This window comes from Streptomyces sp. NBC_00094, assembly GCF_026343125.1.
Taxonomy (GTDB): domain Bacteria; phylum Actinomycetota; class Actinomycetes; order Streptomycetales; family Streptomycetaceae; genus Streptomyces.
The window spans coordinates 4,069,821-4,127,008 of record NZ_JAPEMB010000001.1; the positions used below are offsets into that span (position 1 = coordinate 4,069,821).

48 protein-coding genes and 1 riboswitch (2 of these 49 cut by a window edge) are annotated in these 57,188 nt (G+C 70.1%); of the genes, 24 read left to right on the forward strand and 24 right to left on the reverse strand.

The window, feature by feature from the left end:
* Both murJ and OG580_RS17895 read right to left on the reverse strand, forming a co-directional pair.
* A protein-coding gene (gene murJ, locus OG580_RS17890) for a murein biosynthesis integral membrane protein MurJ (protein ID WP_267044679.1) crosses the window boundary here: on the reverse strand, window positions 1–2,172 show its 5' portion. The gene continues 60 nt to the left of window position 1, outside the view; 2,172 of the gene's 2,232 nt are visible here — the first part of the coding sequence; its start codon is at window positions 2,170–2,172; the stop codon falls past the left edge of the window.
* Between the two features lie 45 nt (window positions 2,173–2,217).
* Window positions 2,218–4,569 (reverse strand): DUF6049 family protein, encoded by a 2,352-nt coding sequence (locus OG580_RS17895; protein WP_267044680.1) that lies wholly within the window; start codon window positions 4,567–4,569, stop codon window positions 2,218–2,220.
* Between the two features lie 190 nt (window positions 4,570–4,759).
* Between OG580_RS17895 and OG580_RS17900 the strand changes: the two genes are divergently transcribed.
* Window positions 4,760–6,202, forward strand: a complete 1,443-nt coding sequence (locus OG580_RS17900) for a CCA tRNA nucleotidyltransferase (protein WP_267044681.1) — start codon at window positions 4,760–4,762, stop codon at window positions 6,200–6,202.
* 71 nt (window positions 6,203–6,273) lie between these two features.
* On the opposite strand, the gene OG580_RS17905 is transcribed toward OG580_RS17900, so the two are convergent.
* From OG580_RS17905 to OG580_RS17915, 3 genes are all read right to left on the reverse strand, one after another.
* On the reverse strand, window positions 6,274–7,533 hold the full coding sequence (locus OG580_RS17905) for an MFS transporter (protein WP_267044682.1): 1,260 nt from the start codon (window positions 7,531–7,533) through the stop codon (window positions 6,274–6,276).
* Window positions 7,534–7,606: 73 nt separating this feature from the next.
* Entirely contained in the window at window positions 7,607–8,689 is a 1,083-nt protein-coding gene (locus OG580_RS17910) for an inositol-3-phosphate synthase (protein ID WP_267044683.1), read from the reverse strand.
* A gap of 50 nt (window positions 8,690–8,739) precedes the next feature.
* Window positions 8,740–9,420, reverse strand: coding sequence for a PadR family transcriptional regulator (locus tag OG580_RS17915; protein ID WP_024760413.1), 681 nt, complete (start codon window positions 9,418–9,420; stop codon window positions 8,740–8,742).
* A 370-nt stretch (window positions 9,421–9,790) separates the two neighbouring features.
* Here OG580_RS17915 and OG580_RS17920 point away from each other — a divergent pair, with 370 nt between their 5' ends.
* Both OG580_RS17920 and OG580_RS17925 read left to right on the forward strand, forming a co-directional pair.
* Window positions 9,791–12,574 carry a transglycosylase domain-containing protein gene (locus tag OG580_RS17920; protein WP_267044684.1) on the forward strand — a complete coding sequence of 928 codons (2,784 nt, stop codon included), beginning with the start codon at window positions 9,791–9,793 and terminating at the stop codon, window positions 12,572–12,574.
* 120 nt (window positions 12,575–12,694) lie between these two features.
* Window positions 12,695–14,203 carry a glycosyltransferase family 87 protein gene (locus OG580_RS17925; protein WP_267044685.1) on the forward strand — a complete coding sequence of 503 codons (1,509 nt, stop codon included), beginning with the start codon at window positions 12,695–12,697 and terminating at the stop codon, window positions 14,201–14,203.
* Window positions 14,204–14,218: 15 nt separating this feature from the next.
* Here OG580_RS17925 and OG580_RS17930 read toward each other — a convergent pair whose 3' ends face one another.
* The 3 genes from OG580_RS17930 to OG580_RS17940 all read right to left on the reverse strand — a co-directional run bounded on the left by OG580_RS17930 (window position 14,219) and on the right by OG580_RS17940 (window position 16,910).
* Window positions 14,219–15,250, reverse strand: coding sequence for an alanine racemase (locus tag OG580_RS17930; protein ID WP_267044686.1), 1,032 nt, complete (start codon window positions 15,248–15,250; stop codon window positions 14,219–14,221).
* A gap of 82 nt (window positions 15,251–15,332) precedes the next feature.
* Window positions 15,333–16,451 carry a peptidoglycan bridge formation glycyltransferase FemA/FemB family protein gene (locus OG580_RS17935; RefSeq protein ID WP_267044687.1) on the reverse strand — a complete coding sequence of 373 codons (1,119 nt, stop codon included), beginning with the start codon at window positions 16,449–16,451 and terminating at the stop codon, window positions 15,333–15,335.
* Window positions 16,452–16,592: 141 nt separating this feature from the next.
* Window positions 16,593–16,910 (reverse strand): hypothetical protein, encoded by a 318-nt coding sequence (locus OG580_RS17940; protein ID WP_267044688.1) that lies wholly within the window; start codon window positions 16,908–16,910, stop codon window positions 16,593–16,595.
* Window positions 16,911–17,197: 287 nt separating this feature from the next.
* Between OG580_RS17940 and rpsF the strand changes: the two genes are divergently transcribed.
* The 4 genes from rpsF to rplI all read left to right on the forward strand — a co-directional run bounded on the left by rpsF (window position 17,198) and on the right by rplI (window position 18,921).
* Window positions 17,198–17,488, forward strand: a complete 291-nt coding sequence (rpsF, locus tag OG580_RS17945; protein ID WP_005482942.1) for a 30S ribosomal protein S6 — start codon at window positions 17,198–17,200, stop codon at window positions 17,486–17,488.
* A gap of 73 nt (window positions 17,489–17,561) precedes the next feature.
* Window positions 17,562–18,161 (forward strand): single-stranded DNA-binding protein, encoded by a 600-nt coding sequence (locus OG580_RS17950; RefSeq protein WP_267044689.1) that lies wholly within the window; start codon window positions 17,562–17,564, stop codon window positions 18,159–18,161.
* A gap of 58 nt (window positions 18,162–18,219) precedes the next feature.
* A complete protein-coding gene (rpsR, locus tag OG580_RS17955) occupies window positions 18,220–18,456 on the forward strand; it encodes a 30S ribosomal protein S18 (protein WP_003967857.1) in 237 nt (78 codons plus the stop codon).
* 18 nt (window positions 18,457–18,474) lie between these two features.
* Complete coding sequence (rplI, locus tag OG580_RS17960; RefSeq protein WP_267044690.1) at window positions 18,475–18,921, forward strand: 50S ribosomal protein L9; 447 nt, start codon at window positions 18,475–18,477, stop codon at window positions 18,919–18,921.
* Window positions 18,922–19,033: 112 nt separating this feature from the next.
* Here rplI and OG580_RS17965 read toward each other — a convergent pair whose 3' ends face one another.
* A complete protein-coding gene (locus tag OG580_RS17965) occupies window positions 19,034–20,371 on the reverse strand; it encodes an MATE family efflux transporter (RefSeq protein ID WP_267044691.1) in 1,338 nt (445 codons plus the stop codon).
* Window positions 20,372–20,796: 425 nt separating this feature from the next.
* Between OG580_RS17965 and dnaB the strand changes: the two genes are divergently transcribed.
* The gene (dnaB, locus tag OG580_RS17970; protein WP_267044692.1) at window positions 20,797–22,278 is read left to right on the forward strand and encodes a replicative DNA helicase; all 1,482 of its coding nucleotides are present in this window, start codon (window positions 20,797–20,799) and stop codon (window positions 22,276–22,278) included.
* A gap of 20 nt (window positions 22,279–22,298) precedes the next feature.
* Here the strand turns inward: dnaB and OG580_RS17975 are convergent, their stop codons facing one another.
* A complete protein-coding gene (locus OG580_RS17975) occupies window positions 22,299–23,219 on the reverse strand; it encodes an NAD(P)-dependent oxidoreductase (protein ID WP_267044693.1) in 921 nt (306 codons plus the stop codon).
* An 81-nt stretch (window positions 23,220–23,300) separates the two neighbouring features.
* Here OG580_RS17975 and OG580_RS17980 point away from each other — a divergent pair, with 81 nt between their 5' ends.
* Window positions 23,301–24,683 carry a serine hydrolase gene (locus OG580_RS17980; RefSeq protein WP_267044694.1) on the forward strand — a complete coding sequence of 461 codons (1,383 nt, stop codon included), beginning with the start codon at window positions 23,301–23,303 and terminating at the stop codon, window positions 24,681–24,683.
* 97 nt (window positions 24,684–24,780) lie between these two features.
* Here the strand turns inward: OG580_RS17980 and OG580_RS17985 are convergent, their stop codons facing one another.
* Both OG580_RS17985 and OG580_RS17990 read right to left on the reverse strand, forming a co-directional pair.
* Complete coding sequence (locus tag OG580_RS17985; RefSeq protein ID WP_267044695.1) at window positions 24,781–25,233, reverse strand: GNAT family N-acetyltransferase; 453 nt, start codon at window positions 25,231–25,233, stop codon at window positions 24,781–24,783.
* A gap of 117 nt (window positions 25,234–25,350) precedes the next feature.
* The gene (locus tag OG580_RS17990; protein WP_267044696.1) at window positions 25,351–26,214 is read right to left on the reverse strand and encodes a GNAT family N-acetyltransferase; all 864 of its coding nucleotides are present in this window, start codon (window positions 26,212–26,214) and stop codon (window positions 25,351–25,353) included.
* Window positions 26,215–26,315: 101 nt separating this feature from the next.
* Here OG580_RS17990 and OG580_RS17995 point away from each other — a divergent pair, with 101 nt between their 5' ends.
* Window positions 26,316–26,987: an HAD family phosphatase gene (locus OG580_RS17995; protein WP_267044697.1), complete on the forward strand. Its 672-nt coding sequence runs from the start codon at window positions 26,316–26,318 to the stop codon at window positions 26,985–26,987.
* 104 nt (window positions 26,988–27,091) lie between these two features.
* On the forward strand, window positions 27,092–28,249 hold the full coding sequence (locus tag OG580_RS18000) for a globin domain-containing protein (RefSeq protein ID WP_267044698.1): 1,158 nt from the start codon (window positions 27,092–27,094) through the stop codon (window positions 28,247–28,249).
* 7 nt (window positions 28,250–28,256) lie between these two features.
* Here the strand turns inward: OG580_RS18000 and OG580_RS18005 are convergent, their stop codons facing one another.
* The 5 genes from OG580_RS18005 to OG580_RS18025 form a co-directional block, all read right to left on the reverse strand.
* Window positions 28,257–28,736, reverse strand: coding sequence for an NUDIX domain-containing protein (locus tag OG580_RS18005; RefSeq protein WP_267044699.1), 480 nt, complete (start codon window positions 28,734–28,736; stop codon window positions 28,257–28,259).
* A gap of 35 nt (window positions 28,737–28,771) precedes the next feature.
* The gene (locus OG580_RS18010; protein WP_267044700.1) at window positions 28,772–29,668 is read right to left on the reverse strand and encodes a LysR family transcriptional regulator; all 897 of its coding nucleotides are present in this window, start codon (window positions 29,666–29,668) and stop codon (window positions 28,772–28,774) included.
* A 250-nt stretch (window positions 29,669–29,918) separates the two neighbouring features.
* A complete protein-coding gene (locus OG580_RS18015) occupies window positions 29,919–31,088 on the reverse strand; it encodes a cystathionine gamma-lyase (protein WP_267044701.1) in 1,170 nt (389 codons plus the stop codon).
* Window positions 31,085–31,576 (reverse strand): low molecular weight protein-tyrosine-phosphatase, encoded by a 492-nt coding sequence (locus tag OG580_RS18020; protein WP_267044702.1) that lies wholly within the window; start codon window positions 31,574–31,576, stop codon window positions 31,085–31,087. The genes OG580_RS18015 and OG580_RS18020 overlap by 4 nt, the downstream gene beginning before the upstream one ends.
* 22 nt (window positions 31,577–31,598) lie before the next feature.
* Window positions 31,599–31,976, reverse strand: coding sequence for a phage holin family protein (locus tag OG580_RS18025; RefSeq protein WP_267044703.1), 378 nt, complete (start codon window positions 31,974–31,976; stop codon window positions 31,599–31,601).
* A gap of 50 nt (window positions 31,977–32,026) precedes the next feature.
* Between OG580_RS18025 and OG580_RS18030 the strand changes: the two genes are divergently transcribed.
* The 4 genes from OG580_RS18030 (at window position 32,027) to OG580_RS18045 (ending at window position 34,316) form a co-directional block, all read left to right on the forward strand.
* Complete coding sequence (locus OG580_RS18030; RefSeq protein ID WP_267044704.1) at window positions 32,027–32,344, forward strand: cupin domain-containing protein; 318 nt, start codon at window positions 32,027–32,029, stop codon at window positions 32,342–32,344.
* A gap of 172 nt (window positions 32,345–32,516) precedes the next feature.
* The gene (locus OG580_RS18035) at window positions 32,517–32,735 is read left to right on the forward strand and encodes a DUF5326 family protein (RefSeq protein ID WP_267044705.1); all 219 of its coding nucleotides are present in this window, start codon (window positions 32,517–32,519) and stop codon (window positions 32,733–32,735) included.
* Window positions 32,736–32,972: 237 nt separating this feature from the next.
* Window positions 32,973–33,743, forward strand: coding sequence for a helix-turn-helix domain-containing protein (locus OG580_RS18040; RefSeq protein ID WP_323182572.1), 771 nt, complete (start codon window positions 32,973–32,975; stop codon window positions 33,741–33,743).
* Between the two features lie 138 nt (window positions 33,744–33,881).
* On the forward strand, window positions 33,882–34,316 hold the full coding sequence (locus OG580_RS18045) for an SsgA family sporulation/cell division regulator (protein WP_024760447.1): 435 nt from the start codon (window positions 33,882–33,884) through the stop codon (window positions 34,314–34,316).
* Window positions 34,317–34,442: 126 nt separating this feature from the next.
* On the opposite strand, the gene OG580_RS18050 is transcribed toward OG580_RS18045, so the two are convergent.
* Entirely contained in the window at window positions 34,443–35,807 is a 1,365-nt protein-coding gene (locus tag OG580_RS18050; protein WP_267044707.1) for a YibE/F family protein, read from the reverse strand.
* A 72-nt stretch (window positions 35,808–35,879) separates the two neighbouring features.
* Window positions 35,880–36,014: riboswitch (TPP riboswitch) on the forward strand.
* Between OG580_RS18050 and thiC the strand changes: the two genes are divergently transcribed.
* Window positions 36,008–37,777 carry a phosphomethylpyrimidine synthase ThiC gene (thiC, locus tag OG580_RS18055; protein ID WP_267044708.1) on the forward strand — a complete coding sequence of 590 codons (1,770 nt, stop codon included), beginning with the start codon at window positions 36,008–36,010 and terminating at the stop codon, window positions 37,775–37,777. (Overlaps the previous riboswitch by 7 nt.)
* Window positions 37,778–37,842: 65 nt before the next feature.
* Here the strand turns inward: thiC and OG580_RS18060 are convergent, their stop codons facing one another.
* The 3 genes from OG580_RS18060 to OG580_RS18070 form a co-directional block, all read right to left on the reverse strand.
* Window positions 37,843–38,484 (reverse strand): hypothetical protein, encoded by a 642-nt coding sequence (locus tag OG580_RS18060; protein ID WP_267044709.1) that lies wholly within the window; start codon window positions 38,482–38,484, stop codon window positions 37,843–37,845.
* Window positions 38,485–38,643: 159 nt separating this feature from the next.
* Complete coding sequence (locus OG580_RS18065) at window positions 38,644–40,098, reverse strand: metallophosphoesterase (protein ID WP_267048045.1); 1,455 nt, start codon at window positions 40,096–40,098, stop codon at window positions 38,644–38,646.
* A 250-nt stretch (window positions 40,099–40,348) separates the two neighbouring features.
* A complete protein-coding gene (locus OG580_RS18070) occupies window positions 40,349–41,455 on the reverse strand; it encodes a LacI family DNA-binding transcriptional regulator (RefSeq protein WP_055642419.1) in 1,107 nt (368 codons plus the stop codon).
* A gap of 391 nt (window positions 41,456–41,846) precedes the next feature.
* Between OG580_RS18070 and hisC the strand changes: the two genes are divergently transcribed.
* On the forward strand, window positions 41,847–42,941 hold the full coding sequence (gene hisC / locus OG580_RS18075; protein WP_267044710.1) for a histidinol-phosphate transaminase: 1,095 nt from the start codon (window positions 41,847–41,849) through the stop codon (window positions 42,939–42,941).
* Between the two features lie 12 nt (window positions 42,942–42,953).
* Here the strand turns inward: hisC and OG580_RS18080 are convergent, their stop codons facing one another.
* Window positions 42,954–43,334 (reverse strand): cyclophilin-like fold protein, encoded by a 381-nt coding sequence (locus OG580_RS18080; protein ID WP_267044711.1) that lies wholly within the window; start codon window positions 43,332–43,334, stop codon window positions 42,954–42,956.
* A gap of 202 nt (window positions 43,335–43,536) precedes the next feature.
* On the opposite strand from OG580_RS18080, the gene OG580_RS18085 reads away from it, so the two are divergent.
* The 4 genes from OG580_RS18085 to OG580_RS18100 are packed head-to-tail and all read left to right on the forward strand — an operon-like array spanning window position 43,537 to window position 51,473.
* Window positions 43,537–45,045: a cytochrome ubiquinol oxidase subunit I gene (locus OG580_RS18085; protein WP_267044712.1), complete on the forward strand. Its 1,509-nt coding sequence runs from the start codon at window positions 43,537–43,539 to the stop codon at window positions 45,043–45,045.
* Between the two features lie 18 nt (window positions 45,046–45,063).
* A complete protein-coding gene (cydB, locus tag OG580_RS18090; RefSeq protein ID WP_267044713.1) occupies window positions 45,064–46,065 on the forward strand; it encodes a cytochrome d ubiquinol oxidase subunit II in 1,002 nt (333 codons plus the stop codon).
* 30 nt (window positions 46,066–46,095) lie between these two features.
* Complete coding sequence (gene cydD / locus OG580_RS18095) at window positions 46,096–49,740, forward strand: thiol reductant ABC exporter subunit CydD (RefSeq protein ID WP_267044714.1); 3,645 nt, start codon at window positions 46,096–46,098, stop codon at window positions 49,738–49,740.
* A gap of 20 nt (window positions 49,741–49,760) precedes the next feature.
* Window positions 49,761–51,473 carry a GAF domain-containing protein gene (locus tag OG580_RS18100; RefSeq protein ID WP_267044715.1) on the forward strand — a complete coding sequence of 571 codons (1,713 nt, stop codon included), beginning with the start codon at window positions 49,761–49,763 and terminating at the stop codon, window positions 51,471–51,473.
* 53 nt (window positions 51,474–51,526) lie between these two features.
* Here the strand turns inward: OG580_RS18100 and OG580_RS18105 are convergent, their stop codons facing one another.
* Both OG580_RS18105 and OG580_RS18110 read right to left on the reverse strand, forming a co-directional pair.
* Complete coding sequence (locus OG580_RS18105) at window positions 51,527–52,414, reverse strand: Cof-type HAD-IIB family hydrolase (protein WP_267044716.1); 888 nt, start codon at window positions 52,412–52,414, stop codon at window positions 51,527–51,529.
* 537 nt (window positions 52,415–52,951) lie between these two features.
* Window positions 52,952–53,854 (reverse strand): LLM class flavin-dependent oxidoreductase, encoded by a 903-nt coding sequence (locus OG580_RS18110; protein ID WP_267044717.1) that lies wholly within the window; start codon window positions 53,852–53,854, stop codon window positions 52,952–52,954.
* Between the two features lie 222 nt (window positions 53,855–54,076).
* Here OG580_RS18110 and OG580_RS18115 point away from each other — a divergent pair, with 222 nt between their 5' ends.
* From OG580_RS18115 to OG580_RS18125, 3 genes are all read left to right on the forward strand, one after another.
* A complete protein-coding gene (locus tag OG580_RS18115; protein ID WP_267044718.1) occupies window positions 54,077–55,021 on the forward strand; it encodes a 3-oxoacyl-ACP synthase III family protein in 945 nt (314 codons plus the stop codon).
* Window positions 55,022–55,095: 74 nt separating this feature from the next.
* Complete coding sequence (locus tag OG580_RS18120) at window positions 55,096–56,376, forward strand: ATP-grasp domain-containing protein (protein ID WP_267044719.1); 1,281 nt, start codon at window positions 55,096–55,098, stop codon at window positions 56,374–56,376.
* Window positions 56,373–57,188: the 5' portion of a type III PLP-dependent enzyme gene (locus OG580_RS18125; RefSeq protein WP_267044720.1), read on the forward strand. 480 nt of this gene lie beyond the right edge of the window; the window shows 816 of its 1,296 coding nt (coding positions 1–816); its start codon is at window positions 56,373–56,375; the stop codon falls past the right edge of the window. The genes OG580_RS18120 and OG580_RS18125 overlap by 4 nt, the downstream gene beginning before the upstream one ends.

Genomic DNA, 57,188 nt, shown 5'->3' on the forward strand with positions numbered 1-57,188 from the left:
GCGCTTGGCCGCGACGAAGAAGACACCCAGGAGGACCGCTCCGCCGATGAGCAGGGCGACGAGGGAGCCCAGGGCGCCCTCGCCCAGGAGCTTGAGAAGCCCGAAACCGACGGCGCCGGCGACGATCGCGGCGGGCACGGAGGCCATGCAGAGCCGCGCGTAGGTCCGCATCACCTGGGTGCCGTCCAGGTCGCCGCCGAGGCGGTTGCGCAGGCGGCGCCAGGCGATGCCGACGCCGACGGCGTACGCGAGGCCGTAGGAGGCGGCCATGCCGACGACGGCCCACTGGGCGGGCAGGAGCACGTAACAGAGTGCCGAGGTGGCCGCGTTCACGGCGGCGACGATGACCGTGTTGTAGAAGGGCGTCCGGGTGTCCTCGTAGGCGTAGAAGCCGCGGAGCACGACGTACTGGACGGAGTAGGGGATCAGGCCGAGTCCGAAGGCCATCAGGATGAAGCCCATGCCCTGGGCGGCTTCGACGCCGCTGGAGGCGTAGAGCAGCGTGCACATCGGGACGCCGAGGGCCAGGAAGGCGAAGGAGACCGGGACGATCGCGACGGCCGAGTTGCGCAGGCCCTGCGAGATGTCGTCGCGGACGGCGCCGGGGTCGTCGTCGTGGGCGGCGCGGGAGATCCGCGGCAGCAGAGCGGCCATGACGGAGACGGTGATGATGGCCTGCGGCATGCCCCAGATGAGCTGGGCGTTCGAGTAGGCGAGGAAGCCGGCGCCGTTCTTTCCGGACTCCTGGCCGGCGGCCGTGGCGAGCTGGGTGACGACCAGGACGCCCGCCTGGTTGGCGAGGACGAAGAGCACGGTCCACTTGGCGAGCTTCACCGTCTTGCCGAGCCCGTGGCCCTTCCAGTCGAAGCGGGGACGGAAGCGGAAGCCCGTCTCGCGGAGGTACGGGATCATCGCCAGCGCCTGCACGACGAGCCCGAGGAGGGTGCCGATGCCGAGCAGGCGGATGCCCTCGTCGGGAATGGTCTGGACGCCCATCTGGGACTCGGCGGAGGTGCCGTAGACCCAGATGAACAGGCCGAACGTGACGATCATGACGATGTTGTTGAGGACCGGCGTCCACATCATCGCGCCGAACTTGCCGCGGGCGTTGAGGATCTGGCCCATCACCACGTGCACGCCCATGAAGAAGATCGTGGGCAGGCAGTAGCGGGCGAAGGTCACGGCCACGCTGTTGGCCGCGGCGTCGTCGGCGATCGTGTTCGACATCAGCCGGACCAGGACCGGTGCGGCGAGGACGGCCGCCACCACGATCAGTCCCAGCGCCACCATCACCAGGGTGAGCAGGCGGTTGGCGTAGGCCTCGCCGCCGTCCTCGTCGTTCTTCATCGAACGGACGAGCTGGGGCACGAAGACCGAGTTGAGGCCGCCGCCGACGGTGAGGATGTAGATCATCGTCGGCAGCGTGTAGGCGATGGTGAAGGTGTCGCCGAGCAGCGCCGCGCCGAGCGCGCCGGTGATCACCAGGCTGCGGACGAAGCCGGTGAGCCGGGAGACGAGGGTGCCGGCCGCCATTACGGCGCTCGACTTGAGCAGCCCTGAGGCACGGCCGGACTTCTTCGGAGCGGGGGCAGGGGCGGGCATGGGGTCCGGCTCCGTGGCGGGCGGGGGCACCTGGCCGGGCGTCTGCTGGTCCCGGTAGAGGTGCGCGAACGCGTCCGGCTCGGGGTTCTCCTCGCCGGCGCGGGTCACCAGGTCGTCGACGCCGGTGAACTGGACCGTGCGCGCGTCGTCGCCGTACGGCAGGTGGCGTGAGGCACCGTCGGGCTCGGGCGCCGGGGTCTGCGCCCACACCCGGGGGTCCGGCGCGTGCTGGGGCACGGCGGGCTGCTGGTAGAGCGGCTGGGGCTCCTGGTACGTGCCGGGCGGGGGCGGCGGGTGCGCGGCGCGGTCGTAGAGCGCCTCGGTCACCGGGTCCTGCGCGGACACGTCCTGAGCCCGGTACGGATCGTGGGCGAAGGCGTCCTGGACGTAGGGGTCCTGGGCGTACGGGTTCTGCGCGAAGGCGTTCTGCCCGTGCGGGTCGGCGAAGCCCTGCTGGGGGGACGGCGGCACCTGGGGGTACCCGGAACCGGGGGGTGCGGCGGGCGTCCCACCGGACGGCGCGGTGCCGTCCGCGCCCTGGCCGCGGTCACCGTCGTACGGCGCGTTCATGGTTACCCCACCTCATCGTCCCCGGCCGACCGGCCACGACATCGCTCAACGGTCCACTTTCTCACTCGGGCCCGACGGGCCGCCGCTTTCGGGCCCGGTGTCCGGCGTCGGGTCACTCGGCTGCTCGGGTTCGTCTCCCTCGCCGTCCTCACCGTCCTCGCCGCCTTCGCCGTCCTCGTCGTCTTCCGTTCCGGCGTCGGTCTTCTCGGCGTCGGCCTCGGCTTTCCTGGCGGCGACCCGCTTGCGCTGGCTGTACATGCGCACTCCGGCGAGGACGAGGAGCAGCACACCGCCGGCGATCACGAGCATCACCGTGGCGGTGATCTCGGAGACCTTCACGTTGAAGGTCATCGGCTGCCCGTAAGGGGTGCCGTCCTCGGTGTAGAGCTGGGCCGTCATCGGGAGCTGGCCATTGGCATTGGCCGTGGCGGTGAACTTCACCGACTGGCTGTGCCCGGCGCTGATCTTCACGGGGAGCTCTGCATAGGCTTCGCCGTTCAGCTCCAGCCGACTCTTGTTGCTGGACGTGAGGCGCAGCACCAGATTGTCCACGCCCTGCAGCAGCTTGTTCTGCACGGTCACGGGGATCGTCGCACTGCGGCCGGACAGCGTCAGGTCCGACTTGGGGACCAGCTGGATGCTCTCGGTGAGGCCCTGCAGGTACTTGAGGACGTCGTTCCGGTAGACCGCGGCCTCTCTGGCCTGACCGCGCCAGGAGGTGGACATCTCGCGGTTGATCGCGTTGCCGAACGGGGGGACGACACGTTCCGGCTGGGTCAGGATGACCTTGAAGTCGTCCAGCTCGTCGCGGGTCGTCTTCATGTCACGGAAGGTCTGGACGGGGAGTTCCCGGTCGCGCAGGTCCTTCGGGTAGCGGGAGCTGCTGGGCACCGTGGTGGAGGCGTTCGGGTCCGGCTTGGCCGCGGCCGCCGCGAGGAGGTCGGTCGGCTGGCTCCAGCGCCGGGCGGAGAGGCCGTGCAGGGCGGTCGCCATGCTCTGGGCCTGGGCGCCGGTCGGCACCCGCTGCGGGGCGACCACGATGCTGCGCTGCTGTTCCGGCTGTTCCAGGGTGATCGCGAGCGAGTGGGAGAGGAACTCCTGGACCGCGAGGGTGGAGTTCTCCGCACGGACCATGTCGCCCTCGAAGGCGGTGGACAGGAGTGCGTCGCTCACCACGGCCGTGGTGCTGCCGCTGCCGAGGGGGCGCGCGGCTGTCGGCGTGTAGGAGAGGTCGTCGCGGACGCTGTCGCTGCGGGCGATCACCTTGTCGGCGCTGGCCGAGGTCGCGACGGCCACGATGGAGGGGTCGACGGCTCCCTCGACGGGCCAGGAGAAGTCGGTGGACGGCTGCACGTGGAGGATGGTCTCGACGGTCGTCCCCGCGAGGGAGGTCGCCGACTGGAGGTGCCCAAGGGAGCTGGGGACGTCCTTGCCGCGGTGGGCCAGGGAGGCGAGGTCGGGGTCGGCGAAGGGCAGCGCGACGACCTTGTGTCCCTGGACGGCCTTCTCCAGCGAGTCCAGCCACCGCTCGGCCACGACCTGGTTCTTGCCGGGGAGGTGGGTGGTGCCGTCCTTGACGCGGTAGCCGTTCGCCATGGCGTCGACGGTGGCCAGCAGGTCCGGATCGATCACCCAGGTGACCGGGAGGTCCTTGCCCAGCGCGACCATCTGGTCGAGACGGCCGCCCGGCCGCAGCTCGGCGGCCAGGTCGTCGTCCTCGAAGACGGGGGTCTGCTGCTCGTCCGTGTTCGTCTCCGCCGAGACGTGGGCCGAGGAGATCAGCGGCCAGAGGTAGGTGAGCTGGGTCTTCTTCTCGGTGGCTTCCGGCTGGTACGGCAGGAAGGTCCGCTCGATGCCGAGGACCCGGTCGTAGCGCCGGTCCGAGGTCTGGCCGGTGAGCGAGACGCCCAGCTGGTACACGCCCGACTCGTCGAGACCGAGTTCGGAGACGGGGACGGAGAGGGAGAAATCCGTGCTGAGGCCGGGGCCGAGGCGGGGGATCTTGAGGGTGGGACCCTCGTCGAGGGTCGGGGGGTCGCTGTCGTCCCGGTAGCCGGTGCGCTCGGAGGCCTGGTCGATCTCGCTGCGGCTCGTCATCATCGGGCCGACGCGCAGATCCACCGTCGCCTCGGTGATGACCTTCTTCCCCCGGTTGGTCACCGTCCCCGAGACGGTGACGGTGTCACCTTCCACGGGAGCGCTCGGGGTCAGGGTGTCGAGGGACACATCGACGGTCTTGGAGCCGGTGGCGTCCTCCGCGGCAGCCGCCGGCGAGGCGGTCGGGGCCTGGAGGAGACCGGCGAGGAGCGGCGCCCCGACGGCGACCGTGATCGTGCGCCGCAGCCATCGGCGGGCAGGTGAGGGACCGGTTCCCTGGATGTCTGCCGCCTCGCCCACGCGTTCGCCCGTCCTCGTCGTTGTCTGTGGTGCCAGTGGTGTGGATGGTTCCCGGTTGCTGTGTCCAGGCATGGTAACGAGGCACGCTGGGGGCAAGTGCCGGGGACTGCTCCAGCCGATGGCGCCCGGTGTCCGGCCCGTGGGAAAACGAGGACGTCGGGGTGGACCGGGGCACGTACCCTTTTCTGTTGTGCCGAACGCCAACGAAGACACCCCGACTGCACTGAGCCAGGTGCAACGCCGCGCGGTCAGTGAACTGCTGCGCGTGTCCCCTGTCGCCGACGATCTCGCCCGCCGTTTCCAGGAGGCCGGGTTCAGCCTCGCGCTGGTCGGTGGCTCGGTACGGGATGCCCTGCTCGGCCGGCTCGGCAACGACCTGGACTTCACCACCGACGCCCGCCCCGAGGACGTCTTGAAGATCGTCCGCCCGTGGGCCGACTCCGTCTGGGAGGTCGGGATCGCCTTCGGGACGGTCGGCTCGCAGAAGGACGGCTACCAGATCGAGGTCACGACGTACCGCTCCGAGGCGTACGACCGGACCTCGCGCAAGCCCGAGGTCTCCTACGGCGACTCCATCGACCAGGATCTCGTCCGGCGGGACTTCACCGTCAACGCCATGGCCGTGGCCCTCCCCGAGAAGGAGTTCATCGACCCGTACGGCGGCTTGGAAGACCTCGCCGCCCGGGTCCTGCGGACGCCCGGTACGCCCGAGGAGTCCTTCTCCGACGACCCCCTGCGCATGATGCGGGCCGCGCGGTTCGCCGCCCAGCTGGACTTCGAGGTCGCCCCCGAGGTCGTCACGGCGATGAAGGAGATGTCCGGCCGGATCGAGATCGTCTCCGCCGAGCGGGTCAGGGAGGAGCTCAACAAGCTGCTGCTCTCGGCGCACCCCCGGAAGGGCCTCGGCCTGCTCGTGGACACCGGTCTCGCGGACCACGTGCTGCCCGAGCTGCCCGCGCTGCGCCTCGAAAGCGACGAGCACCACCGGCACAAGGACGTCTACGAGCACTCGCTGATCGTGCTCGAGCAGGCGATCGACCTGGAGGAGGACGGCCCCGACCTGGTGCTGCGTCTCGCTGCCCTGCTTCATGACATCGGCAAGCCGCGCACCCGTCGCTTCGAGAAGGACGGCAGGGTCTCCTTCCACCACCACGAGGTGGTGGGCGCGAAGATGACCAAGAAGCGCATGACCGCTCTCAAGTACTCCAACGAGATGATCAAGGACGTCTCGCGCCTGGTCGAGCTGCACCTCCGCTTCCACGGCTACGGGGACGGCGAGTGGACCGACTCGGCGGTACGCCGCTACGTCCGTGACGGGGGGCCGCTGCTCTCGCGCCTGCACAAGCTGACCCGTTCGGACTGCACCACGCGCAACAAGCGCAAGGCGGCCGCGCTCTCCCGTACGTACGACGGCCTGGAGGAGCGCATCTCCCAGCTCCAGGAGCAGGAGGAGCTGGACGCGATCCGTCCCGACCTGGACGGCAACCAGATCCAGGAGATCCTGGCCATCGGGCCCGGTCCGGCCATCGGCCAGGCGTACAAGTTCCTGCTGGAGCTGCGGCTGGAGAACGGCCCGATGGAGCAGGATCAGGCGGTCGCCGCGCTCAAGGAGTGGTGGGCGGCACGCGACTGAGGCGAGCGAGGCGAGCAGGCCGGTGTTTCACGTGAAACACCGGCGGGAGGGGTGGTGTTTCACGTGAAACATCACCCCTCCGTGCGTTCCCTGTGGAGTGCCAGCGCGATCGCCGCGTAGACGACGGCGACCAGAATCACCAGGAGGGGGGAGCGGCCGTCCGGCGGCAGCATCAGTGCCGCGATCCCCGCCGCTCCCACGAAGGCGACGTTGAACAGCACGTCGTAGAGGGAGAAGATCCGTCCCCGGTAGGCGTCGTCGACGGTCGTCTGCACCACCGTGTCCGTCGCGATCTTGGATCCCTGGGTGATGAGTCCGAGGACGAAGGCGGCCACGAGGAAGGGGACGGGGTCGAAGAACAGGCCGAGAGTCGGCACCAGGACGGCCGCGAGCCCGGCGCACAGGGTCATCCAGCCGAAGGGCCCCAGCCGTCCCACCCCCCAGGGCGAGAGGACCGCGGCCGCGAAGAATCCCACTCCCGAAGCGGCGACGGCGAGCCCCAGGAGCGCCAGCCCCTTGGCTTCCGTGGAGCTCCAGGCGTAGCGGCAGAGCATCAGCACGGTGACGAGCAGGGCGCCGTAGCAGAAGCGCATCAGGGCGACCGCGGCCAGCGCCCTGGCGGCCGGTCGTCGCTCGGCCAGGTGCCGCAGCCCGTCGACCAGCCCCCGGACCGTCGAGGTCAGCGCCGAGGTGAGCCGCTGGGGAACCAGCTCCGGATCGGGTCCGAGGAGCCCCCGGGGCATCCGCAGGGAGGAGAGGGCGGACAGGAGATAGAGGGCGGCGGCGAAGGCCACCACGGCCGCGTCGGACTCGTCGGCGACGAGCCGGACGCCGAAGGCCAGGCCGCCCCCGAGGGTGGCGGCGAGAGTGCCGGCGGTGGGGGAGAGCGAGTTCGCCACGACCAGCCTCTCCTCGTCGACGACGCGCGGGAGCGAGGCCGAGAGCCCCGCGAGCACGAAACGGTTGACCGCGGTGACGGAGAGCGCGGAGGCGTAGAAGAGCCAGTCGGGGACGGACGCGACGATGAGCACGGCGGTCCCGCAGGCGAGCAGGGTGCGCAGGAGGTTCCCGTACAGGAAGACCTGGCGGCGCTGCCAGCGGTCGAGGAGGACGCCGGCGAAGGGTCCGACGAGCGAGTACGGGAGCAGGAGCACGGCCATGGCCGAGGCGATGGCGGTGGGTGAGGCCTGCTTCTCTGGGGAGAAGACGACGTACGTGGCCAGCGCCACCTGGTAGACCCCGTCGGCGCACTGGGAGAGCAGCCGGACGGCGAGCAGGCGGCGGAAGTTCGTCAGGCGCAGGAGTACGCGCAGATCACGTACGACGGACATGGCGCAAGACTCACATACGAAGAGGGCCCCCGGGCAGCGCCGCGGGGACCCTCTTCGACAAGCGTGCGGGCGCTTAGCGCTCGACCTCGCCCTTGATGAACTTCTCGACGTTGGCCAGGGCCTCGTCGTCGAAGTACTGAACCGGCGGGCTCTTCATGAAGTAGCTCGACGCGGAGAGGATGGGGCCGCCGATGCCGCGGTCCTTGGCGATCTTCGCGGCGCGCAGGGCGTCGATGATGACACCCGCGGAGTTCGGGGAGTCCCACACCTCGAGCTTGTACTCGAGGTTCAGCGGAACGTCACCGAAGGCGCGGCCCTCAAGACGCACGTACGCCCACTTGCGGTCGTCCAGCCAGGCCACGTAGTCCGACGGACCGATGTGGACGTTCTTCTCGCCCAGCTCGCGGTCGGGGATCTGCGAGGTGACGGCCTGCGTCTTCGAGATCTTCTTGGACTCGAGGCGGTCACGCTCGAGCATGTTCTTGAAGTCCATGTTGCCGCCGACGTTGAGCTGCATGGTGCGCTCAAGACGGACACCGCGGTCCTCGAACAGCTTCGCCATCACGCGGTGCGTGATGGTCGCGCCGACCTGCGACTTGATGTCGTCGCCGACGATCGGGACGCCCGCCTCGGTGAACTTGTCCGCCCACTCCTTGGTGCCGGCGATGAAGACCGGGAGAGCGTTGACGAAGGCGACCTTGGCGTCGATGGCGCACTGCGCGTAGAACTTCGCAGCGTCCTCGGAACCGACGGGCAGGTAGCAGACGAGAACGTCGACCTGGCGGTCCTTGAGGATCTGGACGACGTCGACCGGCTCCTCGGCGGACTCCTCGATGGTCATGCGGTAGTACTTACCGAGACCGTCGAAGGTGTGACCACGCTGAACCGTGACGCCCGCGTTCGGGACGTCGCAGATCTTGATGGTGTTGTTCTCGCTGGCGCCGATGGCGTCGGAGAGGTCGAGGCCGACCTTCTTCGCGTCGACGTCGAAGGCGGCGACGAACTCGACGTCACCGACGTGGTACTCGCCGAACTGGACGTGCATCAGGCCGGGCACCTTGGCCGCCGGGTCGGCGTCCTTGTAGTACTCGACGCCCTGGACCAGCGAGGCGGCGCAGTTGCCCACGCCGACGATGGCTACGCGAACCGAACCCATTTCCGGTTGCTCCCTGTTGTGATCGTGGAAGCCCTGCTGTACGCAGGGTTTCACTTGGCGGTGTCGTCGGACGGATCCGGCCGGGTACTGCCCCCGTGCCGGGGCAGGCCGCCCGTTTCTCCAGAATCGTTGTCGTGCAGAGCGGGGGCGTCGGGACCGGATCGCTGATCCCGTCCCGCCCGCTCGCTCTCGATGAGCTCGTTCAGCCAGCGCACCTCGCGCTCCACGGACTCCATGCCGTGGCGCTGCAGCTCAAGTGTGTAGTCGTCGAGCCGTTCGCGGGTCCGGGCCAGGGAGGCGCGCATCTTCTCCAGACGCTCCTCCAGCCGGCTGCGGCGGCCTTCGAGCACCCGCATCCGTACTTCGCGCTCGGTCTGGCCGAAGAAGGCGAAGCGGGCGGCGAAGTGCTCGTCCTCCCAGGCGTCGGGGCCGGTGTGGGTGAGGAGCTCCTCGAAGTGCTCCTTACCTTCCGGCGTCAACCGGTAGACGATCTTGGCCCGGCGTCCTGCGAGTGAAGCGGCGAGGGCCTCCTCGGGGGCGCTGCCCGGCTCCTCGATCAACCAGCCGTTGGCGACCAGCGTCTTGAGGCAGGGATACAGCGTTCCGTAGCTGAAGGCCCGGAAGACTCCCAGCGAGGTGTTGAGGCGCTTCCGCAGCTCGTACCCGTGCATCGGGGCCTCGCGGAGCAGGCCGAGAACGGCGAACTCCAGGATGCCTGAGCGCCTGCTCATCCGTCGCCTCCTCCGCTTCTCGGGGCCCTTATGCCGTGCTGATGTATCGACTCGATACATCAGCACGATAGAACGGCCACTCTGTGGGGACAAGTGGGACCGCCGTGACCGGCGTCACATCGTCAATTCATAGGGAGCGACTTGCCTGATTTGGGGTGAACTTCGGCCCTACGTGGGTTTTGGCCGTGCGTAGTCTGTGCGGCATGCAGACCACCGGGAACCAAGCGATGCCGTGGGGCGTCAGTGCTGCGGGTGACCGGCTGCGGTACGGAGGGGCCTCCGATGAGGTTCCGCCCGTGCGCATTTCGGGGGGACCGGAACTCAACTGCCGCTTCCAGGCGTACACGCCTGCCCGAGGAGTAGTCGTTCGATGAGCGAGCATCGTCGCAAAATGACGCCGCAGGAGCCGCCGACGGGTGGCCGCGCGGCGGCACGACGCGCTGCCCAGCAGCCGGTGGGCCGCAGGTCGGCCCCGGCACAGGATGTCGGTAGGGGGGCCCCGTCGGCCTCGTACGGGCCGCCTTCCTCCCACGGGGAGGAGGAGCGCCCCTACGGCGGTCGCGCGGAGGCCCGGAGGGCTGCCCAGCGCGGCAGCCGCCGAAGGGGCGCCGAAGTCGGCCCGGGGGGTCCCGGTGGCCCTGGCGGTCCTGGTGGTCCTGGTGGAGGACGGCGCGGTGGCGGCGGCGGTCGCGGCAGCGGTCCGGGGCGCGGTCCCGGCGGCCATCCGCCGCGCAAGAAGCGCATCATCGACTACCCGCGCCACGACAAGTACGGCTGGCGTCGCTGGATGCCCTCGTGGAAGCTCGTGACGGGCACGTTCCTGGTGTTCGTCGGCGTGCTGATGGGCGGCGCGGTCTTCGCGTACTCCAATGTGGTCGTTCCGAAGGAAGACGCGACCGCGACGTCGCAGAACAACATCTACTACTGGGCCGACGGCACGCGCATGGTCGCGACCGGCAGTGGTACGAACCGTCAGATCGTGGGCATCGCGGAGATCCCGAGGGTCATGCAGGAGGCCGTGGTCTCGGCCGAGAACAAGACCTTCTGGACCGACTCGGGCATCGACCCGATGGGTATCGGCCGCGCCGTGTGGAACATGGCCAAGGGCGGTGAGACCCAGGGCGGTTCGACGATCACCCAGCAGTACGTGAAGAACAACCGGCTCAACGACCAGTCGCAGACCCTCACCCGGAAGGTGAAGGAACTCTTCATCTCCATGAAGGTCGGCAACGAGTCCGACAAGCCGACCATCATGGCCGGCTACCTGAACACCGCGTACTACGGTCGCGGCGCCTACGGCATCCAGGCGGCCTCGCGTGCGTACTTCGACAAGAACTCCAGGGACCTCAACGCCAGTGAGTCGGCGCTGCTCACCGCGGTGCTGAAGGGTGCGACGTACTACGACCCCGCCGGCTACCCCGAGATCGACCCCGAGGCCACGCCCACGAAGAACCTCGACCGGGCCACCAAGCGGTGGAGCTGGATCCTCGACGAGATGGTCAAGGACAAGAAGATCACGGCCGAGGAGCGTGCCAAGTACACGACGTTCCCCAAGGTCCAGAAGCGCAAGCAGGACGCGGCGCTGACCGGCCAGATCGGCTACCTCGTCGGCACGGCCAAGGCGAACTTCGTCAACAACAACACCCAGGGCATCGGCACCAAGGAACTGGAGCGCGGCGGCTACGAGATCTACACCACCTTCGAGAAGAAGAAGGTGGACGCGCTCGCGGCCGCGGTCAAGAAGGTCTACGACGAGAACATCGACCCGGAGAAGCGGCCGACGAAGGACACCAACGTCCAGTTCGGCGGCGCCTCCGTCGACACGAAGACCGGCGCGCTCCTCGCGATCTACGGCGGCCAGGACGCCACCAAGCACTTCACCAACAACGCCGACACCACCGGTGCTCAGGTCGGATCGACCTTCAAGCCCTTCGTGCTGGCCGCCGCGATGAAGGACGGCGTCCGGGACAAGGACCTCGGTCCCGTCCAGGACGCGTCCTCCCGCACGATCGTGGACCCGGACAAGAGCCGTTACTCCGGCAAGAACGAGCTGAAGATCCGGGACTACAAGGGCGAGATCTGGGAGAACGAGAAGGGGGAGGAGTGGCTCCAGACCAATGACGGCGACCAGAGCTACGGCCCCATGACCCTTCGCCGAGCCATGATCAAGTCGGCCAACTCGCCGTACGTGCAGCTCGGCATGGACATCGGCATCGACAAGGTCCGTGATGCCGCCGTCCGCGCGGGTCTGCGCGAGGACTCCCTCGTCAAGGGCGAGGTGCCCTCCTTCTCCCTCGGTATCTCCAGCCCGAGCGCGATCCGGATGGCCGGCGCCTACGCGACCTTCGCCAACAACGGTGAGCAGAACGACCCGTTCTCGGTGACCAAGGTGCTCAAGGGCGGGAAGACGATCTACAAGCACGAGGCCAAGACCGTGCAGGCCTTCTCGCCGGCCATCGCCGGTAACGTCACCGACGTCCTCCGGGACGTCGTGGAGGACCCTGAGGGCACCGGTAACAACGCCGCGATCCCGGGCCGTGCCGTGGCCGGCAAGACCGGTACGACCGACGGCAACCGGTCGGCCTGGTTCGTGGGCTACACCCCGCAGCTGTCGACCGCCATCGACATGTACCGCTACGACGACGACGAGACGAAGAAGAACCGCGAGTTCGAGAAGATGTACGGCACGGGTGGCAAGGACACGATCCACGGTTCGTCGTTCCCGTCGCAGATCTGGAACGACTACATGACGGACGCCGTCGCGGGCATGCCGGACCTGAAGTTCCCCGAGCCCGAGAAGCTGGAGGACGCCAAGGCGGTCTTCGGCGGTGGCGCTCCCAGCCCGACGCCGACGCCGACGGCCACCCCGACGCCCACCGAGACCTCGGCGACGCCGACGACGGAGCCGCCGACGACGACTCCCCCGGCCGTTCCGACGACGACTCCCCCGGCGACCAGGACGCCGAAGCCGGGCAAGACGACGTGCAACGTCTGGGACTTCGACTGCAACACCTCGGGCGGCAACACCGGTCAGCCCACGACCACGGCGCCCACCACGACCACGGCGCCGACACCGACCGGTTCGGCGACGACGGAGGACCCGGACAACGGGAACGGCAAACCCGGTGGTGTGGACGGGGCCTGGACTCCCTGATCCCTTCCGCCCCTCCGCAGGGCACGCAGTGAGGGCCGCCGCGTCCGTCCGTACCTTCCGTACGGACCGGACGCGGCGGCCCTCGTCGTATTGCCAGGGTCGTACGGCAGGATGTCCCCCATGCCGAGCCTCCAGAAGACGCCCGCGCCGCAGGACCGGCCGCAGGGCCCGCCGGCGGTCATCCCCACCCATCGGGACGAGGTGGCCGCCGCGGGCAGCGAGCTGATCGGCGGTCCCTTCGGCCGCCGTGCCCTGATCGGCGGTGGTCAGTTCACACCGGTGCGGGTGATCGCCCTCGTGGCCATCGGGATGTTCGCCCTCGGCATGGTGCAGAAACTGCCCTGCTACAACTGGGCCTGGTTCCGGGGCACCACCTCCCAGTACACCCACGCGTGCTACTCGGACATCCCGCACCTCTTCTCGGGGCGGGGCTTCGCCGACGGCCTGGTGCCCTACTTCGACCGGCTGACCGGCGACATACCGTTTCTGGAGTACCCGGTGCTGACGGGTCTCTTCATGGAGGTCGCGTCCTGGCTGACGCCCGGCGGCGGCTCCATGGACCACCGCGAGCAGACGTTCTGGATGGTCAACGCGGGCATGCTGATGGTCTGTGCGGCCGTCCTCGCCGTCTGTGTGGCGCGGACGCACCGCCGACGCCCCTGGGACGGCCTCCTGGTCGCCCTGGCGCCCTCCGTCGCGCTCACCGCCACGATCAACTGGGACATACTGGCCGTCGCCCTGACCTCCGCCGCGGTCCTGCTGTGGTCACGCGGCCGGCCGCTCGGCTTCGGCATCCTGCTCGGTCTCGCCACCGCCGCGAAGTTCTACCCGATACTGCTCCTCGTCCCGCTGCTGCTGCTCTGCTGGCGTGCGGGGAAGTGGCGGGAGTACGGGACCGCGGTGCTGGGCGCGGTCGGCGCGTGGCTGGTCGTGAACCTGCCCGTGATGCTGGCGGCTCCCGAGGGGTGGAAGCAGTTCTACCTCTTCAGCCGCGACCGGAACGTCGACTTCGGTTCGGTCTGGCTGCTGGTCAGCCAGCGGGCGGGCGTCTCGATCTCGCCGGAGAAGGCCAATCTGTACGCGCTGATGCTCATGCTCGTGGCGGTGGTGGCGCTCGGCTTCCTGGCGTTCAACGCTCCCCGCAGGCCCCGCTTCGTCCAGCTGGCCTTCCTGGTCGTCGCCGCGTTCGTCCTGACCAACAAGGTCTACTCGCCGCAGTACGTGCTCTGGCTCGTGCCGCTCGCGGCGCTCGCCCGGCCGCGCTGGCGCGACTTCCTGATCTGGCAGGCGTGCGAGGTCATGTACTTCCTGGGCATCTGGATGTACCTGGCGTTCATGAACAGCGGCAACAAGCAGGGACTGCCGGTCGACGGCTACCAGTTCGCGATCGTCCTGCATCTGCTCGGCACGCTGTACCTGTGCGTCATGGTCGTACGCGACATCCTCATGCCCGAGAAGGACCCGGTCCGGCAGGACGGCTCGGACGACCCCTCGGGGGGCGTCCTGGACGGCGCGGAGGACGTCTTCGTGACGGGCAGGGCGGCGCACCCGGCCCGGCACGCCGCACCCGCGGCCGAAGGGCCGCGGGTGGAGTGGGGCGCCCCCGAGGAGCAGAGCTCCCGGGGGTGAGCGGTCTCGGCCGGCTCAGCGCTCGACGAGCCGGTCGAACTGCGTCGTGGTGTGGCGCAGGTGCGCCACCAGCTCGTCGCCCACACGGGGCTCCTGGGCGTCGGAGGGCACGAACAGGATCGACACCTGCATGTGCGGCGGCTCGGCGAACCAGCGCTGCTTGCCCGCCCAGACGAAGGGCGACAGGTTCCGGTTGACCGTGGCCAGGCCGGCCCGGGCGACGCCCTTGGCGCGCGGCATGACGCCGTGCATCGCCTTGGGGGCCTCCAGGCCCACGCCGTGCGAGGTGCCGCCGGCGACGACGACGAGCCAGCCGTCCGACGCGGCCTTCTGCTGGCGGTAGCCGAACCGGTCACCCTTGGCGACCCGGGTCACGTCGAGGACCGCACCCCGGTACTCGGTGGCCTCGTGGTCGCCCAGCCAGAGCCGGGTGCCGATCCGCGCGCGGAACTGGGTCTGCGGGAACTGCTGCTGGAGCCGGGCCTGCTCCTCGGCCCGCAGGTGGCTCACGAACATGGTGTGCAGCGGCAGCCGGGCGGTCCGCAGCCGGTCCATCCAGCCGATGACCTCCTCGACGGCGTCGGTGCCGTCCGGACGGTCCAGCGGGAGGTGCAGGGCGAAGCCCTCCAGGCGTACGTCCTCGATGGCGGAGTGGAGCTGGTGGAGCTCCTCCTCACGGACGCCGTGCCGCTTCATCGAGCTCATGCACTCGATCACGACGCGGGCGCCCACCAGGGCGTGGACGCCGTCCACGGAGGAGACGGAGCGGATGACCCGGTCCGGCAGCGGAACCGGTTCCTCACCCCGTCGGAACGGGGTCAGGACCAGCAGGTCACCGCTGAACCAGTCCTTGATCTTCGCGGCTTCGTAGGTGGTGCCGACCGCGAGCATGTCGGCACCGAACCGGGCGGCCTCGTCGGCGAGGCGCTCGTGCCCGAAGCCGTAGCCGTTGCCCTTGCAGACCGGGATCACACCGGGGAACTGGTCGATGACGGTCTTCTGGTGCGCGCGCCAGCGAGCGGTGTCGACGTAGAGGGAGAGCGCCATGGCCGGCCCGGAACCTTTCTGGTGGCAGCGGTGTATCAAAGATATGTACGAGACTACGGAACAGTCACCGGAGCGACGCGGCTCAGCGGCGCGACATGTAGATGTCGAGCGCCTTGTGCAGCAGCTTGTTCAGCGGGAAGTCCCACTCGCCGACGTACTCGACGGCCTCGCCGCCCGTTCCCACCTTGAACTGGATGAGCCCGAAGAGGTGGTCGGTCTCGTCGAGCGAGTCCGAGATGCCCCGCAGGTCGTAGACGGTCGCGCCCATGGCGTAGGCGTCGCGGAGCATCCGCCACTGCATCGCGTTCGAGGGCCGGACCTCGCGGCCGATGTTGTCGGAGGCGCCGTAGGAGTACCAGACGTGCCCGCCGACGACGAGCATGGTCGCGGCGGACAGGTTCACGCCGTTGTGGCGGGCGAAGTAGAGCCGCATGCGGTTGGGGTCCTCGTTGTTGAGGACGGTCCACATGCGCTGGAAGTACGAGAGCGGGCGCGGCCGGAAGTGGTCACGGACGGCCGTGATCTCGTAGAGCCGCTGCCACTCGGCCAGGTCCTCGTAGCCGCCCTGGACGACCTCGACACCGGCCTTCTCGGCCTTCTTGATGTTGCGGCGCCACAGCTGGTTGAAGCCCTTGAGGACGTCGTCGAGCGAGCGGTTCGCGAGCGGGACCTGGAAGACGTACCGCGGCTGGACGTCACCGAAGCCGGCGCCGCCGTCCTCGGCCTGCTGCCAGCCCATCTTCCGCAGCCGGTCCGCCACTTCGAAGGCACGCGGCTCGATGTGGGTGGCCTCGACGTCCTTGAGGCGCTTGACGTCCGGGTCCTGGATACCGGACTTGATGGCGGCCGAGTCCCAGCGGCGGATGACGACCGGCGGGCCCATCTTCACCGAGAACGCGCCCTGCTGCTTGAGGTGCGCCAGCATCGGCTGCAGCCAGTCGTCGAGGTTCGGCGCGTGCCAGTTGATGACCGGGCCCTCGGGCAGGTAGGCGAGGTAGCGCTTGATCTTCGGAAGCTGGCGGTAGAGCACCAGGCCGGCACCGACGAGCTCACCGTTCTTGTCGAACCAACCCAGGTTCTCCGAGCGCCACTCGGTCTTCACATCAGCCCACGCCGGGACCTGGCAGTGGCTCGCGGCGGGCTGGCTCTGGATGAATCCCAGATGCTGCTCGCGGCTGATGGTCCTCAGGGTCAGGCTCATGCGGGGCGCTCCTCGGCAGGTGTGTCCCCATCGGTCAGGGGCTCCGGCTCTCGCGCCGAAGCCTACTGTGACCGGGGAGCGCCCCGACTGGGCGTGTACGCCCTGACGTGCCGCTGGGCCCGCCCTGACGTGCCGCCGGGCTCAGCCGCTGATGACGCCCCCGAAGAGACCGCCGTGTGCCATGCCGAGGTAGAAGCCCAGCGCCGCCGCCCCGAGTCCGACGACCAGGGCGAAACGCTCGCGGGTCGTCACGGAGATGAACTGTCCGTAGGCCCCGGTCAGGATGCCGATCAGCCCCGCCCACGAACTCAGCAGATGGAGGCTGTGGAACTGGGCGGTGACGAAGGCGAGGACTCCCAGCACCAGCGTCACGCCGACGAGCGTGTCCTGGAGCGGGTGTGGCTTGCCGTCGGTCGCGAAGAGGGAGTGGCCGGGGTCGGGTCGCATTGCCTGTGCCATGAGGGCACCTCCTGGCGTGCCTGCCGGACGGCGGCGCATCTTAGCGCCGCCGACATCCGATGTGTACAGATTGCGTCCCCTCACCGCTGAATTTCAACCGCAGGCCGATGTGCGGGTACTCTGTACGGTCTGCACCGGTGTCTGCCCAGGTCCGTCCTGGATCTCGACCGTGCCCGCTCGCTCGTCGAGGGGGAACTGTCAGTGGCGGCGGATACCGTTGTTACGCATCACGACCCTCCTGCCACGGAACGACCGTGGCCGCTGAGTCCAAAGGAGGTGGGTTCCACATGCGTCACTACGAGGTGATGGTCATCCTCGACCCCGATCTGGAGGAGCGCGCTGTCGCCCCCCTGATCGAGAACTTCCTCTCCGTCGTCCGTGAGGGCAACGGAAAGGTCGAGAAGGTCGACACCTGGGGCCGTCGTCGTCTCTCGTACGAGATCAAGAAGAAGCCCGAGGGCATCTACTCGGTCATCGACCTGCAGGCCGAGCCTGCGGTCGTCAAGGAGCTCGACCGCCAGATGAACCTGAACGAGTCGGTCCTCCGGACCAAGGTCCTCCGTCCCGAGACCCACTGAGCATCTAGCTCAGAGGTCATCGGGTTCGAGTAGCTACAAGCAGCCAGAAGCAATCCCGCCGAGAGGTTCCCCCATGGCAGGCGAGACCGTCATCACGGTCGTCGGCAATCTTGTCGACGACCCCGAGCTGCGCTTCACCCCGTCCGGTGCGGCGGTCGCGAAGTTCCGTATCGCGTCCACCCCCCGCACCTTCGACCGTCAGACCAACGAGTGGAAGGACGGCGAGAGCCTCTTCCTCACCTGCTCGGTCTGGCGTCAGGCGGCGGAGAACGTCGCCGAGTCGCTTCAGCGAGGCATGCGCGTCGTCGTGCAGGGCCGACTGAAGCAGCGGTCCTACGAGGACCGTGAGGGCGTCAAGCGCACGGTCTACGAGCTGGACGTCGAGGAAGTCGGCCCCAGCCTCAAGAACGCCACGGCCAAGGTCACCAAGACCACTGGTCGCGGTGGTCAGGGCGGCTATGGCGGCGGCGGTGGTGGCCAGCAGCAGGGCGGCGGTAGCTGGGGTGGAAACTCCGGCGGCGCTCCGCAGGGTGGTGGCGGTGCTCCCGCCGACGACCCGTGGGCGACCGGTGCACCTGCGGGCGGCTCCGGCGGCCAGCAGGGCGGCGGAAGCAGCGGCGGCAGCTGGGGTGGAAACTCCGGCGGTGGCTACTCGGACGAGCCTCCCTTCTAGGGCACACGCCCTCGAAGCAGCTCGTACCCATACTTCTTGATCACACAGGAGAAACACCATGGCGAAGCCGCCTGTGCGCAAGCCTAAGAAGAAGGTCTGCGCGTTCTGCAAGGACAAGACCCAGTACGTGGACTACAAGGACACGAACATGCTGCGGAAGTTCATTTCCGACCGTGGCAAGATCCGTGCCCGCCGCGTGACCGGCAACTGCACGCAGCACCAGCGTGACGTCGCCACGGCCGTCAAGAACAGCCGTGAGATGGCGCTGCTGCCCTACACGTCCACCGCGCGATAAGGAAAGGGTGACCGAAAAATGAAGATCATCCTGACCCACGAGGTCTCTGGCCTCGGCACCGCCGGCGACGTCGTCGACGTCAAGGACGGCTACGCTCGCAACTACCTGGTCCCGCGTGGTTTCGCGATCCGCTGGACCAAGGGTGGCGAGAAGGACGTGGCGCAGATCCGCCGCGCCCGCAAGATCCACGAGATCGCGACCATCGAGCAGGCCAACGAGATCAAGGCCCGCCTCGAGGGTACGAAGGTTCGCCTGGCCGTTCGCTCCGGCGACGCCGGCCGTCTCTTCGGCTCCGTGACCCCGGCCGACATCGCCTCGGCGATCAAGACCGCGGGTGGCCCCGACGTCGACAAGCGTCGCGTCGAGCTCGGTTCGCCGATCAAGACCCTGGGCTCGCACCAGGTGTCCGTGCGTCTGCACCCCGAGGTTGCCGCGAAGCTCGGCGTCGAGGTCGTCGCCGCGTAACGCTGCCCTTGGCAGTCTGCGCTCAGCAGTGAGGAAGGGCCGCACCCCTCGGGGTGCGGCCCTTCCGCCGTTCCGTCCTCCGCCGGCCCTTCCGCCGTTTCACGTGGAACCGTCAGCGTGTGGCGCCCGTGACGATCCAGCGGCCGGAGCGCGCGCGGAGCCAGAGCGTCGCCATCCGGACCGTCATCATCAGGGTCATCGCCCACCAGAGGGCGGTCAGTCCGCCGCCGAGTACCGGAACGAGCAGGGCGACCGGGGCGAAGACCACCAGCGTCAGCAGCATGGCCCAGGCCAGATAGGGGCCGTCGCCCGCACCCATGAGGACACCGTCGAGGACGAAGACGACCCCGGAGATCGGCTGCGAGAGCGCGACCACGAGCAGGGCGGGCAGCAGGGTGTCCTGGACGGTGGCGTCGCTGGTGAAGAGTGGGATGAAGAGGGGGCGGGCGCCGATGAGGAGGGCGCCGAGCACCACACCGGAGAGCACGCCCCACTGGACCATGCGGCGGCAGACCTGGCGGGCGCCGTCGGCATCGTTCGCGCCGAGATAGCGGCCGATGATGGCCTGGCCCGCGATGGCGATCGCGTCGAGGGCGAAGGCCATCAGGCTCCACAGCGACAGGATGATCTGGTGGGCGGCGACCTCGGCGTCACCCATTCGGGCCGCGACGGCGGTGGCGATCATGAGGACCGCGCGGAGCGAGAGCGTACGGACCAGGAGGGGGGCGCCTGCCTGGGCGGAGGCGCGGATGCCGGCCGGATCCGGGCGGAGAGAGGCGCCGTGGCGCCGGGCGCCTCGTACGACCACGACCAGGTAGGCGGCGGCCATGCCGCACTGCGCGATGACCGTGCCCCAGGCCGAGCCCGCGATCCCCAGCCCGGCGCCGTAGACCAGTCCGAGGTTGAGCGCCCCGTTGACCGTGAAGCCGCCGATGGCCACGTAGAGCGGTGTACGGGTGTCCTGGAGGCCGCGCAGGACACCGGTGGCGGCCAGGACGACCAGCATGGCGGGGATGCCGAGGCTGGAGATCCGCAGATAGGTGACGGCGTAGGGAGCGGCGGTGTCGGAGGCGCCGAAGAGGTCGACGAGCCAGGGCGCCGTGGGCAGGGTGAGGGCGACGACGGCGGCGCCGAGGAGGAGGGCGAGCCAGATGCCGTCCATGCCCTGGCGGATCGCGGCCTGGAGGTCGCCCGCGCCGACGCGCCGGGCGACGGCAGCCGTGGTCGCATAGGCGAGGAAGACGAAGACGCTGACGGCGGTGGACAGCAGTGCGGCGGCGATCGCGAGACCCGCGAGTTGGGGGGTGCCGAGGTGGCCGACGATGGCACTGTCGACGATGAGGAAGAGCGGCTCGGCGACGAGGGCACCGAAGGCCGGCAGGGCGAGGGAGACGATCTCGCGGTCGTGCTGTCGGCGGACGGCCTTGGAGCTCGCGGGGGCCTGGGTCATGGGGGTCAATCTAATCTTCCACAGGTAAGAGATGCAATGCACTAGAGGCTATTACTTGTGGATGGCGCGGGGCTTCGGGTGTGGGCCGTTTGTTCTGATCTTGGGCCGGGTGGAAAAGTTTTTCTCCCCCACAGGTCATCGATGGGAAAGATGCAGGTCAGGTGGGTGGGGGGCGGGGGTCTATGAGTTTGTCCACATGACTGTCCCCCGGTCCGTGCACAGGATCCGGGGAGTTCTCCACAGCATCTGGCCCTTCATCCACAGGCCCTGTGGATAACCAGATTGGCTGACGCTCCCCGCGGGCCTACCGTGGACCGGCGCCCGACGTGCCAGCGGCGGTCGCGAAGCCACTTGTTGATGAAGGCCGTGGCGTAGGAAAGAGTGGCACGGCGAGGTCCGCGGAGCGGACGGGAGGAGGTGGCTCGGTGAGCGTTCCTGAGCCCATGGACGACCCTTGGGCCGACAGCGGACCGAGCGACCGGCTGCCCACCCGTACCCGAGGAGAAGGGCGCGGCCGGGGCCGCGGGCGCGACGACCAGCACGAGCGGGGCAGCGACGGCCAGTGGGACGGCGGACTCTCCGCCTTCGAGCGCGTCCCCCCGCAGGACCTCGACGCCGAGCAGTCCGTCCTCGGCGGCATGCTGCTCTCCAAGGACGCCATCGCGGACGTCGTGGAGATCATCAAGGGCAACGACTTCTACAAGCCCGCCCACGAGACCGTCTACGCGGCGATCCTCGACCTCTACGCCAAGGGCGAGCCCGCCGACCCCATCACGGTCGGCGCCGAGCTCACCAAGCGCGGCGAGATCACCCGCGTCGGTGGTGCCTCCTACCTCCACACCCTGGTCCAGTCGGTACCGACCGCGGCCAACGCCTCGTACTACGCCGAGATCGTCCACGAGCGCGCGGTCCTGCGCCGCCTCGTGGAGGCCGGCACCAAGATCACGCAGATGGGTTACGCGGCCGACGGAGACGTCGACGAGATCGTGAACTCGGCCCAGGCCGAGATCTACGCGGTCACCGAGCAGCGCACCACCGAGGACTACCTGCCGCTCGGCGACATCATGGAGGGGGCGCTCGACGAGATCGAGGCGATCGGCTCCCGCAGCGGCGAGATGACGGGTGTGCCGACCGGCTTCACCGACCTCGACTCGCTCACCAACGGGCTGCACCCCGGCCAGATGATCATCATCGCAGCCCGTCCCGCCATGGGTAAGTCGACCCTCGCCCTGGACTTCGCCCGCGCGGCCTCCATCAAGCACAACCTGCCCAGCGTCATCTTCTCCCTCGAAATGGGCCGCAACGAGATCGCGATGCGCCTTCTCTCGGCGGAGGCCCGGGTCGCGCTCCACCACATGCGCTCCGGCACGATGACCGACGAGGACTGGACGCGCCTCGCCCGGCGTATGCCGGACGTGTCCCAGGCGCCCCTGTACATCGACGACTCCCCGAACCTGTCGATGATGGAGATCCGGGCGAAGTGCCGCCGGCTCAAGCAGCGCAACGGCCTCAAGCTCGTGATCATCGACTACCTCCAGCTGATGCAGTCCGGCGGCTCGAAGCGGCAGGAGAGCCGCCAGCAGGAGGTCTCCGACATGTCGCGAAACCTCAAGCTCCTCGCCAAGGAGCTGGAGCTGCCCGTGATCGCGCTCTCCCAGCTGAACCGTGGTCCCGAGCAGCGCACCGACAAGAAGCCCATGGTCTCCGACCTGCGTGAGTCGGGATCGATCGAGCAGGACGCCGACATGGTGATCCTGCTGCACCGCGAGGACGCCTACGAGAAGGAGTCCCCGAGGGCGGGCGAGGCCGACATCATCGTGGGCAAGCACCGTAACGGCCCGACGGCCACGATCACCGTGGCCTTCCAGGGCCACTACTCACGCTTCGTGGACATGGCCCAGACCTGACCGGAAGCCCACCCGGTCGGTCAGACGGCCGCCGGGCCGGCGTTCGCGAGGGTGCGTACGCCGGTGAGGCTGTCGTCGTGGGTGGGGGACCAACCGAGCTCTCGCTCGGCCTTGCTCGCGTCGAGGCGGAGTTGGCTCGTCATGGCGGTGTGGGCCAGCGGTGCCGGCTTGAGCAGCCAGAGCGGGACCCGCAGGGGACGGGGGGCTCCGAAGGCCGCGGCGACTTCCCGGATGTGCCGGCCGAAGGGGAGCGGGGTGCGGTCCGCGATGTTGTACGCCTGGCCCGGAGTGCCGCTCTCGACCGCGAGGACGACGGCCCGTGCCGCGTCGTCGACGTCCACCCAGGAGAGGGCGCGTCCGTGGTCGGCGACCACGGGCAGTGCCCGCTTGCGCAGCAGGGGGACCATGTCGTCGTCGGTGACCCCGGCGCCGTAGAAGAAGCCGAAGCGCAGGCTGACCGCTTCGAGGCCCTCCGCGGTGAAGGCCATCCGCTCCTTGGCGCGCATGGCGCCGACGTGGCGCTCCAGCCAGGCGTCGGTGCCACGTGGGCCGAAGGGAGTGTTCTCCTCGGTGATGAGGCCGGTGCCGTGGTCCCCGTATCCGTAGCCGAACATCATCGACTCGACCACGAACCGGCGTGCGCCGGTGGCGCGGGCGGCGGCGAGCAGGTTCTCGGTGCCCCGGGTCCGCAGGGCGTTGGTCGTCGCCATGCTCCGGTGACGGGCCATGGACTCGCCCTGGAGAGCGGTCGCCGCGTGGATGACCACGTCGAAGGTGAGCCCGTCCACGGCCCCGAGGACCGCGTCGGTGTCCAGCAGGTCGGCGCGCAGGGTGTTCGTGGCGCTCCGTCCGAGCCCCGATACCTCGTGGCCCGCCGCGGTCAGCTGCCGGGTGGCGCTCCTGCCCAGTACGCCGCTCGCTCCTGCCAGCAGAACCTTCATGTCCGTGCTCCCTTCCGATCCGGTGATGTCCATGGGACGGATCGGGAAGCTTCGCATGTGACATCACGTTGGACGGGATCTATGACGACATCATTCGAAGCCCTGTTGCCCGGTACCGAGCGGGCCCTGCTGCACCGTGTCGCGGTCGCCCAGTCCGAGGGGCGCACGCCCTCCTTCGTCGGGGCCGTGGTCCGTGACGGAGCGATGGTGTGGAGCGGTTCGCGCAGTTGCGTGGACGGGCACGCACCGGACGCCGACACGCAGTTCAGGATCGGCTCCCTCACCAAGGTGTTCACGGCCGTGCTGGTGATGCGGCTGCGGGACGAGGGGCTCCTCGACCTCGACGATCCGCTGGAGCGACACCTCAAGGGGACGGGGGTCGGTGAGGTGACGATCGCCCAACTCCTCGGCCACAGCGGTGGCCTCGCCGCCGAGACGCCCGGCCAGTGGTGGGAGCGGTCCTCCGCCGCCCTGCGGCCGGAGCTCTCCGACGTCCTGGGGGAGCGGCCCTCCCTGCAGGTCCCGGGACGGCGCTTCCACTACTCCAACCCCGGCTACACGCTGCTGGGTTCGCTCGTCGAGGCGATCCGGGGGATCTCCTGGGAGGAGGCGCTGCGCGGCGAGATCCTGGAGCCGCTGGGGATGGGCCGAACGACGCTCGACCCGGTCGCCCCGCACGCGGGTGGCTGGGCGGTGCACCCCTGGGCCGATGTGATGCTGTCCGAACCGTCCGAACACCTGGGGTTGATGGCGCCGGCCGGGCAGCTGTGGTCGACCGCTGCGGACCTCGCCCGGTTCGCCGCGTTTCTCGCGGCAGGCGACGAGCGGGTGCTCGGGGCGGCCTCCGTGGAGGAGATGCGGGCGCCGGCCTCCCCCGACGGCGAGGGCGACTGGGAGGGGAGCTACGGGCTCGGTCTGCAGCTGCTGCGCCGGGACGGACGGACACTGATCGGCCACACCGGCTCGCTCCCGGGCTTCGTCGCCTGTCTCTGGGTGAGCGTGGAGGACGGACTGGCGGGGATCGCCCTCGCCAATGCCACCTCGGGGCCGCCGATCGCGGCCGTGGCGGCCGATCTCGTACGGATCGTGGCGGACGCCGAGCCGAGGTTCCCGGAGCCGTGGCGCCCGCTTCCGGAGGCCGAGGTCGACGAGGAGCTGCTGTCGCTGACCGGGCCCTGGTACTGGGGCACGTACTCCTACGGGCTCCGGCTCGGTCCTGACCGCTCCGTGCTGCTGGAGCCGCTGCGGGGCGCCGGGAGGAAGGCTCGTTTCCGGGCGCTGGCCGAGGGCGGCTGGGTCGGGCTCGACGGCTACTACGCGGGGGAGACCCTCCGGGTGGTGCGGCGTCCCGACGGCAGCGTGAGCCACCTCGACCTGGGGTCCTTCGTCTTCACCCGGGAGCCGTACGAGCCGGGGGGCGCGGTGCCGGGCGGGGTGGACGAGGCGGGCTGGCGCGGCCTCTGAGCCGTCCGTCCGGTGGTTTGCCCTGAGGCTTCCACCTCGGGTTTCACGTGAAACAGCGCGCCGGCTCGCACCCGGCGCGCTGTCCCTTTGGTCGGCCTCAGAGGCTCTTCTTGAAACCCACGTGGGAGGCCTCGAAACCGAGCCGCTCATAGAAGCGGTGGGCGTCGGTACGCGTGACGTCCGAGGTCAGCTGGACGAGCCGGCAGTCCTGGCGGCCGGACTCCTCGACGGCCCATTCGATGAGCCGGGTCCCGAGGCCGCTGCCCCGCTCGTCGGCGTGGATGCGGACGCCTTCGATGATCGAGCGGGTGGTGCCCCGGCGGGAGAGCCCGGGGATCACCGTCAGCTGGAGCGTGCCGACGATCTTGTCGCCACGGACAGCCACGACGACGTGCTGGTGGGGGTCGTTCGCGAGGCGCTCGAAGGCGGCGAGGTACGGAGCGAGGTCGTCGGGGGACTCGCGCTGCGCACCCAGCGGGTCGTCGGCGAGCATCGCGACGATGGCCGGGAGGTCCGTGGTGACAGCGGGACGTATCTCAAGATCACTCATGCCCCGCAGCGTACGCACGTGCGACCGCCGTCGCCGTGTCAGGCGGTGATGCTCACGCCCTCCACGACCTGGACCAGCGCGGCCGGCTTGGGGAGCCCCAGGGATTCCGCGCCGGGACTATCCCGCCGCGACGGTCAGCGGGGCGAAGCGGCGGCGCCAGTCACCGGGGAGGTCGGGGAGGGAGCGGACCATCACCGAGGTGGTGGCGATCGAGCCGATGCCGTTCTCCTTGGCCCAGCTCAACAGCTCCGTGTGGCGCACGTCGATGTCCGTGCGCAGCGGCCGGTCGGTGGCGGTGGCCAGGGAGGCGATCAGCGCCTGGGCCGTGGCCGGGTCCTTCGCGATCAGCGGCCCCACGACATGGGTGTCCATGTTGGGCCAGGCGGCCGCGAAGCCGGTGATCTCGCCGTCCTCCTCCGCGACCCGGAGGTGGTCCGCGAACGCGGGCAGCCTCGTGATGATGTGCGTGCGGTCGAGACCGAAGACCTCGTGGTCCAGACGCAGGATCGCCGGGAGGTCCTCGGCCGTCGCGGGCCGGACGGGGACGTCGGGGGCGGGGGTGGTGAAGTCGAACTGCCCGCACACCATCTCGGCCCGGCTCGTCTCGACGAAGCCCAGCTGCTCGTACAGGGGCTGTCCGTTGGCCGTGGCGTACAAGGTGAGTGGGGTGTCGCCGCTCTCCGCGAGGACGTGCCGCATGAGCCGGCGTGCCACTCCCTGGCGCGCGTACCGCTCCGAGACGAGCACCATGCCGATCGCGGCGAGCCCCGGGCCGTACGAGGTGACCACGCAACAGGTGATCAGTCCCGTGCCGTCCGGGTCGTCGATGCCGTAGCCGGTTCCCGAGGTGAGCAGATGGCCCCACTTGTATTCCTCGCGCAGCCATCCCCGGTTCTCCGAGAGGTCGGCGCAGGCGAGGAGGTCGTCCGAGGTGAGGCGCCGGATGGGGAGCTGAGCGAGAGCGGAGGAGGAAGTCGGCATGCTTCTCAGGCTGTCCGAAGCGGTGATCCGCCGTCCACTGCTTTACGGAATCAGGCCGACACCCGAGGGGGGTGTTGATTCCTTCGCGGGGGATGCGGACGATGTTTCACGTGGAACCGAGAGAATCCGTGGAACCCCGGCCCGGCCGGCTGCACCTCTTCGACCTCGACGGCACGCTGATCCGTGGGTCGGCCGCCGCGGTGGAGATCTCCCGGCAGCTGGGTCTCGTCGAGGAGATCGCCGCACTGGAGGCAGGGTTCCTGCGGGGGCTCACTCCGGACGAGTTCGCCGTACGGGCCCGCGCGCTCTGGTCCACGCTCACATCGGAGCAGGTCGCGGCCGCCTTCGCGGGGGCGCCGTGGCTGGCGGGCATCCGCGAGGTCTGGGCGGACATCAGGGCCCGGGGCGAGCGCTGCGCGGTCATCTCCCTCTCGCCGGACTTCTTCGTCGAGCGACTGCTCGACTGGGGCGTCGACACGACACACGGTTCACGCTGGCCGGCCGTCCCCTTCGTCGAGCCGATCCACCGGCCCGGCATCCTCGACGCGGCGGCGAAGGTACGGATCGCCCGGGAGCTCTGCGAGGGGTACGGGGTGGGGTGGGCCGACTGCGTGGCCTACGGGGACTCGATGTCCGACGCCGAGCTCTTCACGGTCGTGCGGCACACCGTGGCCGTCAACGCGGACCACCATCTCGCCGGGCTCTCCCGCCACAGCTACACCGGGGGAGACCTGCGCGAGGCCTACGCCTTGGTCCGAAACAGCGCAGCTTAGCCAGAAACGAGGTCCTATGGACCGAGAACGCCTCTTTCCGCCTGAAGTTGCACCGCCGCCGCCATACTGCGAGCACGGAAGCCGGCCAGCGCGAGGCGAGGCACATGATGGATGCTCCGACCACTACGAAGGACGGGGCGGAGGCCCGAATATCCGAAGGGGCCTCCCCCGACGCGGTTCTGGTCCGCCGTACGCTGGCGGAGATCGCGCCCGTCGCCGATCAGGTGACCTCGTACTTCTACGCCCTGCTCTTCGTCCGGAACCCCGAGTTGCGCGACATGTTCCCCGTGGCCATGGACGCCCAGCGGGACCGGCTCCTGAAGGCCCTCCTGGCTGCGGCCGAGCACATGGACGACGTACCGGTCCTCACCGCTTATCTGGAGAACCTCGGCAGGGGGCACCGCAAGTACGGCACTCAGGCCGCCCACTACCCGGCCGTCGGCGAGGCCCTCATCGGCGCCCTCGTCCGGTACGCCACGGATAGCTGGGGCGAGGAGACCGAGGCGGCCTGGGTCCGTACGTACACGACGATCTCCCAGATCATGATCGACGCCGCCGCGGAGGACGAGCGGCAGGCGCCCGCCTGGTGGCAGGCCGAGGTGGTCACCCATGATCTGCGCACCTCCGACGTCGCCGTCGTCACCCTCCGCCCCGACCAGCCGTACCCCTTCCTGGCGGGGCAGTACACGACGCTGGAGACGCCCTGGTGGCCGCGGATATGGCGTCACTACTCCTTCGCCTCGGCTCCTCGGCCCGACGGACTGCTCTCCCTCCACGTCAAGGCGGTCCCGGCGGGCTGGGTGTCGAACGCTCTGGTGCACCGGGCGCGCCCCGGGGACGTGCTGCGCCTCGGTCCGCCGGCCGGCTCCATGACGGTCGACCACTCCACCGACAGCGGACTGCTCTGCCTGGGCGGCGGTACCGGGATAGCGCCGATCAAGGCCCTGGTCGAGGACGTGGCCGAGCATGGGGACCGGCGTCCGGTCGACGTCTTCTACGGCGCGCGCAGCGCCCACGACCTCTACGACATCGACACGATGCTGCGGCTCCAGAAGACCTTCCCCTGGCTCTCCGTGCACCCCGTCGTCGAGAGGCAGGGGTGCCTCCCGGACGCCGTCTGCCGCTACGGGTCATGGGCGGAGCGCGATGCCTACCTCTCGGGTCCGCTCGGCATGGTCCGCCGAGGGGTCGACGCCCTGCGCGGAGTAGGGGTGCCCTCGGACCGCATCCGGCACGACTTCCTGGCGGAGCTCACCGCGTGAGTGCCGATCAACCCAGGTCGGGGGCGTGCATGGCGCGGACCCCCTCGATGTTGCCGTCGAGGTAGTGGCGCAGGGAGAGCGGGACGAGGTGGACGGCGGCGATGCCGACCCGGCTGAACGGCACCCGGACGATCTCGTACTCGCCGACCGGCTCGTCGATCTCGGGGCCGTGCCGCAGGGAGGGGTCCATGGAGTCGAGTCGGCACACGAAGAAGTGCTGGACCTTCACTCCGGAGACCCCGCCGTCGACGATGTGCTCGACGGTGTCGACGAAGCAGGGCACCACATCGGTGATCTTGGCGCCGAGCTCCTCGTGCACCTCGCGGTGCAGGGCCTCGACGACGGTGGTGTCGGATGGCTCCACGCCGCCGCCGGGCGTGAGCCAGTAGGGATCCATCCCTGGCTTGGTGCGTTTGATGAGGACGAGATCGTCCCCGTCGAGCAGGATGGCGCGTGCGGTGCGCTTGATCACGGGCCGTTCGGTCATGGGAAGAAAATGGCCCGTACGCGGTGTCCTGAAACTCACCAGTCCCCTGCGGCGTGCAGCAGGCACTCGTGGGCCCGTGCGATCGGGGACAGCGCGAGCGTGCCGGTCCGCACCACCAGGAAGTAGGTCCGCAGCGGCGGCACCGGAGGGTCGAGCAGCGCCACGAGCCGCCCCTGCTCCAGTGCCTCCTCGCACAGATAGCGCGGCAGGACGGCAAGACCGGCACCGGAAGCGGCGGAGTCCCGTACGGCCCGCAGGTCGGGGGCGATCACGGTCGCTGCCGCCGCCGGCTCGGTCTCGAAGACGGCCGCCCAGTAGCGGGAGACGAACGGCAGCGACTCGTGCACCTCGACCACCGGAAGCTGTTCCAGGACCACGGAGCCCTTGCGGAGCAGAACGTCCGGGGAGAGCCGGGCCGCCCAACGAGGGGCCGCGACCAGGACGTGCTCCTCGTCGCAGAGGGGGGTCGCGACGAAGAGACCACCGCGCGGGCGGGCGGTGGTGAGGGCCAGATCGTGGTGGCCCGCCGCGAGCCCGTCGAGGGTCTCCTCCGCGTTGCCCAGGAACGAGGCCCGTACGGCGAGCCCCTGGCCGACCAGCGGGGTGAGGGCGGGCAGCGCGCGGAGCGCGGTGAACTCCGGTGGGCCGGCGACATGAAGGGTGCGGACGGTGCTCTCCTCGGCGAGGCCGTTCTCGGCGATCTCGACCAGGGCGTCCAGATGGGGGGCGGCGCGGTGTGCGAGCTCGTCCCCGATCGTGGTCGGCGTGACCCCGCGCGCCCGTCTGAGGAAGAGCGGTCGGCCCAACTGCCGTTCCAGGGTCCGGATCTGGCTGGTGACGGCGGGCTGGGAGAGTCCCAGGAGCGCGGCGGCGCGGGTGAAGGAGCCGGCCCGGTGCACCGCGACGAACGTGCGCAGCAGGGCCAGATCCATGTCCGCCCCCTCCCGGCCGTGCGGCCGTTCGACTCAGGCGGTCGGCTGACTGCGCCTCAGGAACGTCCAACTATAAATAAGTCGATAGGTCTCTGTCGCTACCGTGATTGGACACTGACGCACAGTCAACTAGCCTTGTTCAGGCGGTCTCCGCGCGTGGAACCGAGGGCGTTCCGAGCCACGAGGGGGGAGGTTCGGAGCGCCCCGTTCCGCGCCCGGCCGACGCCGGGCGCGGCAGCGAAGCGCGGACTCAGCCGGCGGCTCCGGCTTCGTCGAGCGCCCGCAGGACGTCGGCGATCAGGTCCTCGGGATCTTCGGCTCCCACCGAGAACCGGATGAAGCCCTCGGGGACCGCGTCCCCGCCCCAGCGTCCGCGCCGCTCCGCCGTGGAACGCACCCCGCCGAAGCTGGTGGCGTCGTCCACGAGCCGCAGCTCCTCCAGGAACCGCTCGGCCCGCTTCCGGTCCGCGAGCTCGAAGGAGACCACCGGCCCGAAGCGCCGCATCTGCCGGGCGGCCACCGCGTGCGAGGGGTCGCCGGGCAGCCCCGGGTAGCGCAGCCCGGTCACGTCCGCGCGCCCTTCGAGGACGCGCGCGAGGGACAGGGCGGTGGAGCACTGTCGGTCGATCCGCAGCTGGAGGGTGGACAGCGAACGGTGGGCGAGCCAGGCCTCCATGGGGCCGGGGATCGCGCCGACGACCTTGCGCCAGCGCCGTACCTCCGCCGCCCGCAGCGGGTCCCGGCAGCTCACGTGCCCGAGCAGGACGTCGCCGTGGCCGGTCATGCCCTTGGTGTCGCTGGCGACGGAGAAGTCCGCGCCCAGCTGCAGGGGCCGCTGACCGAGCGGGGTGGCGAGGGTGTTGTCGACGGCGACGAGGGCCCCCGCGGCGTGCGCCTCGCGCACCAGGCGGCGGATGTCGCAGACATCGAGGCCGGGGTTGGACGGGCTCTCGATCCACAGCAGCCGGGCCCCTTCGAGAAGGGCGAGCTGCCCGTCGCCGCCGGTCGGCGCCGTACGGACCTCGATGCCGTACGCCCTCAGCTGCTCGTGCAGCAGCGGCAGGGCCTGGTATCCGTCGGTCGGCAGCACCACCGCGTCGCCGGCCTTCAGCTGGGAGAGGAGGACGGCGGAGATCGCGGCCATGCCGGAAGCGAAGACCAGCGTCTCGACGCCCTGCTCCCCCGGCGCCTCCAGCTCGCCGATCGCCCGTTCCAGGTGGGTCCAGGTGGGATTCTCGTCGCGGCCGTAGGTGTACGGGCCGGTCGGCTCCCCCGGCAGGTGGAAGTGGGCCGCGAAGACCGGGCCCGGCAGGGTCGGTTCGTACTTCACGGGCTCGGGAAGCCCGGCCCGGACGGCGAGGGTGCCGTCGCCGAGCGCGGCGGCCGTCCGCCGCTCGGGGTCGCTTGCCTGGTCGGTCACGCTGTCCGCTCCTCCACTTCCATACGTACGGCCGCGAGCAGTCCCCCGCTCGCGGCCTCCACCATCGACAGGCACTCCTCGAACCCCTCGCGGCCCCCGTAGTAGGGGTCGGGGACGTCCAGCGCGTCCCCCGCGGCAGGGTCGTAGGAGCGCAGCAGTCGTATCTTCGCCGCCTCTTCGGGGGTACGGGCCAGCATCCGGAGCTCCCGTACGTGCCCCTCGTCCAGCGCGATCACCAGGTCGAGGGCGGAGAACCAGGAGGCCTGGAATCGGCGGGCGGAGTGCGCCGACGTGTAGCCGTTGTCCTCCAGGACGGCGACCGTGCGCGGGTCCGCGCCGTCGCCCTCGTGCCAGCCGCCGGTCCCCGCGCTGTCGACCTCCACCGCTCCGCCGAGGCCGGCCTCCTCCACATGGCTGCGGAAGACGTGCTCGGCCATCGGGGAGCGGCAGATGTTGCCCGTGCAGACGAAGCAGACGCGGTAGGTCATGGTCGCCAACTCGGTCGCCGGCTCAGTCGCCGTCGGGGAGCACGATGTTCAGCGCCCACGAGACCAGGGAGATGATCAGGCCACCGAGGATGGCGGTCCAGAAGCCCTCCACGTGGAAGCTGAGGTCGAACTGCTCGGCCAGCCACGACGTGAGGAGCAGCATCAGGGCGTTGACCACGAGGGTGATCAGGCCGAGGGTCAGAATGAAGAGCGGCAGCGTCAGCAGCTTGACGAGAGGCTTGACCAGGACGTTCACCAGCCCGAAGACCAGGGCGACGAGAATGAGGGTCAGGGCTTTGTTGCCGGTGCTCTCACCGGTCAGGGTGATGTCCTGGAGCAGCCAGATGGCGACTCCCAGGGCGCCCGCGTTGGCGAGCGTCTTGACTACGAAATTCTTCATGTGTCTGATCGTGGCAGACATGATCGGGCCAAGGCAGGGGCGGACGGGCAATGAAGGCATTCCGGCTGGACGAACTGGAGGCGGAGCGTGCCGCGAACCAGGGCGCCTATCTCCAGTTCCTGCGGGAGCGGAACATGTCGGTGGGCCTGTACGCGTTGGATGCCGGGGCGCTCGACCCGCAGCAGCCGCACGGCCAGGACGAGGTGTACTTCGTGGTGAGCGGCCGCGCGGCGATCACCGTCGGGGCGGAGACGACCCAGGTGGCGCGCGGCAGCGTGGTCTACGTGCCGGCGGGGGTGCCGCACAAGTTCCACCACATCAGCGAGGACTTGCGGGTCATGGTGGTCTTCTCCCCTCCGGAGAGCTGAACTTCTCCCCCTTCGGAGAGCTGAACCCCGAGGTGGCGGTGGTGACCCCCTAGGGGGCGGATCAGGGGAGAGCGGGGGCCGCGGGGCCCCCGTGGGCCGTTTTCCGCCCCTAGCCTTGAGGGTGTTCGGCGCAGAGCGCGCGGAACGGATCTTCGGGATCGAGGTAAGGACCATGGCCGTACAGGAGATGCTCGCGGGAATGCCCTGGTGGGTGAAGTGGGTCGCCATACCCGCTCTGGCCCTGCTGGTCTTCGGCGGACTGATCACCAGCGTCCTGACCATCGTGTTCGCACTGCTCTTCAAGGTGCTGCTCTTCGTGGCCCTCGTCGCCGGACTGCTCTACGTCGTGCGGAAGTTCAAGGGCTCCGCCGGGTCGCGCGAGGACTGGTAGCACAAGCTACCGCGCGGTATGAAGCCGATGGCCTGGATTAGCCCGGGCGGGGGAACGCACCCGCGGAATCCGGGCGGAGATCCCGGGGCTGCCACTACAGTGGAATTTCTCCGCCGTGTTGGGGACTACAGGTGTAGACCTCCTTACTGACCAGCGGTTTCCCAGGCCCGGCGGGCGCGCGGGGGCGGCCCCCGCGGGCGGATGCAATGCATCCGTCGTCACGCCTGGGGGTGACCTTTGGCCACGGCTACGCATGCGGCTGCACCTACGCTGATCGGCTCGGTGCAGCGAGCGCTGAGACTCCTGGAGGCCGTGTCCTCCCATGCGGACGGCGCCCCCGCCAAACAGCTCGCCCGTGAGACGGGCCTTCCGCTGCCCACCACGTACCACCTGCTCCGCACTCTGACGCACGAGGGATACCTGCGTCGCGAGAAGGGTGTGTTCGTCCTGGGTGACGCCGCCGTCCGACTGGCCGGCGGCGGAGCTGTGCAGAATCGTCGCATCAAGATCGAGGACTCCCTTGCCCGCTGGCGGGACGAGATCGGTGTGCCGGTGTACTTCGCCCTCTACCGCGAGGGCGAGATCGAGCTCGTCGCCGTCGCGGACACCCCCTCCGCCCCCGCTGTGGAGGAGTGGGCCGACTTCCGCGAGACCGCGCACGCCCACGCGATCGGGCAGTGTCTCCTGAGCCAACTCGATCTGAAGACTCGTCAAGACCACCTCGATCGCCACCCGGTGGAAGCCATCACTCCGTACACGGTGCGTAACCGCCGCGTCCTTATGGAGCGTTTGGGCGGTTTGGGGCGAATGGAACCCCTGGTGGAGCGTCAGGAATATGCGCTCGGCACGGTCTGTGCCGCCATCCCCATCACCGCGGGCTCGGCGGCGGCTGCGATGGCCATTTCCCTCCCCCTCCACCAGGAAGAACGGTTGCTCCCAGCAGTCGAGCGGCTACGTACGGAGATCGGGAGGCTCTTCAGCTCGCTCGCGTTCTCTATCAGTATCTGAAAAATCACTCCTTGTGATCTGCTAGCGCTTACAGCACGATTGCGTCAAGAGGGCCACGGGGGATCATTCCTGGCCGTTTCGGTCACAGCTTTCAGCAGCTGTGTTTACACAACTGCTTCATCTACTGCGGGGTACATGATGCGAGAGTCGGTTCAGGCCGAGGTCCTGATGAGCTTCCTCGTCTCCGAGGAGCTCTGCTTCAAGATCCCAGTCGAGCTGCGATACGAGACCCGGGATCCTTACGCGGTGCGGATGACCTTCCACCTTCCCGGGGACGCGCCCGTGACCTGGGCGTTCGGCCGGGAACTGCTGCTCGACGGGATCAACCGGCCGAGCGGGGACGGCGATGTGCACATCGCCCCGACGGACCCCGAGGGGCTCTCGGACGTCTCCATCCGGCTTCAGGTGGGCGGCGACCGAGCCCTGTTCCGGGCGAGCGCGCCGCCGCTGGTCGCCTTCCTCGACCGCACGGACAAGTTGGTTCCGCTTGGTCAGGAACGGACACTCGGTGACTTCGAGGACAACCTGGAGGCCGCACTCGGCCGGATTCTGGCCGAGGAGAACGCGGGCTGACACCGGGTACGGGACGGGGGCGGGGGAACGGATCGAACCCGCCCTCACCCGGAGCCCTGACTCGGGGCCCGTCACCCGGAGCCCTGACCCGGGGCCTGCCACGCGGAGCCCCTGACCCGGGGCCTGCTACTTCGCGCGGCGGCGCCGACCTCCCCGTGCCGACGCCCGGGGCTTGACCTCGGTGTCGGATCCCGGCCGGTCGGCGGAGACGACCAGCGCCGCGAGGACCGTGGTGAGCGGCACGGAGGCGACGAGTCCGATCGAACCGACCAGCGTTCGGACGATCTCCACCGCGACCAACTCGCTGTTGGCCACCGTGCCCATGCTGCTCTGCGCGATCGAGAAGAGCAGCAGCAGTGGCAGGGCGGCGCCCGCGTAGGCGAGGACCAGGGTGTTCACGACCGAGGCGATGTGGTCGCGGCCGATGCGGATCCCGGCCCGGTACAGCGCGCGCGGCCCCATGCTCGGATCGGCCTGGTGCAGCTCCCAGACCGCCGAGGTCTGGGTGACGGTCACGTCGTCGAGCACACCGAGCGAACCGATGATGATGCTCGCGAGGAGCAGGCCGGACATGTCGATGTTCGGGTACAGGCCGTGGATCAGGCCGGTGTTGTCGTCGGTGTTGCCGCTCAGCGAGGCCCAGCCGATGAAGACCGAGCCGAGCAGACCGATCAGCAGCAGCGAGATCAGCGTGCCGAGCACGGCGACCGAGGTGCGGGCCGACAGCCCATGGCACATGTAGAGCGCGATCAGCATGATCGCGCTCGACCCGACCACCGCCACGACCAGCGGATTCGAGCCCTGCAGGATCGCCGGCAGGATGAAGAACATCAGCACGAGGAAGCTCACGACGAGCGCGATGAGCGCCATCACGCCCCGCATCCGGCCGACGGCCACGACCGCGAGGGCGAAGATTCCGGCGAGCACCGCCAACGGGACCTTCCGGTTCACGTCGGTCACCGAGTACTGCAGGTCGCGCGGGGCGTCGGGGGCGTACGCCACCACCACGCCCTGTCCCTCGTGCAGTTGACGCGGCGCGTCGGGCTGCACGATCTCGGTGAACGTACGCCCCTTGTTCGGGCCGCTGGTGACCTCGATCGTCGCCTTCTCGCACTGCCCCTGCTGGGCGTTGACCGCCTCGCGCCCCGCCGGGGTGGAGGTGTCGCCGGTCGGCGGGACCTGGGCGGCGTTCACGTCCGCGCAGTCGACCTGCTCGACGGAGACGACCGTGCCCTGCTCGGTCTGCCGGTCGAAACCGACCCCGGTGCGCTCGTGCGCCGGAGTGCCGCCGGGCCAGAGGACCGCGAGCCCGACCACGACGGCGGTGGCGAAGGGGATCAGGACGGCGGCGATGACCTTGCGCAGATGCCGGGAGACGGGGGCGGCGGGGCCGTGGCTGTGGCTGTGGCCATGGCCGGGTTCATGGCCGGGGCCGGGTTCATGACCATGGCCGTGGCCGTGCGGCTCGGAGGGCTGCTGGGGGGAAGTCACCGACCGATCATCGCAAGAACGACGGGGGGCCCACTGTTCAGCACGCCAGGGATGGCGCTAGCGTGGTGACACCTTTGCACACGCGGGAGCTCGGAGCACCGGGCTGAGAGGGCGCTGATCACCGTACGCACGTACGGGAGGAGGCTGCGCCGACCGCCGAACCTGTTACCGGGTAATGCCGGCGTAGGGAGATCGGTCTCATGACCATTCAGGATGCACGCACGCCTGCCTCCGACCAGGAAGGCCGCACGCCGGGCTGGCACAAGGGGTACGTCGAGGGTTCGCGCCCCGACCTCCGGGTTCCCGTCCGGCAGGTGCACCTCACCAACGGCAAGGACGTGACGCTGTACGACACGTCCGGTCCGTACACCGACCCCACCATCGACACCGACGTACGGCGGGGCCTGCCGCCGCTGCGCGAGAACTGGATCATCGCGCGCGGCGACACCGAGGAGTACGCGGGCCGCCCCGCCCGCCCCGAGGACGACGGCATCAAGCACACGTCGCCGCGCGGCGGCGGGCTCAAGAACCTCGACGCCGTCTTCCCCGGCCGCCCGCGCCTGCCGCGCCGCGGCCGCGACGGCCAGGCGGTGACACAGCTCGCGTACGCCCGCCGGGGGGAGATCACCCCGGAGATGGAGTACGTCGCGATCCGCGAGAACGTCTCCCCCGAGGTCGTACGGGAGGAGATCGCCGCGGGCCGCGCCGTGCTTCCGGCGAACGTGAACCACCCGGAGATCGAGCCGATGATCATCGGCAAGCGGTTCCTGGTGAAGGTCAACGCCAACATCGGCAACTCCGCCGTCACCTCCTCCATCGAGGAGGAGGTGGAGAAGATGACCTGGGCGACCAAGTGGGGCGCGGACACGGTCATGGACCTGTCCACCGGCCGCAACATCCACACCACCCGCGAGTGGGTGCTGCGCAACTCCCCCGTGCCGATCGGCACCGTGCCGCTGTACCAGGCCCTGGAGAAGGTCGACGGCAGGGCCGAGGACCTGACCTGGGAGATCTACAAGGACACGGTCATCGAGCAGGCCGAGCAGGGCGTCGACTACATGACGGTGCACGCCGGCGTGCTCCTGCCGTACGTGCCGCTCACCGCGCGCCGCAAGACCGGCATCGTCTCGCGCGGCGGCTCGATCATGGCCGCCTGGTGTCTCGCGCACCACAAGGAGAACTTCCTCTACACGAACTTCGAGGAGCTCTGCGAGATCCTGGCGGCGTACGACGTCACGTACTCGCTCGGCGACGGTCTGCGCCCCGGCTCGATCGCGGACGCCAACGACGAGGCGCAGTTCGCGGAGCTGCGCACGCTCGGCGAGCTGAACACGATCGCCAAGCGGCACAACGTGCAGACGATGATCGAGGGCCCGGGCCACGTCCCGATGCACAAGATCAAGGAGAACATCGACCTCCAGCAGGAGATCTGCGAGGAGGCGCCGTTCTACACGCTCGGCCCGCTGACGACGGACGTGGCGCCCGCCTACGACCACATCACCTCGGGCATCGGCGCGGCGATGATCGCCTGGTGGGGCACGGCGATGCTCTGCTACGTCACGCCCAAGGAGCACCTGGGCCTGCCCAACAAGGACGACGTGAAGACGGGCGTCATCACGTACAAGATCGCGGCCCACGCGGCGGACCTCGCCAAGGGGCACCCGGGCGCGCAGGACTGGGACGACGCGCTCTCGGACGCGCGGTTCGAGTTCCGCTGGGAGGACCAGTTCAACCTGGCGCTCGACCCGGTCACCGCGCGCGAGTTCCACGATGAGACGCTGCCCGCGGAGCCCGCGAAGACCGCGCACTTCTGCTCGATGTGCGGCCCGAAGTTCTGCTCGATGAAGATCTCCCAGGACATCCGGCGTGAGCACGGCGGGACGCAGCAGGAGATCGAGGCGGGGATGGCGGAGAAGTCGAAGGAGTTCGCGGAGAGCGGGAACCGCGTCTACCTGCCGCTGGCGGACTGACCTCGGCGGTCACTGAGCAGGCACCGGCCCGCGACCCACGGGGGAGTCGCGGGCCGGTGCCGTTGTCACGGGGCGGGGTCGTCATCCCGGTGTGTGGCGGCGAGGGCGTCGCGGAGGAACGGGAGGATGCCCCGCTCCAACAGGGCGAGCTGCCAGGCCTCGCGGGCGCGGCTCAGTTCGTCGTCCGGCGCAGGGCCGGTCGTGACCGTCGCGGTCGGGCTGTTGCGGAGGGCGGTCCTGAGGAGGCCGGCGGCCGCGCAGAGCAGGCCGGCGGCGGCGATCGCGCCGAAGACCAGACCGGCCGTCAGCAGCGTCGCACCGAACACCACGGTGGGGGCGACGGTGTGCAGGACCGCGCCGACCAGCAGGAAGATGAAGGCGGCCGACCCGGCGAGGACGGGGACCATGACGGTGACGATGGCGACGACGCCCGCGCCGGAGCCGTCCTGCGGGTCGGGTACGCGGGTGGCGACCGCGATACGGCTCTGCTCGCGCACCTTCACGAAGTGGTCGTACTCGCTCGACGCCGCGGTGGTGATCAGCGCCGTCGCGTTCACGGCCATGGAACGCAGCTGTGCGACGGTGAGCCGGGTCCCGACTCCGGCGAGATCCGGACGTGCGTGGGTGGTGCTCAGTGCGTCGTCGAGGACCCGCTCGTACTCGGCGCGGTCCTCGGTCAGCAGGTACGGAGCCACGTTCATGTGCATCCCCCGATGCTCCGTAGGCCCGGATCAGCCGTGGGGAACGGTCGGCCGGGCGGAAACGGAGGAGAGCCTGCTACGGATGGTCCGATGGTATTGCGGTGACGCCACGGGCTGACAGGGTGTTTCCGGAAATCGCCTTCCCCGGATGCGCAGGGTTATGCGTCAGCTGTTCAGGGGGAGTTGGACGACCAGCAGCTTTCCGGCCATGGTCACCCCGCCGTCCATGGCGATCGCGAGCCCGTCCGCGTACACGTGCGGTCCGTCGACGATCGGGCCTCCGCTGCCCTCGCCCTCCTCCGTGCCGACCTGGCCGAGGAGGTACGGGATGGGGCTGTGGCCGTGCACGATCCGGCGGCCGCCGTAGGTGGAGAGCAGCTCCTGGACGGCCTGCGGTCCGCCCTCGTCGCGGAACGCGAAGCGCTTGGTGAACTTCCGGAACACGTCCCAGACCTCGTCGGCGTCGCTCCGGGTGAGGATCTCGTGGACCGTCTCGTTGACGTCCTCGATGGTCTCGCCGTATTCGAGGTACGCGGTGGTGTCGGAGTGCAGGAGGAGGTGGTCGTCCTCCAGGACCACGGCGTCGAGCCGGGACATCCACTGGAGGTGGACGTCCTGGAGGCGGTCCATGTCGTGCTTCTGGCCGCCGTTGAGCAGCCAGGCGGCCTGGAAGGTGGCCGTGCCCGCGCCCGAGTGGACCGGGGTGTCGCCGAAGCGCTTGGCGCCGATGAGCAGCAGTTCGTGGTTGCCCATGAGGGCCTTGCAGTAGCCGCCGGCGGCGGCGGCCTCGGCGGACAGTCGCATGACGAGGTCGATGACGCCGATGCCGTCGGGGCCGCGGTCGGTGAAGTCGCCGAGGAACCACAGCCGGGCGTTGCCCGCGGCCCAGCCGCCGTTCTCGTCGACGAGGCCCTGGGCGCGCAGGGCGGCCACGAGCTCGTCGAGGTAGCCGTGGACGTCGCCGACGACGTAGAGCGGGCCCGGTCCGTCGCCGGTGGTGACGGCGGCGGGCGCGGTGGTGGCGTCGGGGGTGACCGGGACCTGGACGGTGTCGACGCGCTTGATGACCGGGAGGTCGCGCTCGGTCGGGGTGTAGCCCTCCGGCGGCTCGCCGGCGGGGAAGGCGCTGCCGGGGTGGCCGGTGGCGACGGAGACGATGGAGGACCCGCCGGCGGCGGGGTACGCGGGGGCGAGGCGACGGCCCAGGAGAAGGGTCGGGTCGGCGGGCGCCGGCGCGGGGGTGGGCTCGCTCGCAGCGGCCTCGGCGGGCGGTGCGGATGCGGATGCCGGTGCCGGTGCCGGTGCGGATGCCGGCGCGGGCGCGGCGGTCGGCATGGGCGCGGCGGTCGGCATGGGCGGGGCGGCGAAGAGGGCGTCGACCGGGACGGCTTCGACCGGCGAGGGTGCGACCGGCGGAGGCGTGACCGGTGGCGGCGCGACCGGCGGCGGGCCGGCGGGTGGGAGGTGCTCGCCCGGCGGAGCGTTCTCCGCGGACGACGGCTCGACGGCATGGCCCTGTACGGGCACGCGGGCGTACGGCGGTACGCGGAAGTCACGCAATGTCGCCGTGCGCACCACGGGCTCCTGCCCGGCCCCCTGAGTCATGGACCCCTCCACCACCGTCGCGATGCCCTGCACATCGCGGACCGGCCTGGTCGGGGTGGTCCGCGGTGTCGTCCGCCCATCATAGGAATGAGGGTCCTCCTGTGTGACGCACCAGGGGTGGTGAATCCGGGTCCACTCCGGGTTCACCGGTTGTTTCGCCCGAATTGAGAAGGTCCAGTCCAGGGTTGAGGCCGGTGTGGTCACCGGTTTCGCCGCCCCGGCCCACGGGCAGGGGGCGGGGCGGCGGTTTCGGTGGGTCGTTCGGTCAGTCCTTCGCGGGTGAGCGCGGGGGGCTGACCGTGGTGCGCGGCGAGCGCCGCTGTGAGGACGTGCGGACGATGAGTTCGGTCGGTATCACCTGCTCGACCGGTCCGTCGGTATCGATCCCCTCGATGGCGTCGATGAGGAGCTGGACGACGGCCGTGCCGATCCTGCGGGGCTTGAGCGAGAGCGTCGTGATGGGCGGTTCGGTGGTGGCGTAGACGGTGGACTCGCTGCAGCAGACCAGCAGCAGGTCCTCCGGGACGCGCAGCCCGTAGCGGCGCGCGGCCGCGAGCAGATCGGTTCCGTTGGGGTCGAAGAGGCCGTACACGGCGTCGGGTCGGTCCGGGCGGGCGAGCAGCCGGTCGGCCGCGACGGCGCCCGCGCACGGATCGTGCGCCGGATAGGCCTCGTAGACGGGGTCCTGGCCCACCCGCTCGCACCAGTTGAGGTACGCGGTGGTGGACAGGCGGGTGTACGTGTCGGTGGTGGTTCCGGTGAGGAGGCCGATCCGGCGGGCGCCGGCGTCGGCGAGGTGGTCGAGCAGATCGAGTACGGCGGCTTCGTGGTCGTTGTCGACCCAGGCGGTGACCGGAAGGGTGCCGGCGGGGCGCCCGTCGGAGACGACGGGGAGGCCCTGCCGGACCAGTTCGGTCACGACCGGGTCGTGGTCGGAGGGGTCGATGACGACGGTGCCGTCGAGGGCGACGTTCGACCAGACGTCATGGCGGGAGGTGGCGGGGAGGATGACCAGGGCGTAGCCCCGGGCGAGTGCCGCCGATGTGGCTGCTCTGGCCATCTCCGCGAAGTAGGCGAATTCGGTGAAGGTGAAAGGTTCATCCCCGTACGTGGTCACGGTGAGGCCGATGAGTCCCGACTTGCCCGTACGGAGCGTGCGGGCCGCCGCGGATGGGCGGTAGCCCAGCCGGTCGGCGACCTCGCGGACGTGGCGGCGGGTGGCGTCCGGGAGTCGGCCCTTGCCGTTGAGCGCGTCGGAGACAGTCGTGATGGAGACCCCGGCGGCTGCGGCCACGTCCCGGATGCCTGCCCGGCCCTGCCGGCTTCCCCGGGTCTGTGCCCGGCTCACCTGGTGCTTCCCTGCTGCTGTCATGGCGAGCCGATAGTAGGGCGATGAGGGGCGGTCGGGACGGCCGCATATGCAGGCATCGACAGGCACGTTTCTGCATGATCGAAAATGGTCAAGGGGCGCTGAATCACAGGTAGTTCAGGGATTCTCCATGCGACCTGTGGTTGTCGAGCGGTGTCGACCTGGCGAAGGGGCGAGGTCTCGAAGAGGTCTCAACTCACCTCTACGGGGGATGCGCGCCACGGCGCTCGCCACCAGCGCGCGCCACCCGAGTGCGCGCTCCCCCTCTGCGCGGGAGGGTGCGGGACGGTATCCACAGCGTGTCCCTCCTGTTGTCCACAGGCCATTCGCAGCGGAGGCGAATCCTCATAAGGTGAGGAGTATTGGCGGTACGGATGGTCGAGGAGGCCACACTGTGAGCGAGACCAGCGGGACGAGCACCGGCAGCCCCAAGCTGCGAGCCGAGCTGGACGGCGTCCCCACCTACAAGCCGGGCAAGCCGGCGGCCGCGGGCGGGCCCGTGGCCTTCAAGCTGTCCTCCAACGAGAACCCCTATCCGCCGCTGCCCGGGGTCATGGAGAGCACGCTGGCCGCCGCCGCGAACTTCAACCGCTACCCGGACATGGCCTGCACGGCTCTGATGGAGGAGCTCGCCGACCGCTTCGGCGTGCCGGTCTCGCACATCGCGACGGGCACGGGCTCGGTCGGGGTCGCGCAGTCGCTGCTCCAGGCCACCTCGGGCCCGGGCGACGAGGTGATCTACGCCTGGCGCTCCTTCGAGGCGTACCCGATCATCACGCAGATCAGCGGGGCCACCTCGGTACAGGTGCCGCTGACCGACGGCGATGTGCACGACCTCGACGCGATGGCCGCGGCGATCACCGACCGGACCCGGCTGATCTTCGTCTGCAACCCCAACAACCCCACGGGCACCGCGGTCGGCCGGGCCGAGCTGGAGCGCTTCCTCGACCGGGTGCCCTCCGACGTCCTGGTCGTCATCGACGAGGCGTACAAGGAGTTCGTCCGCGACACCGACGTCCCGGACGGCATCGAGCTCTACCGCGACCGGCCGAACGTCGCCGTGCTGCGGACGTTCTCCAAGGCGTACGGCCTGGCGGGGCTGCGGGTCGGCTTCGCGATCGCCCACGAGCCGGTGGCGGCTGCGCTGCGCAAGACGGCGGTGCCGTTCGGGGTGAGCCAGCTGGCGCAGGACGCGGCGGTGGCCTCGCTGCGGGCCGAGGACGAACTGCTCGGCCGGGTCGGCTCGCTGGTGAGCGAGCGCGAGCGGGTCCACGCCGGGCTCGTGGCCCAGGGCTGGACCGTGCCGGACACCCAGGCGAACTTCGTCTGGCTGCGGCTCGGTGAGCGGACGATGGACTTCGCGGCGGAGTGCGAGCGGCACGGAGTGATGGTGCGGCCGTTCGCGGGCGAGGGCGTGCGCGTCACGATCGGTGAGACCGAGGCGAACGACCTGTTCCTGAAGGCGGCTGAGGGCTTCCGCAAGGGTTAGCCCGGAGGCCGGTCAGCCGGAGACGAGCTCTACGCGGATCGGGTCGCCGTCCCTGACGGTGGCCAGGATCCGCGGGTCGCCGTCCAGCGCGCCCAGGAGGTTGCAGGGGCTCGCGAGCCGGCATTCCTCGCCCCGGGAGATCGGGGTCGGGCCGTAGGGGAGGGCGAGAGCGTCGCCGTCCGTCCAGAAGGCCACCGTGCCAGGGTCCACGACCTGGCGTGCCCCGTCCTCGACGGGGACGGAGACCGGAGTGTCGAAGTAGACCTCCTCGCCCCAGGTCCGGGCGGTGGAGGAGATCGGGAGAACCCCCGCGAGCGCCGTGCTCGTGGGGGTTTTCTCGAGGGTGGCCGTGGTGTGTCCGGCCGGCCAGGAGATGCGTATCCGAAGGGTCATGCCGGGATTCAACAATATGTTGAAGGTCCTGGGAAGAGGCGACCTTCGGTGGAGGGACCCCGACTGAAGGTACGGATTTCGTATGAGCCATAATGCTTGTGAATGTGAACGCGTTCACAAGCGTGTCCCGGTTCATCCCTTAATTGGTGGGATTAACGGGGCAAACTGCCGATGTGACCACGGCGAGTAAGGAGAAAACGACGTGGACCTCGCTCTTGCGCCAGAGACTCTGGCGCGCTGGCAGTTCGGCATCACCACCGTCTACCACTTCCTCTTCGTCCCCCTGACGATCTCCCTCGCCGCCCTCACCGCCGGTCTCCAGACGGCCTGGGTGCGGACCGAGAAGGAGAAGTACCTCAGGGCGACGAAGTTCTGGGGCAAGCTCTTCCTGATCAACATCGCCATGGGTGTCGTCACCGGCATCGTGCAGGAGTTCCAGTTCGGCATGAACTGGTCCGACTACTCCCGGTTCGTCGGCGACATCTTCGGTGCCCCGCTCGCCTTCGAGGCGCTCATCGCCTTCTTCTTCGAGTCCACGTTCATCGGCCTGTGGATCTTCGGCTGGGACAAGCTGCCGAAGAGGATCCACCTCGCCTGCATCTGGATGGTGTCGATCGGCACCATCCTCTCCGCCTACTTCATCCTCGCGGCGAACTCCTGGATGCAGCACCCCGTCGGGTACCGCATCAACGAGGAACGAGGCCGGGCGGAGCTCACCGACTTCTGGCAGGTGCTCACCCAGAACACCGCCCTCACCCAGTTCTTCCACACCATGACGGCGGCGTTCCTGGTCGGCGGCGCGTTCATGGTCGGCATCTCCGCGTTCCACCTGGCGCGCAAGAAGCACATCCCGGTGATGCGGACCTCGCTGCGGCTGGGCCTGATCACGCTGATCATCGCCGGCCTCGGCACCGCCATCAGCGGTGACCTGCTCGGCAAGGTCATGTTCAAGCAGCAGCCGATGAAGATGGCCGCCGCCGAGGCGCTCTGGGACGGCGAGGCGCCCGCGCCCTTCTCGATCTTCGCCTACGGCGATGTCGACAAGGGCCACAACACGGTCGCCATAGAGATCCCGGGACTCCTGTCCTTCCTCGCGAACGACGACTTCACCTCGTACGTCCCGGGCATCAACGACATCAACAAGGCCGAGCAGGAGAAGTTCGGCCCCGGCGACTACCGGCCCAACATCCCCGTCGCGTACTGGGGATTCCGCTGGATGATCGGCTTCGGCATGGCCTCGCTGGGCATCGGGATGCTCGGCCTCTGGCTGACCCGCAAGAAGTTCATGCTGGCGCCGGGGATGCGGACCGGTGAGGACGAGGTGCCGAACCTGGTCCTGTTCAAGCGGAAGGCGCTCAGCCCCCGCTTCACGAAGTGGTACTGGATCATCGCCCTCTGGACCATGGGCTTCCCGCTCATCGCCAACTCCTGGGGCTGGATCTTCACCGAGATGGGCCGTCAGCCCTGGGTCGTCTACGGCGTGCTGCGCACCCGGGACGCGGTCTCCCCCGGTGTCACCCAGGGCGAGGTGCTCACGTCGATGATCATCTTCACCACCCTCTACGCCGTCCTCGCAGTCATCGAGGTCAAGCTCCTCGTCAAGTACGTCAAGGCGGGACCGCCGGAGCTCACCGAGGACGACCTCAACCCGCCCACCAAGATCGGCGGGGACTCCCGTGACCCCGACCGGCCCATGGCCTTCTCGTACTGAGGCTCAGGAGATCGAGGCATGGAACTCCACGACGTCTGGTTCGTACTCATCGCCGTCCTCTGGATCGGCTACTTCTTCCTCGAAGGCTTCGACTTCGGGGTCGGCGTCCTGACCAAGCTGCTCGCCCGCGACCGGGTCGAGAAGCGGGTCCTCATCAACACGATCGGTCCCGTCTGGGACGGCAACGAGGTGTGGCTGCTCACCGCAGGCGGCGCGACCTTCGCCGCCTTCCCCGAGTGGTACGCGACGCTCTTCTCCGGCTTCTACCTGCCGCTGCTGATCATCCTGGTCTGCCTGATCATCCGGGGCGTCGCCTTCGAGTACCGGGTGAAGCGGCCCGAGGAGAACTGGCAGCGCAACTGGGAGCAGGCCATCTTCTGGACCTCCCTGATCCCCGCGTTCCTCTGGGGTGTGGCCTTCGGCAACATCGTCCGGGGCGTGAAGATCGATGCGGAGATGGAGTACGTCGGCACCTTCTGGGACCTGCTCAACCCGTACGCGCTCCTCGGCGGTCTGGTCACGCTCACCCTCTTCACCTTCCACGGCGCGGTCTTCGCCTCGCTGAAGACGGTCGGTGACATCCGGGTGCGCGCCCGGGCGCTCGCGCTCAAACTGGGCCTGGTCACGGCGGTGCTCGCACTCGGCTTCCTGATCTGGACCCAGGTCCACACCGGGGACAGCTGGAGCTTCGCGGCCATGCTGATCGCCGTGGTGGCGCTGGTCGGCGCGATCGGTGCCATCAAGGTGGGCCGCGAGGGCTGGTCGTTCGCGCTCTCGGGCGTGACGATCGCCGCCGCGGTGGCGATGCTCTTCCTCGCGCTCTTCCCGGACGTCATGCCGTCTTCGCTCGATCCCGAGTGGAGCCTTACCGTGACGAACGCATCGTCGAGCCCGTACACGCTCAAGATCATGACCTGGTGCGCGGCGATCGCGACCCCGCTGGTGCTGCTCTACCAGAGCTGGACCTACTGGGTGTTCCGTAAGCGCATCGGTACGCAGCACATCGCCGACGCTCACTAGCTGACTGACGCACGAGCTCACTAGAGGGGCATGTTTCACGTGAAACCGATCGATCCGCGTCTGCTCCGGTACGCCCGGGCCACCCGTCTCTTCCTTGCCGCGGTGGTCGTGCTCGGTCTGGCCGGGGCGGCGCTGGTCGTCGCCCAGGCGATGCTCATCGCCGAGATCGTGGTGGGGGCCTTCCAGAAGAGCCTGTCGGTTTCCGATCTGACGACCCCGCTGTCGCTGCTCGCGGGAGTCGCGGTGGCGCGGGGTCTGGTCGCCTGGCTGACCGAGCTCGCCGCCCACCGGGCGAGCGCGGCGGTCAAGTCCGAACTCCGCGGCCGGCTCCTCGCCCGGGCGGCCGCGCTCGGGCCCGGGTGGCTGAGCGGACAGAAGGCCGGCTCGCTGATCGCGCTCGCGACGCGGGGCGTGGACGCGCTCGACGACTACTTCTCCCGCTATCTGCCGCAGTTGGGTCTCGCGGTGGTCGTGCCGATGGCGGTCCTGGCCCGGATCGTCACCGAGGACTGGGTCTCGGCGGCGATCATCGTCGTCACCCTGCCGCTCATCCCGGTCTTCATGATCCTCATCGGCTGGTACACCCAGGCGCGGATGGACCGGCAGTGGAAGCTGCTCTCCCGGCTCTCCGGCCACTTCCTGGACGTCGTGGCGGGCCTTCCCACCCTCAAGATCTTCGGCCGGGCCAAGGCGCAGGCCGAGTCGATCCGCGCGATCACCTCGGAGTACCGGCAGGCCACGATGCGCACCCTGCGGATCGCCTTCCTCTCCTCTTTCGCGCTGGAACTCCTCGCGACCCTCTCGGTCGCGCTCGTCGCCGTGACCATCGGTATGCGGCTCGTCCACGGCGACCTCGACCTGTACACCGGACTCGTCATCCTGATCCTGGCGCCGGAGGCCTACCTCCCGCTGCGGCAGGTGGGGGCCCAGTACCACGCGGCGGCCGAGGGGCTCGCGGCGGCGGAGGAGATCTTCGAGGTCCTGGAGCAGCCGGTCCGCGAGGGCGGCACACGAGCGGTCCCGGACGCCCTCCGGCTGGAACTCGACGGGGTGACCGTGCGGTACGCGGGGCGCGCCGAACCGGCGCTCGACGCGGCGACTCTGACGGTCGAGCAGGGCGAGACGGTGGCCCTGGTCGGGCCGAGCGGGGTCGGGAAGTCGACCCTTCTCGATGTGGTGCTCGGCTTCGCGGTGCCGGAGGCGGGCGGTTCCGTCCGGGTCGGCGGCGAGAGCCTCGCGGCGCTCGACCCGGAGGCGTGGCGGTCCCGGATCGCCTGGGTACCGCAGCGCCCGTACCTCTTCGCGGGGACGGTCGCCGAGAACGTACGGCTGGCCCGTCCGGACGCCTCCGACGAGGCGGTACGGGAAGCACTGCGGGACGCCGGGGCGGACGGGTTCGTCGCGGGGCTCCCCGCGGGGGCCGACACCCCGCTCGGCGAGGACGGCGCCGGGCTCTCGGCGGGCCAGCGGCAACGCCTGGCGCTCGCGCGGGCGTTCCTGGCGGACCGGCCGCTGCTGCTGCTCGACGAGCCGACGGCCGCGCTGGACGGCGAGACGGAGGCGGGAGTCGTCGACGCGGTACGGCGCCTGGCGGCGGGGCGGACGGTCCTGCTCGTGGTCCATCGACCGGCACTGCTCGCGATCGCGGACCGGGTGGTGACGCTGGCTCCGGGCGGTGGCCCTGCCGTGGCGGAGGCCCCCGAGGCCGGCCAAGGCGAGAAGGGCGACAGGGGTGTGGGGTGGTCCGGCGCAGGGGACCTGGTGGACCCGCCCGCCCCCGGGCTTCGTGCGGGGGGACCCCCGGCCGGTGCGGAACAGCTGCCCACGACCGGTCCGGCGACGGCCGAGGCCGCGGTTTCGGCCGAAGGCACAGCCGCGGCAGGAGCGGTGGGCGAGGCCGCCCGGCGGTCCGGGCTTGGACGGGTGCGGGACATGGCCGGGGAGCTCAAGGGACGGATGGGGCTCGCGCTGCTGCTCGGGAGTCTGGCCCTCGGGTCCGCCGTCGGGCTCATGGCCGTGTCCGGCTGGCTCATCTCCCGGGCTTCCGAACAGCCGCCCGTCCTCTATCTGATGATGGCCGTCACCGCCACGCGCGCCTTCGGCATCGGCCGGGCCGTCTTCCGGTACGCCGAACGCCTCGTCTCGCACGACGCCGTGCTCCGGATGCTCGCCGAGCTCCGGGTCTCCGTCTACCGGCGGCTGGAGCGCATCGCCCCGGCCGGACTGCGCCGCACCCGGCGCGGAGACCTCCTCTCCCGGCTCGTCCAGGACGTCGACGCGCTCCAGGACTACTGGCTGCGCTGGCTGCTCCCGGTGGGCGCCGCGCTCGTCGTGGGCGTCGCCTCCGCCGGGTTCACCGCCTGGCTGCTGCCCGAGGCCGGGGCCGTCCTCGCCGTGGGCCTGCTCGTCGCGGGTGTCGCCGTACCGGCCGTCGGCGGAACCCTCGCCCGCCGCGCCGAGCGCAGGCTCGCCCCCGCACGCGGCGCCCTGGCGACGGCCGTGGCCGATCTGCTCCACGGCTGCGCCGAGTCGACGGTGGCCGGTGCGCTCCGGGGCCGGATCGAGCGGGCCCGGGCCGCCGACCGTGCCCTCACCTCCATCTCCTCCCGGCAGTCCGCCGCCACCGCGCTCGGCGCCGGACTCTCCGCGGTGATCTGCGGTCTGACGGTCGCGGCCGCCGCGCTCGTCGGCGTCCAGGCCGTCCGGGACGGGCGGCTCGACGGGGTGGCCCTGGCCGTGGTCGTCCTGACGCCGCTCGCCGCCTTCGAGGCAGTCACCGTCCTGCCGCTCGCCGTCCAGTACCGGCAGCGCGTCCGGCACAGCGCCGAGCGGGTCTTCGAGGTGCTCGACGCCCCCGTCCCCGTACACGAACCGGCCCACCCCGAGACGCCCCCGGCGAGCCCGTTCCCGCTGGAACTGTCCGGGCTCTCCGCCCGGCACGCCGGACAGGAGCGGAGGGCGCTCGCCGACTTCGGGCTCACCCTGGAGGCCGGGCGCCGGGTCGCCGTCGTCGGCGCCTCCGGCTCCGGGAAGACCACCCTCGCCCAGGTGCTGCTCCGATTCCTGGACGTGGAGAACGGCATGTACCGGATCGGTGGCGTGCCGGCCTGGGAGCTCGACGGCGACGCGGTCCGGCGGTTCGTCGGCCTCTGCGCCCAGGACGCCCACATCTTCGACAGCTCCGTACGGGAGAACCTGCGGCTCGCCAAGGTCGGGGCGAGCGACGAGGAGCTGCGCGACGCGCTGCGCCGGGCCAGGCTGCTCGACTGGGTGGACGGGCTCCCGGCCGGCCTCGACACCCTCGTGGGCGAACACGGCTCCCGGCTCTCCGGCGGCCAGCGGCAGCGCCTCGCGCTCGCCCGCGCCCTGCTGGCCGACTTCCCCGTCCTCGTCCTCGACGAGCCCGCCGAACACCTCGACCTGGCCACCGCCGACGCGCTCACCGACGACCTGCTCCGGGCCACGGAGGGCCGCACCACCCTCCTCATCACCCACCGGCTGCACGGACTCGACGCCGTCGACGAGGTGGTGGTCCTCGACGAGGGCCGCACCGTGCAGCGCGGCCCGTACGCCGAACTCGCGGAGACGGAGGGACCGCTGCGCCGGATGCTGGAGCAGGAGCGGGAGACCGATCTGCTCGCCGCCGGCACCCGGCCGACTTTTCTCGCCAAATAGGACTAACTAGGCTCAGGTCCATGACCGCCGCCGCGTCCGACGCCCCGGACCCCCTGGAAGCCGCCACTCAGGCCACGCGCAGCCTCCAGGGGCTGTCCACGGAGCTCACCGCCCGCGTACCGCAGCTCCTGGAGGCGATGCGCTCGGTCGGCACCGGACTCGAACTCCACTCCACCCTCGACCGGATCTGCGAGACCGCGGCCGAACTCGCCGACGCCCGCTACGCCGCGATCGGGGTCGTCGACGACGAGGGCGAGGGACTCTCCGACTTCGTCACCTTCGGGGTCGACGAGGACGTGGCCCGCCGGATCGGGCGCCTCCCCGACGGCCACGCCGGGCTGCTCGGCGCGCTCATCCGCGACCCTCAGACCATCCGCCTCGCCGACCTGTCCACCGACCCGCGCGCGGCCGGCTTCCCACCCGGGCACCCGCCGATGCGGACCTTCCTCGGCGTACCCATCCGGGTCCAGGGCGAGATCTTCGGCAACCTCTACCTCGCGGAGAAGCGCGGCGGCGTCGAGTTCAACGACTACGACGTCCACATGGTCAGGGTGCTCGCCACGGAGGCGGGCATCGCCATCGGCAACGCCCGTCTCTACGAGGCCGCCCGGCAGCGCGAGCGGTGGATCGACGGCTCGGTCGCCGTCACCACCGCGCTGCTCTCCGGCGGCGACGCGGACGACGCGCTCGCGGTCGTCGCCGAACAGGCCCGCCGACTCGCCGACGCGGACGCGGGGATCGTGCTGCTGCCCGCCGAGGAGGGAGGCCTGGAGATCGTCGCCGTCTCCTCGACCACGCCCACCAAGTCGCTGGGCGTGGTGATCCCGCCCGAGAGCGCCGTCGTGAAGCAGCTCCTGGAGGGCGAGGCGGTCTTCGTGGCGGACGCCTCGACGGACCCGCGCATGATCAGCCGGCTGACCTCCCCGTACGGACCGAGCATGATGGTGCCGCTGCAGAGCGGCGGGCGGGTGCTCGGCGCGCTCGCGACGCCCCGGGCGCGGGGCGCGCGCCCGTTCACGGAGGCGGAGCGGACGCTCGCCACGCAGTTCGCGTCCCAGGCGGCGCTCGCGCTGATGATGGCGGACGCGCAGCGGGACCGGGAGCGGCTCGCCGTGTACGAGGACCGTGACCGGATCGCCCGTGACCTGCACGACCTGGTCATCCAGCGGCTCTTCGCCACCGGGATGATGCTGGAGAGCGCCCAGCGGAAGTCGATCGTGCCCGCCGTGCGGGAGGGTGTCGGCAAGGCCGTGGACGAGCTGGACGTGACCATCCAGGAGATCCGCACGGCGATCTTCGCGCTCCAGCAGGGTCCCGCCGAAGCCCCGTCGGGGCTCCGCACCCGCGTCCTGCGGGAGATCAACATGGCGGCCGTACCGCTCGGCTTCAAGCCCGCGCACCGCTTCCTGGGCGTGATCGACTCGGCGGTCGGCGAGCTCACCGGCAAGAACCTCATCGCCGCCCTGCGCGAGGCGCTCTCGAACGCCTTCCGGCACGCGGAGGCGACCCGCATCGAGGTGGTCGTCGATGCCACGGTCACGCTGCCCGACGGTTCGGCCGGGGTCCGGCTCTCCGTCGCGGACGACGGCATCGGCATCCCCGAGGGCGGGCGGCGCAGCGGTCTGCGCAACCTGGCCCGTCGGGCCGAGTCGCTGGGCGGCGCGAGCTGGTGCGGCCCGGGCATCGGGGAGGACGGCGGCGGTACGACGGTGGTGTGGGAGGCGCCGCTCTAGGGGGCGTCCTGGGGGCGTCCTGCCGATCAGGCCGGGCTGATCGACAAGGCCCCCTAAGAGGCGGTCGGCGGTGTCGTGTCCCGGCGGGCTTCCAGGGCCTCCGCCACGAGCTGTTCGATGATGACGGCCACCCCGTCCTCGTTGTTGCCGGCCGTGCGGCCCGAGGCGGCGGCGAGGACGTCCGGGTGGGCGTTGCCCATCGCGTACGAGCGGCCCGCCCAGCCGAGCATCTCGATGTCGTTGGGCATGTCGCCGAAGGCGGCGACCTCCTCGGCGGTGATGCCGCGCTCGGCGCAGCACCGTTCCAGGGTGGAGGCCTTGGAGACGCCGAGCGCGCTGATCTCGATGAGCGCGGTGGGGCTGGACCGGGTGAAGGAGGCCAGCTCGCCCGCCGCCTCCTTGGCCACCGCAAGGAACGCGTCGGGTTCGAGCTCGGGGTGCTGGGCGAGCAGCTTGAGCACGGGGGCCGCGGCGCCCGGCGCCTCCTCGAAGAGGAGCTTCTCGGCCGTGGCGACGGTGGCGCCGGGGTCCAGGAAGAAGGGCGGGTACTGCGGCTCGTAGTGGATGCCGGTGGTGAGCTCGACCGCGAACGACGTCCCGGGCGCGGCGGCGCGCAGGGCCCGGACGACGTCCAGGGCGACCGGCCGCTCCAGCGGGCGGACCTCCAGGAAGGTGCCCCCCGCGTGGAGGTCGACGACGGCCGCGCCGTTGGCGCAGATGGCCAGGCCGTGGCCGTGGACGTGGTCGCTGACGACGTCCATCCAGCGGGCCGGGCGGCCGGTGACGAAGAAGACCTCGATACCGGCCTGCTCCGCCGAGGCGAGGGCGGCGATCGTGCGCTCGGAGACGGACTTGTCGTCGCGCAGGAGCGTGCCGTCGAGGTCGGTGGCGATCAGCCGGATCGCCGGGGCGGAGGCATGCGCGGAGCGGGGAGAAGTCACCGCGCCATTGTTCCGCACCGGACGCACGGGCGTGCGAGGAGGCGCACATATGAGTAGGCGAATTCGGCCGTTCCCGGTGGGGCCCGGCCGTGGCGTGGCCGGAGCGTCCCGATCCGGCCGTAAAACGCTCGTTCGGTTCCCGGCGATATGGGGAAGATCCTCAGGAGAGCTGACGGCGTCTCCAGGGGGTGGGGCATGGTCGCGGGCCGACGGTCCGGCGGGTGCGAGGTCTGCGGTGCGCCGCACGGCAGATGGATCGCGAGTCTCGGTACGGCGCTCTGCGGGCGCTGCGAGGAGGGCGGACCGGAGCATCGCGCGAGCGATGCGGGGCGTGATCCGGTGCGGGTGGGCGACGTCCTGGCGGGGATGGCCGCCGCCCTGACGTCGACGGCTCGCTTCCGGGAGGTCGTACCAGGGGCGACGGTACGGCGGTGACCCTCGGGCCCGCCGTACCGCCCGTCCCCTAGGACCTGTCCGGCGGATCAAGGCCAGGGTCCGACCCTGATCCGCCGTACCGTCCGTCCCCTCGCCGAGCGCTCAGCCGAGCTGTGCGAGGGCCTCGGTGGCGATCGTCTCGAAGACGGTCTGGTCGGCGGCGAAGTCGGAGTCCGCGATCGGCCAGTGGATCACGAGCTCGGTGAAGCCGAGGTCGCGGTGGGTGCCGGCGAAGTCGACGAAGGCGTCGAGCGACTCCAGCGGGCGGCTCCGGTCCGGGGTGAAGCCGGTCAGCAGGACCTTGCCGAGTTCGGCCACGTCCCGGCCGGTCTCGGCGCACGCCTTGCCGAGCTTCTCGACCTGCCCGCGCAGCGCCTCCACCGACTGCTCAGGGGTCCCCGTCTCGTACAGCTTCGGGTCGCCGGTCGTCACCCACGCCTGCCCGTGGCGGGCGGCCAGCCGCAGCCCGCGCGGCCCGGTCGCCGCCACCGCGAACGGCAGGCGGGGGCGCTGGACGCAGCCGGGGATGTTCCGGACGTCCTCCGCCGTGTAGAACGTGCCGCGCTCGGTCATCGCGCCCTCGGTGAGGAGGCGGTCGAGCAGCGGGACGAACTCGCCGAACCGGTCGGCCCGCTCCTTCGGCGTCCAGGCCTCCTGACCGAGCGCGGTCGCGTCGAAGCCGTTGCCGCCCGCGCCGATGCCGAGCGTGACCCGGCCCCCGGAGATGTCGTCGAGCGACATCAGCTCCTTGGCGAGGGTCACCGGGTGCCGGAAGTTCGGGGAGGTCACGAGGGTGCCGAGGCGCAGCCGCTCGGTCGCCGTGGCGGCGGCGGTGAGCGTGGGCAGCGCGCCGAACCACGGGCGGTCGCGGAAGGAGCGCCACGAGAGGTGGTCGTAGGTGTACGCGGTGTGGAAGCCCAGTTCCTCGGCGCGTTGCCACTTCGCGCGACCCCCCTCGTGCCAGCGGTCGACGGGCAGGATCACGGTGCTCAGGCGCAGGGTCATGGATCCGACCCTACGTCCACCTGCCGGACACCCGCGTCGGCGGCCGGGTTTCCGGGCCCCGGAACACCTGCAAAGTGCCGGTGGAGTGCCTGGCCCGATGCGCTCGGGGTGCTGTTGAGTGAATCGCGAGCCGATCCGCAGCAAGGCGTACCCCTTCCCTTACTTCTCCGCGAGGACTGTTCGTCGACGCTGCCATCGATTACGGAGAGGAGGTCGGGGGAAATGCTGCATATCGAGCGCATCGGATACTGGGTGCCCGAGAGGACGTTCTCTGTCGAGGAGATGCGTGAGTCTCTCGGATTCACCCAGAACCAGGTCCGCCTGTATACGCGGTTCCTCGGTCTGGACAGGATCGCGGTGGCGCGGGAACACGAGCTGGGCGATCTCCTCGTCGCCGCGGGGGAACAGGCGCTCGCCGGCGTCGACCGGTCCGCGGTCCGGCATGTGATCCACGCCTACACGCTCCAGTTCACCCCTCCGCCGGGAGGCCGTCTGCTGGCGGAGGTGCAGGACCGGCTGGGTCTCCCGCACGCCTCGGCGTTCGGTCTCACCCACCAGAACTGCGTCGCCGGCCTCTACGGCCTCCAGGTCGCCAGGCTGCTGCTCGAGGACGAGCCGGACGACGCCAAGGTCCTTGTCCTGACCGGAGACAAGGTGATGTCGAGCCTGGTCCAGGTGCTTCCCGACACCACGATCATGGGCGAGGCCGCCGCGGCCTACGTCGCGGGGAAGGACCCCCGCGGCCACCGGGTGATCGGGAGCGCCCTCCGTGCCGAGGGGCGTTTCTACCAGTGCCTCGACCTCTCCGACGAGCTCTCCGCCGAGTACAAGAGGTGCTATCCCGAACTCCTCGCGGACGTGATGCGCGAAGCGATGCGGAGCGCGGGCGTGAAGGGCGGGGACATCGCCTGCGTGATTCCCCACAACGTGAACCGTATGTCCTGGAAGAAGGTCCTCGGGGACCTCGGGATAGCGGCCGAAAAGGCCTACCTGGACAACATTCCGAAGTATGGCCACTGCTTTGCGTCCGACCCGTTCATCAATCTTCGGTCCGCTCGTGCGGAAGAGCGGGTGAAACCGGGCGATGTAGCGATTCTGGTGGGGGCCGGTTTGGGTGCCAGTTTCGCGTCCACTGTCGTCGAGATCGGTGAAGGGGTACCGGAATGAAGGGCACCGGAATGAATTTCTCCGGGCGTTTGAAGAGTTCTCTGGTCGGAGACCCTGATGCGCGGTTCGTCTATGTGAACAATTTCGAGGTCGAGCGCAGCTGGGCGGTCGGTGAGCCGAAGCTGCCGGGAGCCGGGATCTCCTTCACCGGCACGACCGTCAACCGCATGGAGGAGATGGGTGTCCTGCTCGCCGAGCAGGGCGACGTGGTCGTCCTCAAGGCGCCGCTCGATCCCGACTACCAGGCCTACCTGACCGGTCTCGGCGCGATCGCGGGCACCGTCCTGGTGGCCGACGAGAGCGACCCCGCGAGGACGGTCAGCGAGGACGCGCTGCACTCGCCGGAGCTGCTCGACAGCCTCCGCGCGCTCGCCGACGGCCGGACCCATCTGATGCCCATGGGCATCTCGCCGGCCGAGGAGATGCTCTCCAAGGAGACCGGTCTGCCGCTGGCGGGCCCGTCCGCCCAGATCGCCAAGCACGTCAACGGGAAGATCTTCAGCAGGGAGCTCATCGACGCGACGGGGCTCCGGGCCGTGCCCGGTGCCGTCGTCCGTACCGTGGGCGAACTCTCCGCCGCCGTACGGGAGCAGCTGGCGGGCGGCGGCCGGGTCGTCGTCAAGGAGTCCCTCGGGGTCTCCGGGCGCGGCATGGTCGTCCTGGAGGACGAGCGCGGTGCCTCGCGGCTGCTGCGTCTCATCGAGCGGCGCGGCGCGGAGGCCGGCGCGAACCTGGTGGTCGAGTCCTGGGTCGAGAGGGCCCAGGACCTGAACTACCAGTTCCTCGTGGGCCGTACGGGAGAGGTCCGCTTCGAGACGGTGAAGGCGGCCGTCCTGCGCAACGGCGTCCACCAGGGCCACAGTTTCCCCGTGCCGCTGTCGGCCGAGGTGACCGCGGAGCTGCACGAGGCGGCCCAGGTCATCGGTGCCGCCCTGCACGCCGAGGGGTACGTGGGCGTGGTCGGTGTCGACGCCATGCTCGCCCCCGGCGACGTGCTCTACCCCTGCCTGGAGATCAACGCCCGCTTCAACATGTCGACCTACCAGAGCCGGATCGCCGAGCGCTCCGTCCCGGCCGACGGCCACGCGGTCGCCGCCACGATCCATCTGCGCCCGACCCGGCGGCACACCTTCGCCGAGGTGGCGGAGGCGCTGGGGGACCTCCTCCACCAGGAGACCGGCCGCCCCGGCGTGCTCATCAACAACTTCGCGACGCTCAACGCCGCCGCTCCGGCCGACGGCGGCGAGTTCCAGGGCCGGCTGTACGCGGTGTGCATCGCCGGCGACGCCGAGGAGGCGCTCGCGCTGCGCGGCGAGGCCGAGAACCGACTGCAGAGGATGACGGGACAGGCATGAAGATCCAGGGCATCGAGTACGAGGACCTCGCCGAGAGGTACGGCACTCCCTCGTACGTCTACGACGGAAACGTCCTCGCCGGAACGATCACGGAGCTGTGCGAGGTCCTGCACCCCGCGCTGGAGGTCTTCTTCTCCCTGAAGTCGAACCCCAACATCAGCGTCTTCCGGGTGCTGCACCAGGGCGGGGCGCGGGCGGAGGTGTCGTCCCTCGTCGAGCTGCGGACGGCCCTCGAAGCGGGAGCGGCGCCCGGCGACATCATCTTCCTCGGCCCCGGCAAGAGCGAGGAGGAGCTCGTCGCCTGTCTGGAGGCGGGGATCTACGCCGTCGTCGTCGAGTCCTTCGACGAGCTGGACCGGCTGGAGAAGCTCGCCGAGGCCCGGAACGTCCGGCAGCGGGTCCTGCTGCGCGTCAACCCGGCCGTCGCGATCAGCGGCTCCCGGCTGACGATGGGCGGCAAGCCCCGGCAGTTCGGCATCGACGAGGAGCAGGTCCTCGGCGCCGGCGACCTTCCGTCGCGGTACCAGTACGCCGACGTCGCCGGGATCCACGTGTACATGGGCACGCGGATCCTGGACCCGGAGGTCCTGGGGAAGAACACCCGCTACGTGTTCGAGCTCGCGGACCGGGTGGTGCGCCACACCGGCATCCGGCTGGACGCGGTCGACATCGGCGGCGGCATGGGCGTCGCGTACTTCGAGGGCGAGTCCGACCTCGACCTCACCGAGGTCGCCAAGGAACTCAACCCGCTGATCGAGGAGTTCGCCGTCGGCCATCCGGGCACGCGGCTGATCCTCGAGTCCGGCCGCTTC

Excerpts from the sequence above, each read along its gene's own strand:
- OG580_RS17905 (WP_267044682.1), bottom strand. The coding sequence starts at position 7,533 with ATGTCCGTCGTACGTGATCTGCGCGTACTCCTGCGCCTGACGAACTTC.
- OG580_RS17910 (WP_267044683.1), bottom strand. The coding sequence starts at position 8,689 with ATGGGTTCGGTTCGCGTAGCCATCGTCGGCGTGGGCAACTGCGCCGCC.
- OG580_RS17915 (WP_024760413.1), bottom strand. The coding sequence starts at position 9,420 with ATGAGCAGGCGCTCAGGCATCCTGGAGTTCGCCGTTCTCGGCCTGCTC.
- OG580_RS17920 (WP_267044684.1), top strand. The coding sequence starts at position 9,791 with ATGAGCGAGCATCGTCGCAAAATGACGCCGCAGGAGCCGCCGACGGGT.
- OG580_RS17925 (WP_267044685.1), top strand. The coding sequence starts at position 12,695 with ATGCCGAGCCTCCAGAAGACGCCCGCGCCGCAGGACCGGCCGCAGGGC.
- OG580_RS17930 (WP_267044686.1), bottom strand. The coding sequence starts at position 15,250 with ATGGCGCTCTCCCTCTACGTCGACACCGCTCGCTGGCGCGCGCACCAG.
- OG580_RS17935 (WP_267044687.1), bottom strand. The coding sequence starts at position 16,451 with ATGAGCCTGACCCTGAGGACCATCAGCCGCGAGCAGCATCTGGGATTC.
- OG580_RS17940 (WP_267044688.1), bottom strand. The coding sequence starts at position 16,910 with ATGGCACAGGCAATGCGACCCGACCCCGGCCACTCCCTCTTCGCGACC.
- rpsF (WP_005482942.1), top strand. The coding sequence starts at position 17,198 with ATGCGTCACTACGAGGTGATGGTCATCCTCGACCCCGATCTGGAGGAG.
- OG580_RS17950 (WP_267044689.1), top strand. The coding sequence starts at position 17,562 with ATGGCAGGCGAGACCGTCATCACGGTCGTCGGCAATCTTGTCGACGAC.
- rpsR (WP_003967857.1), top strand. The coding sequence starts at position 18,220 with ATGGCGAAGCCGCCTGTGCGCAAGCCTAAGAAGAAGGTCTGCGCGTTC.
- rplI (WP_267044690.1), top strand. The coding sequence starts at position 18,475 with ATGAAGATCATCCTGACCCACGAGGTCTCTGGCCTCGGCACCGCCGGC.
- OG580_RS17965 (WP_267044691.1), bottom strand. The coding sequence starts at position 20,371 with ATGACCCAGGCCCCCGCGAGCTCCAAGGCCGTCCGCCGACAGCACGAC.
- OG580_RS17975 (WP_267044693.1), bottom strand. The coding sequence starts at position 23,219 with ATGAAGGTTCTGCTGGCAGGAGCGAGCGGCGTACTGGGCAGGAGCGCC.
- OG580_RS17980 (WP_267044694.1), top strand. The coding sequence starts at position 23,301 with ATGACGACATCATTCGAAGCCCTGTTGCCCGGTACCGAGCGGGCCCTG.
- OG580_RS17985 (WP_267044695.1), bottom strand. The coding sequence starts at position 25,233 with ATGAGTGATCTTGAGATACGTCCCGCTGTCACCACGGACCTCCCGGCC.
- OG580_RS17990 (WP_267044696.1), bottom strand. The coding sequence starts at position 26,214 with ATGCCGACTTCCTCCTCCGCTCTCGCTCAGCTCCCCATCCGGCGCCTC.
- OG580_RS17995 (WP_267044697.1), top strand. The coding sequence starts at position 26,316 with ATGTTTCACGTGGAACCGAGAGAATCCGTGGAACCCCGGCCCGGCCGG.
- OG580_RS18000 (WP_267044698.1), top strand. The coding sequence starts at position 27,092 with ATGATGGATGCTCCGACCACTACGAAGGACGGGGCGGAGGCCCGAATA.
- OG580_RS18005 (WP_267044699.1), bottom strand. The coding sequence starts at position 28,736 with ATGACCGAACGGCCCGTGATCAAGCGCACCGCACGCGCCATCCTGCTC.
- OG580_RS18010 (WP_267044700.1), bottom strand. The coding sequence starts at position 29,668 with ATGGATCTGGCCCTGCTGCGCACGTTCGTCGCGGTGCACCGGGCCGGC.
- OG580_RS18020 (WP_267044702.1), bottom strand. The coding sequence starts at position 31,576 with ATGACCTACCGCGTCTGCTTCGTCTGCACGGGCAACATCTGCCGCTCC.
- OG580_RS18025 (WP_267044703.1), bottom strand. The coding sequence starts at position 31,976 with ATGAAGAATTTCGTAGTCAAGACGCTCGCCAACGCGGGCGCCCTGGGA.
- OG580_RS18030 (WP_267044704.1), top strand. The coding sequence starts at position 32,027 with ATGAAGGCATTCCGGCTGGACGAACTGGAGGCGGAGCGTGCCGCGAAC.
- OG580_RS18035 (WP_267044705.1), top strand. The coding sequence starts at position 32,517 with ATGGCCGTACAGGAGATGCTCGCGGGAATGCCCTGGTGGGTGAAGTGG.
- OG580_RS18045 (WP_024760447.1), top strand. The coding sequence starts at position 33,882 with ATGCGAGAGTCGGTTCAGGCCGAGGTCCTGATGAGCTTCCTCGTCTCC.
- thiC (WP_267044708.1), top strand. The coding sequence starts at position 36,008 with ATGACCATTCAGGATGCACGCACGCCTGCCTCCGACCAGGAAGGCCGC.
- OG580_RS18060 (WP_267044709.1), bottom strand. The coding sequence starts at position 38,484 with ATGCACATGAACGTGGCTCCGTACCTGCTGACCGAGGACCGCGCCGAG.
- OG580_RS18070 (WP_055642419.1), bottom strand. The coding sequence starts at position 41,455 with ATGACAGCAGCAGGGAAGCACCAGGTGAGCCGGGCACAGACCCGGGGA.
- OG580_RS18080 (WP_267044711.1), bottom strand. The coding sequence starts at position 43,334 with ATGACCCTTCGGATACGCATCTCCTGGCCGGCCGGACACACCACGGCC.
- cydB (WP_267044713.1), top strand. The coding sequence starts at position 45,064 with ATGGAACTCCACGACGTCTGGTTCGTACTCATCGCCGTCCTCTGGATC.
- cydD (WP_267044714.1), top strand. The coding sequence starts at position 46,096 with ATGTTTCACGTGAAACCGATCGATCCGCGTCTGCTCCGGTACGCCCGG.
- OG580_RS18100 (WP_267044715.1), top strand. The coding sequence starts at position 49,761 with ATGACCGCCGCCGCGTCCGACGCCCCGGACCCCCTGGAAGCCGCCACT.
- OG580_RS18110 (WP_267044717.1), bottom strand. The coding sequence starts at position 53,854 with ATGACCCTGCGCCTGAGCACCGTGATCCTGCCCGTCGACCGCTGGCAC.
- OG580_RS18115 (WP_267044718.1), top strand. The coding sequence starts at position 54,077 with ATGCTGCATATCGAGCGCATCGGATACTGGGTGCCCGAGAGGACGTTC.